Genomic DNA, 57,671 nt, shown 5'->3' on the forward strand with positions numbered 1-57,671 from the left:
TGGATAATTTATGTATTATGGAGATGTTTTTACATCTCCTTTTTATTTTATCTAGTTTTAATTACTTCTTCTGCCTACTAAAATTATACTCTAACTTTTAATTAAGTTATTCGATAAGGCATATTAAAGAAAATAACAAGTCAAAGATGCGACGTATATTTTATGTCAGACAAGGAAATGAAATTAATGCATAGCAAGCTATGGGCTGATTTTATTGACGCAGTATGACGCAAAATAGACTAGTATACTGACTTGTTATTTATTTTAATATGCCTAAAATCTCTAAAACTAATTTTTCAGGATTATTAGATTTCATTAAACTAGACATTATTGCAATTCCACTTGCTCCAGCATCAATAATCTCATTAAAGTTTTTTGAGTTTACTCCTACAATTCCAATAATAGGTATGTTAATATTTTCACTAAGTCTATTGATTTCTTTAATTCCTTTAGGTGCTATGTCTTTTTTACAAATATATTTACCATTTTAAATTTTATAATTTTCACTTAAAATAATACTATCACTATGTTTGTTTACACTTGTATTTAATATAGAATTTAAACGTTTTAAAACTTAGATAAATTTTTAACAATTTTTTATTGAATATTTTTTAAAAAGTGATAAAATTACTATTGTTGGTATTCTATTTATAGAAACTAAACTAAAAATTGGTGTATAAATTTTCTGAATTATATCCACAAAAGGAATAAGAACGGAGGCATTTTTATGGAAAAAATTAATGTTAAAACAAAATTTTCAACTAGACAAATGGCAATGGTAGGTATGCTATCTGCTGTGTCAATCTTTTTAGGATTAACTGGGTTAGGCTTTATTCCAATTCCACCTGTAAAAGCTACTATAATGCATATTCCTGTTATCGTAGGTGCAATTATTGAAGGTCCTATTGTTGGTGCTTTAGTTGGTGCAGTATTTGGATTGTTTTCAATGTATCAATCTTTTACAACACCATTACCTACATCATTTATTTTTTGGAATCCTATAATTGCTTTATTACCTAGAATTTTAATTGGAATTGTATCATATTATGTATATGTATTTTTTAAAAATAAATTTAAAAAACAAAGCATAAGTATTGCTATTTCTGCAATAATAGGTACATTAACTAATACAATAGGAGTTATGGGACTAACTTATATAATTTATCTTGAAAAATACGCTAATGTATTGGGTATAAGTAAAAGTGCAGCTACCATAGGAATTGGTGGAGTTGTTGTTACTAATGGTTCAATTGAAGCAATAGTAAGTGCTGTAATATCAATACCTATAGTGATTACTTTATTAAAAATTAATAGAAATAATTAAACTATTTATATATATTTAAATTAGGCACATTCAAAGAAAATAACAAGTCAAAGATGTGACGTATATGACCAATGATGTAAACTTTTTCCATCATTGGTCATTATATCTATATAGTATTAAAGGAGTTTTAAGTTATGCATGAAATTAAATTCTGTGATATAGCTGGTATTAAACTTGGTCATGCTGAAGATAAAGAAGGAGGCACTGGTTGTTCTGTTGTAATATGTGAAAAAGGTGCAACTGGTGGCGTGGATGTTCGTGGTGGTTCACCTGGAACTAGAGAAACTGATTTATTAAATCCAATGGAAATGGTAGATAAAATCCATGCAGTAGTATTATCTGGCGGAAGTGCTTTTGGTCTAGATGCTTCTAGTGGAGTTATGGAATATTTAGAAAACAAAGATATAGGATTTGATGTAACAGTTGCCAAAGTACCTATTGTGTGTCAAGCCGTATTGTTTGATTTAGCTTTTGGCAATCCAAAAATAAGGCCAAATAAAGAAATGGGACTTCTAGCTTGCAAAAATTCTGAAAGTTATACAGCTGATATTAATGGTAATATTGGTGCTGGATTTGGAGCAACTGTTGGTAAATTTTTAGGCCCTAGTACTGCTATGAAAGGTGGCCTTGGAACATATGCAATTAAAGTTGGTAACCTTGAAGTTGGTGCAATTGTAGCAGTTAATTGTTTAGGAGATGTTGTTGATCCTAAAAATTTAGATATAATTGCAGGAGCCTATGACCGTGAAAATAATAAATTTTTAAATACTGAAGATATAATACTATCAAACTTAGAAAAGCCTAATAATCCATTTAAAGGTAATACAACCATAGGTATTATTGTAACTAATGCAAATTTTACAAAAGCTGAAACAAACAAAGTAGCTTCTATGGCACATAATGCATACGGTAGAACTATGCGTCCAGCTCACACAATGTTTGATGGAGACACAATATTTACAATGTCTACAAACAAGGTTAATTCTGATGTAACAACCGTCGGAATGATTGCTACAAATGTAATGGAAAGGGCCATATTAAGAGGAGTTAAATCCGCTGAATCCTTGTTAGATTTCCCAAGTTTTTATCAAGTAAAAAATATATAAATAAATTAAATTTGCTATACTTTATATTAAATTGTACAAATTTCCTATTGTAATGTTTTTTTACTAATATTCCTTCTATTCCATAGATTATAATTTTCACTATTACATACAATAATACTGCAAAGCAAAAAGAAATGCTTAGCAAATAAAAAATTGAAGGAGGAATATATTATGGCAAATTCATTAGTACCTGAAGCAAAAAATGGGTTATCAAAATTCAAAACTGAAGTAGCAAGTGAAATGGGTGTTCCATTTACTGATTACAATGGTAACCTTTCTTCAAAACAATGTGGAAGCGTTGGTGGAGAAATGGTTAAAAGAATGGTACAACAATACGAATCTGGCATAAAGTAGTATTCTAACTGATTTATTGAAAAAGGAGAGATATATGTACTTTATATACTAGTTAATGATACTTAAACATTTATATTATTTTTGAGAAATAATTATTGCAATCTTTATATTTTTAGATATTGCAAAATTTAAATCCATAAATAATAAAATATTAAAGTATGATTTACAACGTATAAATTTGTACATATGTCTCTTCTTTTGATATAAATATTTAATTTGATCTTCCCTTAGCTTAAAAACATTTAGCTTTTACATATAATTTTTTTTAATATCCCTTAAATGTATAAGTCTTAGTATAAAATTACTTTATATTAACTTCAATATTATTTCTAATTATTAATTGGTGTTAATATTATTTCATCATTTACTCCATCAACTTTTACTTTTGATCCATAAATTAAGTCACCTCTAATTATCATCCTAGCAAGATTGTTTTCTAATGTATTTTGAATATATCTCTTTAATGGTCTTGCACCATAAATTGGATCATATCCTTCTCTTGCCATTATAACTTTAGCTTCATCTGTCACTTCTACTTCAATATTTTTATCTTTTAATCTGTTTGATACTTCATTTAAGAATATATCAATAATTTTCTTAATACCAGTTTCAGATAATGGCTTAAACATGATTATATCATCAACTCTGTTTAAGAATTCAGGTTTAAATCTTAATTTTAATTGATTCATAACTTGATCCTTAATATTAGGTTGAATATATTCTTCAATTTTATTTTCTAATAAATAGTTACTTCCAATATTTGAAGTCATAATTATTATAGTATTTTTAAAATCTACAGTTTTTCCTTTATTATCAGTTAATCTACCATCATCTAATATTTGAAGAAACATATTAAAAACATCTTCATGAGCCTTTTCAATTTCATCAAATAAAATTACACTATACGGATGTCTTCTAACAGCTTCAGTTAATTGACCACCTTCATCATATCCTACATATCCTGGAGGAGCTCCAACTAATCTGGATACAGAATGCTTTTCCATATATTCTGACATATCAATACGGATAATATTTTCTTCTGAATCAAACATATTTCTAGCTAAAGTCTTAGCAAGTTCTGTTTTACCAACTCCAGTAGGTCCTAAGAATATAAATGATCCTATTGGTCTATTAATGTCCTTAAGTCCTGCTCTTGCTCTTAAGATTGCATTAGTTACAGACTCAATAGCTTCATCTTGCCCTATTACTCTTTCTCTCATATCATCTTCTAATCTTAAAAGTTTTTCTCTCTCTCCTTCAATAATATTACTTACAGGAATTCCAGTCCATTTAGATAAAATTTGTGATACTTCTTCCTCTGTAACCTCTTCTTTTAAAAGAGCACTGTCATAATTTTCTTTGACTTCAATTTCAACATTTTTAAGCTTTTCTTCTAAAGCAGGAATTTTACTGTATTGAATTTCAGCAACTTTATTATATTCATAGTTCCTTTGCGCTGCTTCTAACTCTCCTCTTGCTTGATCTAACTCTTTTTTTATATTTTTAATAACTACAATATGCTCTTTTTCTTTTTCATATTTAGCAGTCATTTCATCATTTTTTTCTTTTAATTCCGCAAATTCTTTTTCTAAATCAACTAATCTATTTTTTGATCCATCATCTTTTTCTTTAGATAATGCTTCCTTTTCAATTTCAAGCTTAAATATCTTTCTTCTTATAACATCTAATTCTGTTGGTAACGAATCAATTTCAGACCTTATCATAGCTCCAGCTTCATCAATTAAGTCAATTGCTTTATCTGGTAAAAATCTTCCTTGAATATATCTATCAGAAAGTTTTGCTGCAGCTACTATAGCTGAATCGTGGATTCTAATACCATGATGTATTTCAAATCTTTCTTTTAATCCTCTTAATATTGAAATAGTATCCTCAACACTTGGTTCATTTATAATTACAGTTTGGAATCTTCTTTCTAAAGCTTTATCTTTTTCAATATATTGTCTGTATTCATCAAAAGTTGTAGCTCCTATACAATGAAGTTCTCCCCTAGCAAGTAATGGTTTTATTAAATTTCCCGCATCCATAGCCCCTTCAGTCTTACCTGCACCTACTATAGTATGAATTTCATCTATAAATAAAAGTATTCTTCCTTCACTACTTTGAACTTCTTTTAATACAGCTTTTAATCTCTCTTCAAATTCCCCTCTATATTTAGCACCTGCAATTAATGCTCCCATATCAAGCGAAAATATAATTTTATCTTTTAGACCTTCAGGAACATCTCCTCTAACTATTCTCTCTGCTAATCCTTCTACAATAGCCGTTTTACCAACTCCTGGTTCACCTATTAATACTGGATTATTCTTTGTTCTTCTTGAAAGTATTCTTATAGTTCTTCTTATTTCCTCATCTCTTCCAATAACAGGATCAAGTTTATGCTTCTTAGCAAGTTCAACCAAATTTGTTCCATACTTAGCTAATGCATCATATGTGCCTTCTGGATCTTGTGAGTCAACTCTTTGGCTTCCTCTTACTTCAGAAAGAACCTTTAAGAATCCATCCTTTGTAATATTGTACTTATTTAATATTTTTGAAACTTCACCATTCTTATCAACATCTATTATAGCAAGCATTAAATGTTCTACACTAACATATGAATCTTCAAATTTCTTTGAAAGTTCTTCTGCTCTGATTAAAACTTCATCTACTTTTCTTGTAATATACACACCTGAGTTTGAAGCACCTTCACCTAATACTTTTGGCATAGAATCAAGAGATTTATTTAAAGTATCTTTTAAATCCTTAACTGACACTCCCATTTTAGTGAAAATATTTGGTACTAATCCATCATCTTGTTCTACAAGGGCAGAAAAAAGATGGATTATATCTATTTGCTGATGATTATATTTAACAGCTGTAACATTTGCATCATTTAACGCTTGTTGCACCCTTAAAGTCATTTTATCAGTATTCATTGTTCTACCTCCTAGTTTAGGCATCTCTACATACATAACTAGCCAGTCTTCTTGTCTTTTTTTGTACTATACTGTGTCAGCAAAGGCAGCTAATAACAGTAGTACTAACTACCTTTACTTTCTTATCTAGTTAAAAAAATCCTAAGAATATTTGACCAGTTATTTGTTTTACAATGCCTTATATAATTATATTTTATTCCTTAAAAATATAATAATATAAAGGTCAAAGAAAGTCAAAGTTATTTTAATATTTTTTATTATTTTTTTAACAAAAAAATATTGACCATGTTTTAAGATATCAACATTCACTTAAAACATAGCCAAAATATTAAATAAGTTTTATATTTTTTGAATGTGACTTAGGTATCATCAACCTCAAGATATATAAAAGGTTTATTTTTATTATTACAATATGAAAATATACTTATAAAGTTTGCTTTATCTTCTATTCCTGTTAGCGTTATTCCACAATTATCCTTATAGTCATATATCCATTCATTAACTAAGTCCATAATATTTAAAGTTATAAAATATTTAGTTTTAGTTCCCTGCATACTTGCTTTTTCTTTATTATATATAAACTTAGGTGCATTATCCCACGTTACTCCTAGTGGATTATACTCTTCCGTATTATAATTAAGATAGACTTCATTACTATCTAATATACACGGAGTATATATGTTTTTTTCCACACATAAATTTAATCTTGCAGTTTTTATTTTACACGCATCTGGAAGTCTATCTTTTATATCGAAAATCATTAGTACTCTAAAAACATTATTATCTTTTCCTTTTGTATTGCCTACTGGTAAATACTTGTTTTCATAAAAATTTTCCTCATTAAATTTTTTACTAATTACAGATATAGATGAAGGATAAATAGAAATTATTTTCATCTAATCGCTCCTTTAATTTTATCTCTCATAATCTATATTATGAGTATATTTTATATTTAATTCTTGTTATAAAAATTATAGTTCTTATTGTTTAACTCAAGCATATTTTAATGTTCTTACTCTACATAAGGCACATTCAATTTATTTCTTTTCTTTAAATAAATTGATATAATTATCTAAGCATTATTAAAAAATAAAAAATGAATATTCTATGAATCTTTGGCTTATTATTTCCTATTAAAATGAATATTCTATATATTATTGAAAGGTGGTTAAAAAATGAGAAGAGAATATATTTCTTATGAGGAAAACCTTCCTATTCGTATTTCTTATGCCTCAATAAAAGAATATCCTCTTCATTGGCACAACACTATTGAAATCATTTATGTACTAAAGGGAACATTAAATGTTACTATAGATACTGATAAATCTGAATTAATTGAGAAAGAATTAGAAATAATTAATGTTGAAGAAACTCATAGTATGCATAGTGATGATGAGAATAACAAAGTTTTAATATTTCATATAGATCCTATGTTTTTTGAAAAATATTATAAAGATATTAAAAACATGTTTTTTTATACTAACTCATCTGATAAGGGTGCTCAAGATGCAGAAGAATATGATGAGTTTAGAACATTTTTAGCTAGAATTTTGTGTGAAGTTGTTCAAAAGCAAGAAGATTTTGATGAGGAAATTGAATCTACTTTAATTAAATTACTTTATCATCTTTTAAACTATTTTCATTATTTAATCTATGAAAAAGAAGAACTTAAAGAAAATAGTGAACAATTAGAAAGATATCATAGAATATCTAAATATATCTTTAATAATTATAATAATAATATAACACTTCAGGAAATAGCAAAAAAGGAATTCTTAAGTCCTCATTACTTATCCCATGAAATTAAGTCAGCTACTGGATACACCTTTACTGATTTGATTAATTTAACTAGAATCGAAGAGTCAGTAAAATTGCTTTTAGATACTGATATGAGCATATATGAAATATCTGAAGCAATTGGTTTTTCTCATACACGTTATTTAAACAAAAATTTTAAAATTTATTACAATTGTACTCCTCTTCAATATAGAAAAAAATATAAAGTTAATGATGAGACTTTTGAAAAGCTTAAAAATATTACCTATTATACCCTAAATGAAAGTCTTGATTTAGTTATACATTATTTAGAAGACTATGAAAGATTTAATTATGAAAATAAACTTTGGAAAATTCATATTAATATGGATAATTCCCTTGGCAAGTTTCATGAAACATTTCGTAATATCATTAGTTTAGGAGAATCTTTTGACTTATTAATTGAAGATAATAAAGATATTCTTGAAGAAATCCAAAAAGAAATCCATTTTAATTATGGAAGACTAGAAAATTTCTTTCATCCTGATATGACAGTTTTCCCTGGAAATAATTTTTTTAATTGGAATAAAGCAAATGCTGTTTTAGAATTTTTAAATCATATTGAGCTAAAACCTCTAATTGTTATAGATAATGGTGAAATATTTTCATGTTCAGATTTCAAAAATATTTTAAAAAATTTTCATGATTATTTTTCTTTATCTGATGTAATTAACTTAAGTGACATTCAATTTCAATTTTCTTCTTCAATAGATGAAAAAATTAAAATTCATTTGAGAGAATTTTTAACAGAAACTTATAATTTTGAAATTTTAGATACAAATCTTAATTCTAAAAAAACATTAAATAAAATTTATGATACAGCTTATATGCTTCCTTATATAATTCATAACTATATATTTAATGGAGAAGACTTGAATTTTTTAACAGCTTTTGACGTCCTTGAAAAAGAAGTTTTATTAACTAATGAAGTATTTATTGGTTCTTCTGGACTTGTTAATGATATGGGAATTAAAAAACCTTCTTATTATGCTTATTATCTATTAAGCAAGTTAAAAGGCGAAGTCGTATTAAAAGAAGAAGGTTATATAGTTACTAAGAATAATAACACCTATAGTATACTTTTATATTCATATAATGACTACATAGTTGATTTAATAGATATTGATGACATTTCTAAAAAACGTGGACTTAAAAAACCTACTGAAAAAAAATTATCATTAAATATATCTAATATCAAAAAAGCTACTAGAACCGTAACTTACGAGGTAAATGAACGAGTTGGTTCTTCATATAATTATTGGGTAGCCATGGGAAAACCTAACAGATTAAATAAAGAAGAAAAAGAGATTCTGCACAAAGCCTCATTTCCTAAAATTGAATTTAAGTACAATAAAAAAAGTTCTGTATTAAATATAATTGCAAAACTTAAGGGATATGGTGCTATGTTAATATTAATTAATGAAGTTAATTGATTAAGGCGCATTCAAAAAGTATATTTTTTTAAAATGTGCCTAAATTAATCTCAAATGGTACATAAACATGAATATTTTTGTGTTTATGTACTTTTTTATTAGTATCCTTATATATAAAAAAGCATATTAGTACTTTTAACTTGGCATCTTAATGGATTATCTTTAAATTTATTTTATATTATACTGTTATTAGGCACATTCAAAAAAATAGCAGACCAGTATGCTAGTCTATTTTGGTCTGTTATTTTATTTCATGTGCCTTATAGAATAAATTTAAGTAATTAAGGCATTGTTTTGCTAAAAATTCCTTAAATATACATGAGGAGTAATTTTGTGGAAATAAATAACAAACTTTTTGAAAATGAAAAGATAAGTAAAGCTATTATTAAATTAGCAATACCTTTAACTATATCCTTATTCGTGTCTGAACTTTATAATATGGTTGACACAGTCTTTGTTGGAAGATTTATCGGACCTTCTGCTATTGGTGCACTAACTATTGCTTTTCCAATACAACGATTATTAATATCTATTGGTTCACTTATTGCAGTTGGCGCATCTACTTATGTTGCACGAATGCTTGGTGAAAAAAAATATAGAAATATTAAAAATGCTATTTTTACTTCTGTATTCTCTACTCTGATACTTCTTTTCAGTATATCCTTATTGATATTTGTATTTATAGAACCCGTTTTAAAAGCATTAGGGGCTTCTGATACACTCTATCCATTAGCAAAAACTTATACTGTAATAATACTCTTAGGTGGAGTTTTTCAATCTCTAGCAGTTGTAATATCCTATATTATAACTTCTCTTGGAAATCCCAAAATCACGTTATACTCTAATGGTTTGGGTGCTATTATTAATGTAATCATAGATTTTGTTTTTGTTGGAATTTTAAATTGGGGTGTTGCAGGGGCCGCAATAGCTACAGTAATATCACAAATAATTGCATTTATATTTGTTATATATTCTTACAATAAAGTTAAGAAAAACATTACTGATTTAGCTAATGAAATGCCTATTAAAAACTCAAATATTAAGATCGGATTTGAATTCGGTATATTATTTGTAATATTGTCTGTTGGGTTTTCTTCATTTATAGTAGAAATTTCTGATGCTATTGTAGCCATGTTTTTAAACAATATATTATTTCTACAAGGTGGTGATTCCGCTATTATAATTATAGGTACTATTACCAAGGTATCTATGTTTATGTTTATTACTATAATTGGAATAAGTTCAGCTATGCAACCAATTATAGCTTATAATTATGGAGGCAATAATACTAAACGAGTAAACGAAACTATAAAGGTTGGTAGTAAATATTTACTTGGAGCATCTTTTATTTTGTGGATAATTCTAATGAGTGCTACAAAACCAATATTAGGGTTTTTCTTAAAAGATGAAGTATTACTTCCTCAAGCAATACTTGCATTTAGAATTTGTATATCTCTTCTACCAACTGCCAGTATTTATTATGTATGTATTTATTACTATCAAGCTATTGGACGAGCTTCTACTTCATTTTTCTTATCTCTATATAGGCAGATTTTATTATTTATACCTTTAGCTATTATATTAGTAAATTATTTAGGAGTAATTGGTGCATGGATTGCTTTTCCCGTATCAGATATTATTTCTGCCATAACTTCATTATTCTTAATAAAGAAGGTAAATTTATCAAAAGATACTAGTTTTACAATTTCAAATAAAAAACTAATTAAAACCCTATCCTAAAGTTAGACACATAAAAAAAGTGGCTGTCTCATCATATAATTCATTTAATTATATGATGGATATTCAGAAAAGAAATAGAAATAACATTTGTGGAAGAAGCATTGAAAAATAAGCTTAGAGTTTCTTCATTTGAAGTTGTTCCATAAATGATTGTCCTAATGCATATTAGGAGCATTCTTTTATGGGTACAACTTTAAATGTTAGAAACTCTTAGGCATATTCAACAAAATAACAAGTCAGTATGCTAGTCTATTTTGAGTCATACTACGTCAGTAACATTAGCTAATAGTCTACTATTGGCTAATGTTACTTCCTTGTCTGACTCAAAATATACGTCACATCTTTGACTTGTTATTTTGTTCATATGCCTTAGCAAAATTTTTCTAGTCTTCTTTAATAAATGTTATTTCTATTTCTTTGTTATTACTTCACTTGGGGTCCATTTTATTCTAAAACAGCCCCTTTTTTATATAAAATTTGCTTAATTTAGTTATTTATTTGAAGATGCCTTATATTCTCTTATCTACGACAAATGCTAAATTAAAATATTTTAATGCATCTGATACAGTCCCAAGTTTATAATACATATTTCCCATATCTATATATATTTTTTTACGCTCTTCTCTTGTTCCAGATTTAAATAATGCGTCTAAAGATATATTCATATATTTTTCTGCTTGTACATAATCTCCTAATCTTTGAAGTATAGTTCCTTTTAAATAATATGCTTTTTTAATTAATATTACATTATCTGTTGAAATTGCAATATTTAGAGACTCATCTACAATTTTAGATGCAATTTCAAATTCAGAATTTTTTATTAGAATTTTAGTACATGAATTAAGAAACTCAACATATTTTTCTTTATTATAATACGGGAATGTTTTTATTCCCTCTTCTATCTCTTTTATGGCCTTTTCTTTATCATTTACTTCAAAATAATATTTACCATAATCGCCTTTAGATAATGCAGATATTATTGGATTATGCTTTTGATATTGAAAAGCTTTGCTTTTATACTCATCTACAAATTCTTTTTTTAATTTAATACATAAAGTTGCATAAGCATGATATATATTACCTTTATTTGCATCATTATCAATATTATCTATATCTTTTATTACCTTTGATAAAATATTATATGCTTCCTCAAATTTATTTAATCTTTGATGACAAATTGCTTCATTATAGGCTATTAAACAATATTCTTCTTTGTCTAATGCTTTTTTATCTTGCGTTAATATTTCTCTTAATTTACTATAATATGCTATAGACTCCATATATTCTTTATTTTCATAAAGGTATCTAGCCATATCTTTAAAATATATAAGAGTATTTTCTGTAGTATTGTTTCTTTGATATAAGTCATAATACTGTGATACTATTAACTGAATATTTTCAACCTTGCTTTGTTCAACATAATAAGAGAACAATATATGTATTAAATCAAATGCTAAATCATAATATTCATGTTTAATAGAATATGCTAAATTATATTTTAATTTATCTTCACACTCTGGATCAGAATATATACTCTCCTTTATTAACTTTAAATTATTAGAAATTTGTTCGTATACATCTTTTGTTAGATAATTTAAGTCAATACCAATATTGTTTGCTATATAATTTAATAATTCTTCATCAGCTTTAACTTTGCCATTCTCTATACAACTCATTTTTGAAATTGAAATTTTACTTTTACATAAATCTTTTAAAGTAATACCTTTAAATATTCTCGCTCTTTTTATTTTTTCACCTGTAGATAATATCTCCATTCACATCACCCATTTACATTTATTAAATTTGTCTTATTTCTATTATCTAAAAATCACTTAACAAGCCCTATCTCCTCAAATAATTTAATTCCTTCTTCTAAATAATAGGCTGCTTGTCCTTCTTCTTTCTTGTTCATAAAATGTTTACCTATTCTCATAGCTAATTCTCCTGCTTTAAGTAAATCACCTGTTTCCTTAGCTATATTATATGCTTCAATTAATATCTCTTCAGCTTCAGCATGTCTTTCTAACACATTAAAAATAGTATACTGCATCAGTTTGCATTCAATTTGTCTCTTAATATCATCCGCATCTATTATATTACTAATTTTATGTACTATAGTCTCACATTGTTCTATATTTTTAAGTTTTAAATGCGCTTTACAAACATCTATTAATATATCTACTACACTACCCACTTCATTTTGTGAAATTATTTTTTCTGATATTTCATAGTGTTTAAAAGATTCATCTATATCGTCTAATTCATAAAATAGTTTACCTAGATTATGTTCTATATTAGATACGTTCTTATTATATTCTATTTTTCTATAAACTTCTAATGCCTTTTTGGAATATTTAGTAGCTTTTAATAAGTTTCCTTTTTTATTAAACTCTTCCGCCAATGTAAGTAACGTTTTAGCATAACTATTATCACTATATGTTTCTTCAAGTTTGCGTTTAGCCATATAAGAATATTCTAAAGCATTATCTAAATTTTCAATATTAAAATATGTTCTTGCCATATTATAGTATATTTCTCCTAGTAAAAAATCATCAGCTATATTGTTATCTAAATATACTTTTTCTGCTTGTTTTAAATAGCTACTAGCAGAATGATATGATCTTAAATGTATTGTCATTTTTGCTAAATTCAAAAAAGTTTTTATTATTTCCTCATAATTATTATTTTTAATAAATATAACATTCGAAGATAAAAAGAACTTTTGAGCCATTGGAAAATCTTCCTTATATATATATATTTGAGCACTTATGAATAAAAGTCTAGCTTTTCTATATTCTAAATTATATTTTTCTGAGTAATATAATGAATTATTTATATATTGTTGTGCAATATCATAATTACCACATAATATATATGATTCAGCAACTTGTTCATAATAAATACTTATTTTTTCAGCTTGACTCTCCTCTGATTCCATAAGGTGCCCAATACTTATATCTAATGTTAATGCCAAATATTCAAGTAAATCCATTGATGGATTTGATCTTCCAGATTCAATTAAACTTATTTGACCAGGAGTTATTCTATTTTTAGCTAAATCTTTTAATGTCATATTCAGCTCTTTTCTTCTTGATTTTATCTTTTCTCCCAAGGACAGAATTTCCACATTTTTCAACTCTTTTCTATATTTTAAATGGTTTTATTAATAATTATAGCATAAAATCTTAATAAACTACATCGAATTATTAAATATTTAGGAATTTTCATATTATTTTACCATATTTATCTAGTTTGATTATTGAAAATACCATAATAATTATATTTATAAATTTAAATTGTTGTATACGTTCTCTTTCGAAGCAATTTTCTTATCTTTAAATAAAAAAAAGTCTTATCTAAATAATAATAAATATTCCAATATTAGAACATTATTAATTATATAGATAAGACTTTTTTAATCAAAAATATTTTTATTTAGACCAATGCATCATACCATCATAAGTATCTTCAGCCATATTTCTCATTTTCATTCCTGCTTTTCTCATTGACCTTTTAGTTCTTCTATCTAATTGAGGCATAACCATCATCCCAACTGTTGCTCCTATTATTGCTCCTGCCGCAACTCCTCTTGTGAATTTTCCCATAATAAACATCTCCTTGTATATTAAATTTGATATAGTTAAGTTATGTATTTTGAGAAAATTTACTCTATGAAATTTTTGGTTTATTATTTAAAATTTCTAAAAACATTTTTCTAATAAATATAAAATAAATTGTTCTTTTTCTTTATTTAATAACTTTGAAATACATTTTTTAGATTCTATATTATTATTTTTATATTTTTTAATTATATTTTCAAAATTATTATTTAATTCTTCTTTTATATTATTAGTTAAAATTTGAGTATTGTTATTGTTATTGTTATTGTTATTGTTATTGTTATTAATAATTATAATATTTTCTTCACAATTAGGTGCAATATTTAAGATTTCTGATTTTAAAGATAAGCTTGATACTTGCAAAGTATTTTCCATAATCCATTTTTGCACAACCTTATCTGATTTTATTGATAACCTTTCTTTGCATTTTTCATCAACAAGTTCATTAAAAAAATCTCCTGTATGACTATCTACTTTAACAAAAATAATTTCAATTCCACTATTCATTAACTCTTGCATTTTTTTGTAGTACTCTTTAGATGAGTCCTCTTTTCTCTCCCAAAAGCCTGTTGCATGATAACAAATTCCTGCATAATCATGAAATATCACTACTTTTTTTTCTTTATTATTCAATGCATATTGAACTCCTTTTACAGCACCTTTTAGTTCTCCTGCTATTTGCCTTATGTTTTTTTCAGAATCATTTTTTCCTATTCCACTTTCAATATGCTGTACTATATTATTTTTCACAGCTACAACACCATATGAGTATTCTTCTGTACTCATATTATAGCTTCCGTCAACATAGATATGTAGACAATCTTTAGGATAACTTCCATCTTCCTTTTTTAATAAATCACCACTATTACTTAAAAACTTTTCAGCTTCTTTTATATCTTCAAAACTTTTATATTTTGCTCCCTTAACTCCCTTTACATAACTCAAGCACTCTGTCCAAGTGTTAACTATTATGTTTTCTATCTTTATATTATTTTTAGAATCAAATCCTTCTTTTATTGCATAAACTTTTTTACCCACGCTTTTATTCCTTTCTCTCTTAGCATTATTTTCTCTCAAATACTTCACCTATAATGTAGCTATTTCATTTATAACTTCATACAGTCTTTCTACATTTTTTGCTCCTGTAAAGTTAATTAAATATTCAAGACCATCTTTTAATACTATAATAATATCATTTTTGCCTTCCCAATTTTCCATAATCACATTTAAAGAAACATCATTAATTACATTATTTAATGCAAAAAATGCAACTCCAATTTCATCAATTGCTCCTATAAATGGTATATTATTGGGTATTATATCCGTTGGTAAAGTTATATATGCAATAGCTGATGACATTATTACTTTAGTTTTTACTGGAACTCTTTCATCCTTTAGTAACCTATATATTAATGAAACAATATCAGGCAAAACAAATATATAATTTTTTAATTTTTTTGATTTTTCAGGAAGCTTGTCTTCTAAAATCTTTCTTCCCTTAGAGTAATTATCATTCACCTTATTAATAACTGTTACTTCTTTATCATTTTCTTTTTCCGGCTCTTCAACTACTTCTGCATTAATCTCTTTTACTAATTCACCCTTTAATGATATATTAATATCTTCAGCTTCTACCCAAACTTCTGCCCCTTTAACGAATACTTCTTTAATCTTTAAATCTACAAATGGCACTTTTTCTAATATCTTATTTATATCTACTATTATCTTATCCTTTTCAGTTGTTATCCCTTTATCTTTAAAATCTTCAACTAATTTTTTCAATAAAAAGCTTCTTATCATTCTAAATAATCCTAACTTCATAACTTTAAAGTTAGAGACTCTTCCTATCAGCTTTTCATCTATGCACTCTATTGTTTCTATCTTTAGTGAGAAATCTACACTAAATCCTTTTTTTAAATTTCCTTGAATTAAAATTCCATCAACTATATTAATTTTATTTAAAGTTAATCCATCTACCTTAACGAAATCGTTAATGATGCTTAATATGTCTTCTCCAACTAATTTAACTTTTACATTTGATATTTTCATAACATATTCCCCTTTAAGAGTATTTATTTTGATACATATACTTAAAAGTATACATTACTTCCTGTTAATATTGAAGATGCCTTAATATAATAATTAAGTTTAAAAATTATATGTAAAGGTAAAATAATAGTATTTACTATCTTATTTTATCCGATTGCTAGAATTGCTAATACTCTCATCTTCTATAAAAGTGGGAGATAAGCACTGCTACGCACCTAGATAAGTTCTTCTAAGATTCAGATGGGAAAAGTAATTTTTATAAACAAATTCCACCTGAACCTAAGAATCACTTAATAAGTACACTGAAAAAAGCCAAATGCAATTGAATATTGTTTATCTAATTACACTTAGCTCTTTTAATGAATTGGATCTGTTTTAAAACAGTGTTGATATTGTTACATATTGTTCAGGGTGCTAAAGAATTGAACTTAAGAACATCTAATGCACGCTTCACAAAAATGTAACAATATAAACACTATACTAAAACAGAGCCAATGAATTATATATTTAATTTTTTATATGCCTTATTAAAATACTGGAATTACTGCTCCATTATATTTATCTTCTATAAATTTTTTAACTTCTGGAGAAGTTAAAGCTTTAACTAAAGCCTTAATCTTATCTGATTCTTGATTTCCATCCTTAACTGCAATTATATTTCCATAAGGTTTAGCTGCTTCTGAATCCTTATTTTCAATTACAATAGCATCCTTTGAAGGTTCAAATCCAGCTGGAATTGCATAGTTACCATTTATTACTGCTGCATCAACATCACCTATTGATCTAGGGACACTAGCTGCTTCTAATTCACTGAACTTTAATTTCTTTTTATTTTCTGTTATATCTTTAGGTGTAACTAATTCACCATCTGCTATTTTAATTACTCCATTGGAAGCTAATAATTTTAATGCTCTAGCTTCATTTGACGGGTCGTTTGGAACTGCAATAGTAGCTCCCTCTTTAAGTTCATCTAAGCTTTTAATTTTTTTAGAGTATAAACCCATTGGTTCTAAATGAACTTGTGCCACTGAAACTAATTTTAATCCCTTTGATGCATTTTGTTCATTTAAATAAGGTAAATGTTGAAAATAATTAGCATCTAAAGAACCTTCTGACAATGCTATATTGGGTTGAACATAATCAGTAAATTCAGTTATTTCTACTTTATAGCCTTCCTTTTCAAGTAATGGCACTGCTACATCAACAATTGACTTATGTGGTTCTGGTGACACTCCAATTTTTATTATTTTATCTTCCTTTGAATCTGCACTTTTTGTCTTGTCTGCTGCGCCCCCACAACCTACTAATCCAAATGCAAGAATTCCTGCTAAAATTACCACTAAAATTGATTTCTTTTTCATATTTTTTACCCCCATTTTATATTTATTTGCTCGAACTTACTAAAGTCAACATATGTGAGTCGAGCTTCCTTTTATTTTGAACTTAAAATTTATTTATTTAATTTATTTTCTTCATATAATAAATTAAATATTCTTTTACTTTGATAATTTTTTATAAAAATAATTTCCTAAAACTTGTAGTGCTTGTACTACTATAATTAAAATAATACATGTTACTATCATTGTGGTTGTTTCAAATCTTTGATATCCATATCTAATTGCTACGTCTCCAAGACCTCCGCCTCCAAGATTTCCTGCCATTGCAGAATATCCAACAATACTTATTATTGTAAGTGTTATTCCAGACATTATTGAAGGTATTGCTTCTTTAAGCATTACTTTAAAAATTATTTGAGTATTTGAAGCTCCAAATGCCTTTGCTGCTTCAATTACACCCTTATCAACTTCTCTTAATGCTGATTCTACAACTCTTGAAACAAATGGTGCAGCAGCTATTGTAAGTGGTACTATAGCTGCTGGTGTTCCCATTGTTTTTCCAACAAGTATTTTGGTTAAAGGCATAATTACTACCATCAGAATAAGAAATGGAAAACTCCTTAAAGTATTCACTATAAAATCTAAAATGCTATATATCATTTTATTTGGTTTTAATCCATCACTTGCAGTAATTGTTAATAAAATTGCAGGAATAAATCCTAATATTACTGCAAATATTGTTGAAGCAAAAACCATAATCAATGTTTCATTTAAGCCTTTAATTATTATTTCTGTCATTACTCAAGAACCTCCAATAGTATATCTTTGCTTTCTAAATAGCTTAGTACTTTATCTTTATCTTTTTCTTGTATGTTAATTACAAGTCCCCCTAAAATATTACCTCTAAACTTTTCAAGCTTGCCCCACACAATTGAAAAGTCTACTCCCACTTCTCTTGCCATTTTTGTTATAATAGCATTTTCTGAAGAATTGCTTGGGAATAATAACTTTATGTTAATTCCCTCTTCTGGAAGTGTTTCATTTTCTTCTTCTCCTAAAAATTTCTTTAGTGATAATCCCGGTTGTAGGAATAAATCTTCTGCTCTACCCTCTACCTTAATTTCACCATCTTCTATTAATGCGACCTTCTCACATACTTCCTTAACAACTTCCATTTGATGAGTAACCATTACTATAGTTATACCAAGTTCTTTATTTATCTTAGAAAGTAATACTAAAATATCTTTAGTTATTTTTGGATCTAATGCTGAAGTAGCCTCATCACAAAGAAGTATCTTGGGTTCTAAAGCTAATGCTCTGGCAATTGCAACTCTTTGTTTTTGTCCCCCACTAAGTTCTGATGGTTTGCTAGATATTTTGTCTTCTAGCCCAACTAATTTAAGAAGTTCTAAAACTCTAGTTTTGATTTCTCTTTTATCATATCCCCACACTTCCAAAGGTAGTGCAATATTATCAAAAACATTTTTCCTTTGCATAAGATTAAAGTTTTGAAAAATCATACCTAAGCTCTTTCTAAATTCTCTAAGATCCTTATCTTTTAAAGATGAAACTTCATGTCCCATAACATTAAGAACTCCATTATCATAAGATTCAAGACCATTTATACATCTTAACAAAGTAGATTTGCCCGCTCCACTATGTCCTATTATTCCGTAAATTTCCCCTTTTTTTATGCTTATTGAAATATCTTTTAAAACGTGTGTTTCCCCAAAACTTTTTACTATGTTTTTAATTTCTATCAACTATTTTTCCTCCTTTGGAAAATTTGTTTTTGTAATTTTATCCGGATAAAAAAAACAAAAGCGCTAGAGAATAAATCTCTAGCGCATAATAACACTATACAAATTCACCCTCTCATCTACCAGCTAAAAAAGCTGCAGGAATTAGCACCACTAAATTGGTAAATGAACCAATAAATAGGTTGCTGGGCTTCACAGGGCCAGTCCCTCCGCCACTCTTGATAAGATATCAAAATATTAAATTTTTAACTTCTTTTTAGAATTATAAAACTATATTTTAAATTTGTCAATATATATTTTTTAAAAATAACATGTCAGTATGCTAGTCTATTTTGTATCATAGTACATCGGCATATTCAAAAAATAAATTACACAATTTTTTCAACTAAAGGCAATACTATTTTAAACTCAGTCGAAAACCCTATATTCTTTATATTAAAAGATCCATTATGCTTATCAACAAGATGTTTTATATTTTTTGATACATAATATTTAGATTTACTATGTATATCTAAAGTATTATTTTCTGTATTACTTTCAACTTCAGTAACATTATTTTCTATATTAATTACTAACTCATCTAAAGTATTATATGTTTTTACGATGATAAATCCATTAGTCTTACTTATATTCTCTACTATATTACTTAGAATTGTATGTAATTGAGCTTGTGGCATTTTTACTAAAGCTAAATCACCTTTATCTTCTACAATAACATGTATTCCTTTATTAATAACTGGTTTTAATATATCAGAAATTAATTTATTTTGAATATTATAATTAATTTGCACAGCACTTTTTATATTATTGTTTGTTTGCATAATGTTTTTCAAAGATTCTCCTAATTTTTCATCTCTTTTCATTAGGTATAAACCATACAAATAAGAAATTTGAGCACCATAATCATGCTTAATCTTTCTAAGCTGGTTATTTTTTAAATCTAATATTTGATTTAATTTAAGAATATACTCAGCTTCCCTTTTCATATTACCAAAATATATTGTGATTAAAATAAAAAATGCAAAAAAGTCAATAATAATTAGATTTTTTACTAATGGATAACTAATTATCAAGTTTTTAGAATAAAGAATAATAATATAATCCACCTCCAAAGTCATTAATATAATCATACTTATAAGTAATTTATCGTTTATAAATAAATTATGTATTTTTATTATACGTTTTCTATGCTTAAATATATAATAAATAACTATGTAGTCTATTATGTATGTAGTAAAAAGTCTTATTATATTAATGTATTGAATTGATTCTAGTTTATGAAAACATATTATTATTACATTCATAAATATTATATGTGTTATTCCCATTAGCAAATATATTATTATGTAGGAAATTGTAGCTCTAACTATATCTTTTTTATAAAATATACCCAAAATAATTAAACACATTATATGAATATAAAAAATAACCATCATTGTATCAATGATATACTTCTTTAAAAATTCTGAAGCTAGTAACAGTATAAAAACAATCCCTATTAATTCTATATTTTTCTTTTTATATTCTTGTCTAATACAGCTGTTTGTTATAATTAGAATTACAGTAGATTGCAAAATCATATTAATAACACTTGCTATTCTTACAAGCATTAATCCATCCTCCTACTTATAACTAATTTATTTTTGTTAAAATTTTCATGTTTTTTAATCATATTTTTATTATACTACTTATTTAAAAAATAATATAACTTAAATTCTTTTTTATAAAAAAACAGATACTGATATTAAATATATCAATACCTGTTTTTTTAAAGATTTTTTAATTAAATAGTTAATTAGTATAAAGGGATTTTCACTTCAAATTTTGTAGATTCCTCTGTGCTTTTTACATTCACACTTCCATTGTATTTATCAACTAATTCTTTAACAATATTTAAACCGTATCCATGATTTTTATCTATATTATCTTTAGTAGTAAATCCTGCATCGAAAATTTTGTGTATATTTTTTTCTTCAATTTTAGGACCATTATTTTCTATATTAATTACTAAATTTTTATTTAAATTATACGTTTTAATAATTATAATTCCGATTCCATTCATAGCTTTAACTGCATTGTTTACAATGTTAGATATTATTCTATATAACTCCATTTCTGACATTTCGATTTTATCTAAATTACCTTCATCATCTACAATAACATTAATTTCTTTTTCTGATATTTTTTTTACTATACTATTTATTAAAGTATTTGTGTCACAATTATCATTTATATCAACTTCACTATTAGAATTATTTTCCTTGTTAGGATTACTTTCATTTATTATTTCTTTTAATTTTTCTCCAATTTTATCAATTCTTTTCATTGAATAAAGATCATACATATAAGAAATTTGCTTTCCATACTCATTTTGAATTTTTCTCAATTCACTATTCCTAGTATCCAAAACTCTATTTAAAGCTAAAATTTTGTTTGAATTTCTAGCTATATTAACAAAATACATTGTAGTAATTATGGTAAATATTATGCCACTTATTACAATAATATTTTCAAATAAGATATTGTCCTCTACATTGCTTAATATTAAATAAAAGGCTCCTATAAAATCTAATAAAAAACTTATTATAATTAATATAATAATTGAATACTTTTTATTAATTATAAGTTTATATAATTTAAAAATTTCATCTTTAAACATAATACATAAAAATTCCATTATAAATTGTGGCATATATACAATACCAATCGTTAAAACATCTAAATATTCTGCTGAAACTAAAAATTTAAAATATCCAAAAATTAAGATTCCAAATATCATAACATCCATTACTATAAAAAAATAAATTAATGTATAAGCAGTTAATGCATATATTAAATTTTTTCTATAAAATATACCTATTATAATAGCAACTGTTATATGAGTAATAAATACACATATTGATAAGTTTCCAAACTGTTTTGTTATAAATTCCATAAATAAAAATATTATAAATGTAATAACTGACAATTCTTTTTTACTATGCTTATATTCATTATTTATACAATAATTTGGTATACTTACGCACATGATTGATTGAATAATTGTATTTATCATCTCTACTATAGATATTACCAATTTGCGTCCTCCTTTGTCTGTTGAAAATGTTTTATCTAAACTTTTTCATTGATTCAGGCATTTCTTCAACACCTACTCCAGCTAGTGAAGCTGGACTTGCTGTAATCATAGCATTAGATAACATCATTAAAAATCTTCCAATATATTCTTTCATTTTCATAATTTATTCACTCCTTAATAATTTTCAAACTTATTTTGATTTTTATAAGTATAAAACTCACTTAAATTGTTTAAGTGTTGAATCTTAATATTACTACTTTAAGTTTCCCTCTTATTAAACATTAATATTGCTTGAAACAGGATTGTCCATGTTATAATTTCATAAAAATAACTATACTTATATAAAAGTATTGAAATTACTGCAAAGACTGTAGTAATACTAATTCCTAATATCCTATTTTTTTTTATAATTTGAGGACGCGTAATTGGCATTTTTTTATTTATTACTGGAGCTGTATTCCACATACAAAACAAACTAATAAAAATTAAAATACAGTTGCTTATAAAACTAAGTTTTGAATTTAAACTTAATTCTATGACTCCAGCTGTTATTAGCAATGAAGCTATAAAACATCTTATTTGAGTATATTCATGATATCCACCTATAAAAGGCTTTGTCATTGACATAACGGCAATAACAAGAATACTTTCTTTAAAATATCCAAACATTGAAAATATTAATATAATCGAAACTAATTTTATTATTTCAAAAGATAACATTATAACTGTATATTCAATTTGTTCTTGTTGATCTTTACTATATCCATTAGCATCTGATATATTTTTTACGAATCTTTTCAAAATATCTCTAATCATATCTTTTTTACCATTTCTACTATTTTTTTGTAGTGCACTCTTGTATTATAAACTCTATTTACATATTTTTCAATAAAAAAATGTCTATTTACATTATTAAGTTGAAATTTGTGATATTTTACAATAATTCTTATTTAGGTATTTTTTTTAAAATCCATTATTTATTATAAATTTGGCTCTGTTTTAAAACCACATTGATATTATTAATTTAGGTATCTAAAAAAAGCTGACTCAAATTATATATAAGACATACTCAAAAAAATAACAAGTCAATGTGTCTAATATATTCTGACCATACTACGTCAGGATGTTCACCTAATAGATAAATTATTAAGTGAACATCCTTCCTTGCCTGACACAAAATATACATTACATCTTTGACTCGTTATTTTCTTTATATATGCCTAAATCATTTTACATCAACTTTTTTAATAAAAAAATAAATTAAGCTTCAGTATTAATTAGCTCTTTTTTTTCTAATATAATATCTACAAACTTCTCTCCATAAGGAAGTAATAATTGAATAAATGGTCCTATTGTTAACATACATATTATTGTTCCAATCCATACTTTTCCACCTAACAAATATCCTACAACTAAGTATGTAGCGTCTAATGCCATACGAATCCAACTATATTGGAATTTTGTTTTATTTTGTATTATAAATGGCACAATATCATTAGGCGCAACACCTAGATCTGTTGCTGAAAGTATTGAAAAACCAATTGCTATAATAAAATTCACCAAAACAATTAATAATGCCTTTATAAATATATTACAAGAATCTATTGGTAAGCTTGAAAATATCCACATTGCAAAATCAATCACTGGCCCTACTCCAATAAGACAAATAAATGTTCCAAGCTTTATACGTTTTCTATCTGCTAAAAGTATTATACAAGTTAATACAAATAATATAACCATATTGGCTATTCCTGGAGTACTTCCTAATACTTTAGATAAGCCTTGGGTAAAAACTGTAAATGAATCAGTACCAATATTGGTTACTAAAGATAATGCTACTCCAAACTGAATTATTGCCATCCCAAAGAAAAATAAAATCAGTTTTTTTATCCATATTTTTTTATCCATATTTTTTCCATCCTTTTTTTCATATTTTGCTACAACTATTTATTTAATTATTTCTTAAAATAAGCCATTATTCGTACAAGCCTAAAAAGTATTTTACATTATGTGATTTACTTTGTCAAAAAACGATAAAAAATTTATTTTATTTACACTTCCCATCTATCAAAATTAAACATATTAATTAAAATATATATAATTAGGAAAATTGTTCTTATTATTATTTGGTTTAATTACCACTATGCTATTAATCCAATAAAAAAAGCCAACTAGAAATGATCTCTAGATCATTTCTAGTCAACCCATTAATATAAATCAAATTAACACTTATGCTCTCTATTATTTTACATTTGTTACTTATCTTGAACAATAAGCTTAAAATCGTTAAGACTTATTTTATATTCATTAAGCATTTCTATCACTGTATTTCTTAATGTATTCTCATTAGATTTTTTCTCTAAAATTTTTATATCTGTATTTACAACTTTATCACTATTCTTATTTTTCTTATATTTCTTTGTTAATACTTCTGCTGTTTTTACAAGTAAATCATCCCAATTTTCTACCTCTATTATATTATCATCTAATTTAAATGCCTTAGGTTCTTTTAATGAAAAATCCTTATATATCTCTATTCCACCTTCAATATCTATGTCACTGTTTATATGTTGACTTTGTAATTCAATATTTGTCTCATTGGTCTTTAATTCACTATTCTTTATACTTATCTCATTATTATTAATAGCTTCTTCATACTCTTCTTCCATCCATTTTACATATTTATCTATACTTTGAACAATATCATATATTGCTATAGATGTATTTCTATGTGATTCACTAAGTTCAAAATCTCTTTCAGTTTTAACTGCATAGCTTGACTTATCTTCAATATAATCTATAGTATTTTCTAAAGTATTAGCTAAATTAGTTAAAGAACTTCTGATTTCAACAGACATAGAAGGAAATTGATCAATAACATACTTAATTATATTTTTATCAATTATTGATAGATTCTTTTTTTTAGAATTGTCTCCTCTATATTCTCCTTTTTCATTTGTTTGCTCAAACATTTGTGAAGTCTCTACTTCAGCATCATTTTTCTTAAAAAAACTTGTTTTCTTCATAATCCCACTCCCTTAATTATACCTATTATATTTCTATATATATTTTACCATATTTTTCTAATTATGTTAACTAAATTACAAATAAGATTTATATATAAATATATAGTAGGAAAATTACATAAGGCATATGAAAATAAATGAAAAATACGATGTATAAATAGAATATGCCTAAAGCATATTCTATTTATTACATAGTTCTTCTACTAAAATTTTTGATACAACTATATCCCCTAATTCAATCTTATTAGGATTTATAAGTAAAGAAAAACTTTTAATCCATATATTATCATCTATCATTTTGTTTGAATCTACATCTTCAGTAGGGTTTTCATCATAAACTTCTTCTAATTGCTTGTCTCTTGTTAACATAACTATTCTCCTACAAGGTTCATCTTGTTGATCAAAAATATTAAAAAAGCTATTATATGTATCAAAAGATTTTACAGAAGTAACTACCTTTAAATATAATCCATATTCATTTGCTGCGTCCATTGCATTAATATAATCTTTATTCATCTAAACTCACCTCACTTTTTATTAATTAGGCACGTGAAAGAAAATAATAAACAAGCATACTGATCTATTATTTTTTTGAATGTGCCTTAATTTGTAATTACACTTCTCTAAGTCTATTTTAATAACAAAAATATATCAACTATTTAATTTCAATCTATCTATAAAAATAATTTTTAAGGATATTCAAATTCTTTATAATTCCCAAAAATTTTATTTATAGATAAAACAAATAATCCAGTATTTTTCATATTAAAAATACTGGACTTATTATTTTCTTTAAAGGTTATGTTTTAAGTGAATGTTGATATTATAATATGAGCTTCATATTACAATATCAACATTCACTTAAAACATTAGTCTATTTAAAATATCTTATTAGTCTAAGAACATTTTTATATCATCCTCAACATTTGTAATTCCGCCTATTCCAAAGTTCTCTACTAAAACATTAACTACATTTGGTGAAAGAAATGCTGGTAATGTTGGTCCTAAATGAATATTCTTTACTCCTAAATGTAATAGAGATAAAAGAACTATTACTGCTTTTTGTTCATACCATGCAATATTGAATGCTATTGGCAATTCATTTATATCTTCAAGTTCAAATACTTCTTTAAGCTTTAATGCAATTAATGCTAAAGAATAAGAATCATTACATTGACCTGCATCTAATACTCTAGGTATTCCACCTATATCCCCTAATTTTAACTTGTTATACTTATATTTTGCACAACCTGCTGTTAATATAACAGTATCACTTGGAAGAGCTTTTGCAAAATCTGTATAATACTCTCTCTTTTTAGATCTACCATCACATCCTGCCATAACAAAGAATTTCTTTATAGCTCCAGTTTTTACTGCTTCAACTATCTTATCTGCTAGTGCAAGTACTTGGTTATGAGCAAATCCTCCTATGATTTCTCCCTCTTCTATTTGAATAGGAGCTAAGCACTTTTTAGCTTGTTCAATTATTACTGTAAAATCTTTATTTCCTGTTTTGTCAGCTACAATATGAGTACATCCTTCAAATCCAGCTGCTCCTGTAGTATACATTCTGTTCTTATAGCTATCTTTTGGTGTAACTATACAGTTAGTTGTCATAAGTATTGGTCCATTAAAACTTTCAAATTCCTCAGTTTGTTTCCACCATGCATTACCATAGTTACCTATAAAATGTGAATACTTTTTAAAAGCTGGATAATAGTGAGCTGGTAACATTTCAGAGTGAGTATAAATATCTACTCCTGTACCTTCTGTTTGAATTAGTAATTGTTCAAGATCTTTTAAGTCATGACCTGATACTAAGATTCCAGGCTTATTGCTTACCCCAATATTAACTTTAGTTGCTTCTGGATGTCCATAACTTTCTGTATTTGCTTTATCTAATAAAGCCATTCCATCAACTCCAACTTTACCTATTTCTAAAGTTAAGGCTATATATTCATCTACAGATACATTATTATCAGCAGTTAATGCTAATGCTTTTTGCATAAAAGCACATATTTCCTCATCTTCATAACCTAAAGCATTTGCATGTTTTACATATGCAGACAGTCCTTTTAATCCGTAAGTAATAAGTTCTCTTAAACTTCTAACATCTTCATTCTCCGTAGATAAGACTCCTACCATTGAAGCTTTTTTATTCATCTCATCTTCACTTTTTGTATTCCATAAGGCAGCTGAACTTAAAGTTTCTTTATGGGTTAATTTTTCTAATAATTCTTCTTTTATGTCTAAAGTTTCTCTCACCTTAGCATAAAATACTGAATTATCAAAATTAGCATTAGTTATAGTAGTAAAAAGGTTCATTGTTACAGTTGTATTTACAATTTTAGATACTATTATACCTTCTTCTCTAACCTTTGTTGCCACTTCTGATAATCCTCTAGTTGTATATATTAATAAATCTTGAAGCTTTGCAAGTTCTGGTGTTTTTCCACATACACCTCTTATAGTACAGCCTGTACAACCTGCAGCTTCTTGACATTGAAAACAAAACATTTTATTATCCATATTTAAATCTCCTTCTCAATTTAATTTAGTTACATTAATTAATATCTTTCATATACCTTATGTACTTATTTTATATTCAATCAAAAAAATAGTCTGTAACATAAGTTACAAACTATTTTTTAATTAATCATTTATCCTAATATACTTTTCCAACATTTAAATTTGATTTTAATAGCCTAATGTTTCTTTTCCTTTTATCATATTAATTGCTGAACTAGTACCAATTCTTTCACAGCCTTCTTTTATGAACATTTCAAGATCTGCAACACTTTTAACACCACCGGCAGCCTTAATTTTTACGTTTTTACCAATATATTTTTTAAATAGCTTTACGTCTTCAATAGTTGCACCACCTGTACCAAAACCAGTAGATGTTTTAATGAAATCTGCTCCAGCTTTTGTTACTGCCTTACACATTTCAATCTTTTCATCTTCTGTCAAATAACAGGTTTCAATAATAACCTTTAATATTTTATCTCCAACTGCTTCTTTTAAAGTTGCAATTTCTTCAGTTACTTTTTCATATAATCCATTTTTCACATCTGTAATATTAATTACCATATCAATTTCATTTGCACCATCTTCTAGTGCTTTTTTTGTTTCTGCCAACTTTGCTACTGTTTCACTATAGCCAAGAGGAAAACCTACAACAGTACAAATGTTAATTTTATCTCCATATTTTTCATGAATACGGGAAATATAACAAGATGGAATACATACAGAAGCAGTTTCATATTCAATAGCATCTTCACATATCTTTTGAATATCATCCCATGTTGCAAATGCCTTTAATAAAGTGTGATCAACATGTTTTAAAATTTCTGAATTTGTCATAAATAACTCCATTTCTCCAGCGCTAAAAACAATCTTTTATTAAAGAACCTTTATCTATCTCGCTGGCAAAATAAAAGTTCTTTATGAAAATAAAGTACATCTCTTTTCCTTATTATATACTTTATTTTCATATTGTTAATTTTCATAGTTATATTCTAATTTCAAAATGTTACATTGTCAACTTTTTTTGTTCTAACTATAACATTTATTTTGATTATATTATTATTTAAAGGTTTTTTCTTATAAATATAAATGAGTTTTATTATTTATTTGTATTTTGCACGAAAAATGTTAAAATATAAACAAATAATTAAATTTTATTTACATCGTTTTTTATGATTAAATAATAATTAAAATTGTTAATAATACAAAAAAAACGGGGGCAAAATGAGCAAAAAATTAGAACGAACAAATAAGATTATAGAAATATTAAAAGAAAAAAATGGTGCTTCTATCAAAGAACTAGCCTCTACATTAGGCGTATCTGAAATGACAATTAGAAGAGATTTAAATGTTTTAAAGTCAAATAATATTGTAAACAATGTATATGGAGCTACAATTTATAATCCACTAAATAGTATTCAAAAATTAGATAATTTTTACGATATTACAAATGAAGTTGTAATACAAGAAGGTGAAAAATGTAAAATAGGAAAAGTGGCTGAAACTTTAATACAAACTGATGATATTATTATTATTGATACTGGAACAACTACAGAAAAACTCGCTCAAAATATTAGTAATGATATGAACCTAACTGCATTATTTTACAATACTAATATTTTAATGGCTTTAAAAGGAAAAGATAATATTAAATTAATTTTTGCTGGTGGATATTTTCATCCCAACACACAAATGTTTGAAAGTTCTGAAGGAATTTCTCTAATTGAAAATACCCGAGCAACAAAAGTGTTTGTTTCAGCTGCAGGTATTCATGAGCAATTAGGGGTTACCTGCTCTAATAACTATGAAGTACCAACTAAACGTGCTATTATAGGTTCTTCTGTAGAAAAAATACTATTAGTAGATTCTCAAAAATTTGGAATAGTAAAATCTTCATACTTTGCTGATTTAAATGAATTTGATGTCATTATTACAGATAATGGGATTTCAAAAGAGTGGATTGATCGTATTAAAAATTTAGAGATACGGTTAATTATTGTTTAGTTTGGGCATCTTTGACTTGATATTTTCTTTCATATGCCTTAAATCAATACAAGGCTATTGTTTAATCAATAGCCTTGCTCTAAGCATATATACTTTTCTTTCATATCCCTAATCAAACAATTCTTCTTCTAATTGTTCAATATTTAAAATTTTAATTGTATTCCTATTAAATTCAATGTAATTCATATCCCTAAGACTCATTAATTCTCTTGATAAAGATGGTCTTGGAATTCCAAGAATAGATGAAATTTCTTCTTTACTCTCTTTTAAATTAATTACTTCACTTTCTTGCTCTTTCATCTGTTCTAATATAAAGTTGATAACTTTATGTTTAACACTTTTAAATGATATATTTTTTATCTTTGAATTTAACATTAATACTTTATTACTTAATAAAGCCATAAAATTTTCTAATATTTTTTCTTCTTTTAAGCATAACTTAATAATATCTTCTTTCTTTATATATATAATTTTACAATTATTAAAAGCCATAACAGTTGATGGATAAGTACTTTTGTTTGAAAAAACTAATGCTTCACCAAAAACATCATTATTAGCTAATCTCTTTAGGACAATGCATTTTCCACTTGAATATATTTTTTGAATCTCAACTATACCATCTAATATAATTCCTAAACTATTACACTCTTCTTCTTCTGATGCAATAACTTCACCTTTTTCATAACATTTTAAAGAATACCTAATATTAGAAATAACATTTCTTATATCTTGACTTTCAAGTCCATTAAAAAATTGATTTTCTTTTAATTTATTAATTACATCTTCCATATAAACACCTTATCCTCCTGTAAAAAGCAAAGCATACGCTAAACTTATTAACGTATGCTTATAATTCTATTTTTTATTATATCATTAATAACAAGTTCATATCCGCGTTTTTATATTAAAACCCTTCAGTCACTAGTTTTTTTGTAAAATGCTCTTTGATAAACTTATATGAAATTCCGATACAAGCTCCTAATATTGCTGGCACTATCCAACCAAGTCCTTGCGAATAAAGTGGTAATTTAGAAAATGCATTTACCATAAAGCTTATACTTATTCCAGCTTGATTTAGTGCATCTACTATACTTACTACTGAAGTAAATAATATTGTAAAAGAATATACCACTGAACTTCCGCCAAAAAGATTATTTGTCATTGCAAGTACTATAAGCATTATAGCTATTGGATAAATAGCATTTAACACTGGAACTGATACTGAAAGAATCTTTGTTAATCCCATATTAGCAAGTACCATACTTGAAACAGAAAGAATTCTAACCCATGCTTTATAAGATACTTTTGAATTTAATGTTCTAAAATATTCACTACAAGAAGTTATAAGTCCAACACAAGTAGTTAAACAAGCAACTGTGAAAATTGCTGCAAGTAATATAACACCTGGTTGTCCAAATATATAAGTCATTACATTTGTAAGAGTTTGAGCTCCATTTTCAGTAGCTCCAAATTTTCCTCCAGAAGTTGCTCCTAAATGAGCAAGCATAGAATAAATTATTATTAATAATCCACCCGCAATTAATCCAGCCTTTATTGAATTTGAGACAACGTATTTTTCTTCTTTAACACCTTTAGATTTTATTGCTAATGAAATTACTATTCCAAAATTTAATGCTGCAATAGTGTCCATAGTTAAATATCCATCCAAGAAACCTTTAACTAAAGGTGATATTACATATTCTCCACTAGCTACTCCATATCCACCTAATGGTTTTAGAACACTTGCTAGAAAAACACATGAAATTAAAGTTAATAAAGTTGGTGTTAAAAATTTCCCCATACGGTCTACTAACTTAGATGGTGTTAAACAGATCCAATAAGCTAAAGAAAAAAATATTAAAGTATATATAAGTCTTGCTAAAGTAACTGAAATCATTCCTTCTGGTAAAAATGGTGCTACTGCCATTTCAAAAGGAAGACTTCCTGCTCTTGGAATTCCAAGGCATGGTCCTATTGATAAATATATTAAAACTGTAAATATAGATGCAAAAATCGGATTTACTCTATTGGCTAATGCTTTTAGCCCACCAGATTTAGCAACTGCAATTACTCCTAATACAGGGAACCCCACTGCTGTTATAAAAAATCCTGCCATTGCTACCCAAGTAGCACTTCCTGCTGATTGTGCAAGAAATGGTGGAAATATTAAATTTCCTGCTCCAAAAAATAATGAAAAAAGCATTAAGCTTATAAGTCCTAAATTTTTCTTTGATAAATTATTCATTTTAAAATCCCCCTATTTTCTAGTTAAATATTAAGCTATTCTTTCATGTGCCTAATATGTTCTTATAAATTATTTACTTATCACTAATGTCACCTTCAATATCCATATAAATTCCCCCTTAAAGTAGTTTCAAAAAATAACTAATCAATTTTTGCACCATACTTTTGTCTATGTATTTACTAATAGCATCACTATCAGTGAATTACATCTTATCTTCTAGCACAAAGTATACATCTTATACTTAATTGTTAATTTTTCCCTATAACTAAATATAAAAATACCCCGTCCCTAATGAAAGGGACGAGGTTTAATCGCGATACCACCCTGATTCTATAAAATGATAAAAACATAATTTTAATTCATCTTATAGCACTTAGCTACGTACTAAATAATACGTTTTTCTTTTAACGGTGAAACTCCGTTGAAGCTTACTTTAATATAATTTCTGCTTCACTTCTCCGAGATGATTTTCAGTTAGTACTCTGAACGTTGGCTTTCATCAACTACCAACTTTCTGTAGAACAGTAATTACTACTTACTTTTTCTCTTCATAGAATTTATTTTTCTAATATTTTAATTATAATACACCCACCTTTAAATATTGTCAATATAATAAATTTATACTAATTATAATTAACTTTAGGCATATTAAAGGAAATAAAATTAACGCATAGCAAGCTATGGGCTGATTTTATTGACGCAGTATGACACAAAATAGACTAGCATACTGACTTGTTATTTATTTTAATATGCCTTAAGAACATAAAAAATAGGCTTTGTTTTAAAACCGTGTTGATATTATTATATAAAGCTCACGGACGGTGAAATTTACTTTAAGAACTCTAAAACGAATATTAATCCTATTTAATGGTTAAAATCATATTATTAAAATAATTGGTAATACTAAAATTAGGCATATTCAAAAAAATAATAGACCAGTACGCTTGTCTATTATGTGTCATATTGCATCTGTAAGTTATACTAATAGATAAGCTATAAGCATAACTTACCTCCTTGTCTGATACAAAATATACGATGCATCTTTGGTATATTATTTTTTTCATGTACCTTATTCTGATGTAAAGGAGAAAGTTTATTATGTTTAAAATGAAAAGTATTAAAAATTCAACAAATAATCAATTAGAATCTTCTACCGGATATGCTAAGCCTTCAAAAGAACCTAATGATGGATACTTTATTGAAAAATATCCAAAAGATAGTTTTAGTTCTGAAGGAACTGTTAGGTATGGTGAAGAACAAGATGTAGATGATTTATAAATATTCCTAATCTAAATCACATAGAAAAGGCTGTCTTAAATTGATTTAAAAATCATTTTAAGACAGCCTTTTCTTGATATATTATATTATTCTTTAGATAGACCTTATAACAAATCTCCGTATTTTCTTACATATAGTTTTTTAAGCATTGTAACTAAAACCATATATCCCAAAATAGTAACTAATAAAAACAAGAAATATACTGCTGGCATAGGATACATACCCAAACATCTTCCGAATTTTGTATATGGTATAACTGTACCTATTACAATTGAAATAGTTGTTAATATAACTATTGGTAATGATGCTCTACTTTGAATAAATGGTATTTTAGGAGTTCTAATCATATGAATAACTAGTGTTTGTGACCATAAAGATTCTACAAACCATCCTGCATTAAATACCATCATAAATAATGTATTATCAACCCCTGGAGCACCATAGTTTCCACCGCAAACAATTGGGCCTATAACAAAATACATTAATAGATATGTGGTAATATCAAATATTGAACTAGTTGGTCCAATCCATAACATGAATTTTCCAATTGATGATGAATTCCAGGTACGAGGAGATTTAAGAAATTCTGTATCTACATTATCCCATGGAATTGATATACAAGACATATCATAAATTAAATTTAATACTAACAATTGTACTGGTAGCATTGGTAAAAATGGAAGTAATGCACTTGCTACTAAAACACTAAACATATTTCCAAAATTAGAGCTTGCTGTCATTTTAATATATTTAATAATATTAGCAAATATTTTTCGGCCTTCAATTATTCCTTTTTCAAGTACCATTAAATCTTTCTCTAATAAGATAATATCTGCTGATTCCTTTGCAATATCCACAGCTGTATCAACTGAAATACCAATATCAGCTTTTTTCATTGCTGGAGCATCATTAATTCCATCTCCCATGAAACCTACAACGTGTCCATTTTTTTTCAATAAAGAAACTACTCTTTCTTTTTGTTGTGGTGATAACTTTGCAAAAATATTTGTTTCTTCTACTGCAACTTTTAGTTTTTCATCACTCATGCTTTCTATTTCTGAACCAAGAAGTATATTCTTTATATTTACGCCTACTTTATTGCATACATACTTAGTTACTTTTTCATTATCTCCTGTAAGAACTTTTACATCTACTCCATATTCATTTAATGCTTTTATTGCTTCTTTAGAAGATTCCTTTGGTGGATCTAGAAAACCCATATAACCCATAAGAACCATATCTGCTTCATCCCTAACTGAAAATGCTTTTTCTGGTGAAGGATTTGTTTTTTGTGCTACTGCTATAACTCTCATGCCCTTTTCATTTAAATCATTAACTGTACTTAGAATTTCATTCTTAATGTTATTTGTAAGTTCAACAACACTTCCTTTATATTCTGCAAAAGTACATATATCTAACATCTCTTCAACTGCACCTTTGGTAATAAGTTGTGTTTTTCTCTTATTATCTTTTAACACTACTGACATTCTACGGCGAGTAAAATCAAATGGTATTTCATCTATCTTTTCATATACTTCCTTATAATTTACAAAGCCTTCTTTTTGTCCATGTTCAAGTATTGCAACATCAAGTAAATTTTTAAGACCTGTTTGAAAATAGCTTACTAAATAGCCATGACGGAGTACTCTTAAATCTTCATTACCGTGAATATCAAGATATCTTTCTAAAATAATCTTATCTTCTGTAAGAGTTCCTGTTTTATCTGTACATAAGACATCTATAGCTCCAAAATTTTGTATAGAATTTAAATTCTTAACTATTGTTTTGCTTTTAGACATAGATAGTGCACCTTTTGCAAGATTTGTAGTAACTATCATAGGAAGCATTTCTGGAGTTAATCCTACAGCAATTGAAATTCCAAATAAAAAAGCTTGAATCCAATCACCCTTAGTTATACCATTAATAACAAATACAATAGGTACCATTATTGTCATAAACTTAATTAATAATTTACTTATTGAATTAACACCTTTATCAAAACTTGTTAATTCTCTTTTTTCAGTTAATGTGTTTGAAATACTTCCTAGAAAAGTATCATTTCCTGTATTTATAACCAAAGCTAATGCTGTCCCACTAATAACATTAGTACCCATAAAAGCTAAATTTTCAAGTTCAAAACAATCAATATTTTTTGATTTTCTTGTTTCATTTGATAATTTTGCAAATTTTTCGACTGGTTCTGATTCTCCTGTCATAGATGCTTGGCTTATAAATAAATCTTTTGCATGAATTATTCTAATATCTGCGGGAATCATATCACCAGCTGTTAATTTTATAATATCTCCTGGTACAATATTATCAATATCTCTTTCTTCTTCAATGCCTTCACGAATTACAGCTATTGTTGTCTTTATCATAGCTTTAAGCTTTTTTCCTGCATTGTTTGATTTACCTTCTTGTACAAATTTTAGTATTCCACTTATTGTAACCATTGTACATATGATTATTACTGTAGTTAACTTCCTATCTTCTGGCAATGCAATAACATAATCTGTAACAAATGAAACTATTGCAAGCAAAAAAAGTACAACTGTAAATGGATTGATAAATGCTTTGATAAATCTCTTATACCAAACATCCTCATCACCATAGTTTATCTCATTCTCTCCATACTCTTCAATTCTAATTTTAGCTTCATTGTTTGTTATTCCTTCATAAGTTGTTTTATATTCTTTTAATACATCATCTATTTTAATTGCTGAAGCATCTAGCAATTTATTTATCATTTCTCTTCTTTTGATGTGTCTTTCTAAAATTGATTTTTCACTATTTTTTTTGTTAAATAAAAATTTCATTTCTATTCCCTCCTCATAATTTAAATCATTTAATGAGTGCATGAGAATAGAAACAAAAGAATAACCTATTTACCATAAATCACATATAGTAAACAGGTTACATCCTTAAACACAGTAAAATTTTATATTTTTAGGCATCATAAACAAGTCTTGACGGTAGCACTAAATGTAGAAATTTTTCTATATACATTTCTTCATTTAAGTATATTGTTTGTGACTTTTTATAAAAATATAATCTTATCTGGTCAATGTAATCTGCTCTCATGCACCTACTACTTCCCGCGTCCACTTATATTCACCTCTCTTATTTTTTAAAATTAAAAGTCCTCGTTCAATTTAAGCTGAACGAGGACAATAAAAGCATACATCAATTATACTCTATGTTAATATATACTAATTTTTACATTCTATTAATATACACTAATTCTTACATCTATTAATGCTCGTTCAAGCTTCAGCTTCTTAGGGCAATGAAATTGTATTAAAATACGCCTTGAATCGACGTACTCTGCTAACCTTCTCATAGTGTCTCCACTACTCCGCGGTAACAATCCGTATCCCTAAGGTAACCTCACCTACCGAAAACTATTTAGTTTTATATTCTAATTCTTTTTTATTATATGCACATGATATTAAGTTGTCAACTATAAAAACAAATTAATATTATATATAATTTAACCCATCTATTCAACTTTTTTCATGTATTTCATATTATTTGATAATGTATATGTTCTAAAAAACTTTATTCATATGGATTTAAAATAAATATCACTATATTATCTATCTAACTATTTCATCATCTATTTGTGTCTTTGAATTATATTACAAAACACTCAAGATATTAAATATCTTGAGTGTTTAAATTTTTTATTATTTTTGTACAATGCGTACCATATGTATAGTTAAATAAAGAAGTTTCTCATATGAAATCTCTTTGTCCAATGTTTTTCTTACATATTCTTGAATTAGTTTAGCGTACTTAAGTTCATCTGGATACTGCTTTGTAATTTGTTCGAAAATAAACATATCCTTCTTCTTTTAATTCTTAGAAAAATTTATCTGTAAACCTACATTACACATTCAATAGCTTGTCTATAACGTCAACAAGTTCTTTTATTTCAGGCTTACTTAATTGTGCATCAGCTTTAACTGATTCTCCTTTATGTTTTAATGTATCAGTAATTAATGATGAAAATATTACCACTGGTAACTCTTTTAAAATTTCATCTTCTTTAATTTTTCTCGTAAGTGTTAGTCCATCCATTTGTGGCATTTCTATATCAGTAATAAGAATTTGTGCATCCTGAGTAAAATCTGCTCCTTTTTCTTCTGCTAATCCTTTAAGAAAATCTAATGTCTGTTTACCATCATCAAAAACTCTTAAATCTTTAAAACCAGCTTTTGTAAGGGTGTTTTTTAAAAGTTTTCTAATTAAAGCAGAATCATCAGCTAAAACTAATTTCACATCTGATCTGTCTTTATATTCTACTTTTACTAGTTTATCCTCACTTATTCCAGAACTAGGACAAATATCTGTAACTATCTTTTCGAAATCAAGCATAATTATTACCTTACCATTTAAAAGTATATTCCCAACAGCTAGTGAATTTTCTGATAAATCATCAGGTTTTCTTATCTCATTCCACTTAATACGATGAACTCCTACTACATCATCAATATTAAACGCAACTTTAACTTTATTAAATTCACAAACTATAACTTTAGAACCCATGTTTTGTGTTGTTTGCTTTGTTATAATATATTTCAAATTAATTAAAGTAAGAATTTCTTCTCTACACAGTATAAGCCCAGCTATTTCTGGTTTAGGATCTGGTAACTTGGTCAAACTATTAGTCGGCATTTCTATTATTTCTTTAACCTTTACTACATTAATTGCATAATGAGTATCATTAACAATAAAATCAATTATTTCTAATTCTCCAGTACCTGATTCTAGTAATATATTATTATTCATAATCTCTACCCCTTACTTAAACATAATTTAAAGTTTTTTTATTATGAATATCTAATTATTTACTATTACGTTTAGTACATAATTAGATATTCATAATAATCACTTCTTTTTAATTGTCGATTTTATTTACTGAAACTACATCATTTTTTTAAATTTTCTACAGATTCGGATATTTTAGTTATGAAATATCCAAATCTATATATCTTTTAATATAATTCTTTCATAAACTTAAGCTTCTATTAGTTATTTTCTTTTATATGACTAAATTCTTTTCTAAAGACATATATTACTTTTTCAGATGCCTAAATTAAATTATCTTCTTTTAATAAATTAAATAATGTTGGATTAAAATTAAATTGATTTATTAAATTATTAACTTCACATAAAGATTTTTCTTTTTTATCCTTAGATATATTAGCTTTTGATGCCCTAATTAATATATTTTTAGGAGAATTTTCTATATCTATAAATTCTAGAAGTTGAGTTTTATATCCTACACTTTCTAAAAGATTTGCTCTAACTGAATCTGTCATAAGTGCGGCAACCCTCTCCTGCACTATTCCATACTTTGTTAATATAGATAATGAGTCACTTTTAATTTGGTGATTAAATTCATGTTGGCAACAAGGAACAGAGAAAATCATTTTACTATTCCACTTTATTGCATTATATAAAGCATAATCAGTAGCTGTGTCACATGCATGTAGTGTAATTACCATATCAACTTTATTATTATATTTAAACCCATTTATATCTCCAAGTTCAAAATGTAAATTTTCATAATTATATCGTTTAGCTATATCATTACATTTTTTAATAACATCAGCCTTAAGATCTAATCCTATCATTTTTACATTAATTTTTTTAATTTCTACAAAGTAATAATACAATACAAATGTTAGATAAGACTTTCCACATCCAAAATCTAAAATAGTAAGTTCCTTAAAATCATTCTTCTTAATTTCATCATCAATAATTTCTATAAACCTATTTATCTGCTTATACTTATCATATTTTGAATTAATAACCTTACCTTCTTTTGTAAAAACACCTAAATCTATAAGAGGTTCAATAATCATACCCTCTTTAAGAATATAATTTTTTTCTTTGTTATGGCCTTTATTAACAAGTTTTATGTTATCACTTTTTTTCTTGCTAAAAAGTACTTTACCTTTTTTAGAGATTTTCAACTCAAATGTAGCTGTATTTGACCAAGCCGAAACTTGTTTATAACTAGATGATACGACTTCTAAAAGTTTTTCTTCTAAAATATCTGTATCAATATTTTCATGAAACACCTGCTTATCAGTGTATTTTTCTATTTGATAATATTGTTTTTTATTATTTTCTTTTAATAAAAATGTTATCTTATTGTATTGAACGTCTTTATTCATCTTACTACTAATAACTAATTTTATAATATCTTGTTGCACTATTTCATTAATTGCTTTATTTAAATCTTCCATTTTTCCACACCTTATCATTTATTTTAGGCTATGTTTTAAAACTGTGTTGATATTAAAACAGATCCTTATTTTAAAATTAATTTCTTATACATTAACACTATTATATATATCAAACATTTTTTAGTAAACTACACCTTCTTCTAATTCATAGAATTTTCCTTGTTTATTAAACATTTCTGTAAATATGAGATTTACTTAATGAACTTAATATTAATTGCTATAACAATCATTTAATCCACTCTCTACTCTTAATTATGTATACAAAAAAGCACCTACAGACTAAACACTTTTTCTAAGTGTCCAGTCTATAGGCATCAGTATTAAGAATAGTTTTTTATATAAGATAAAAGCATAATTCTATTTTTCTTGTATAAGCTTCTTTAATTTATTTTGAACTAACCATAACTTTTTTTGTTTTCTATTATATGCAACCAATCTAGTTTTATTATGCTTATTTAAGTCAATTAATTTTATATATTCTTCATCAGCAATTCTTAATGCATCTTCTATTACTAAAAGTTCCTCATTAGTAAACATACTTATCTCCTCCTTTTACTTAAAAAACTCCATATTTTCCTGATAAATTTACAACTAAATAAAAAACACTTATATAAAATCCTTGTTATAAGGCATATTCAAAAAAATAACAAGTGAGTATGTATAAATGTTTATGAACTAAATTATATCAGATGAATTATTAACACACAAATTTTTCAAACAGAGTATATTATCTATCTAAATTTCAGGCACATTAAAAAATAATATACCAGTATGCCTGTATATTGGGTCTATTATTTTCTTTCATGTGCCTTATATAAAAATATTAAGTTTGTATTATATAAAATTTATATTTTTATTGTAGTATTAGAATTATAGTTACAATAATAAAGTTTATAATAAAATATAACTAGTATTATCCTATTCCAAGTATAATATTAACCATTGTAATAATACCTATGCCTATAAGAAGTATGACCGTAATCCATGCTCTTATATTAGCAAAAAGACTATTTTTATAATTACCCATAACTTCTTCGTTTGAAGTTAGAAATGCTAAAAAAATTAATATTGGAGCCATTAAGATACCTCCTAATATTTGAGCTACAATTGAAATGAAATTTAAAGGTAAATTAGGAATTAAGACCCCTATAGCCGCTAGAATTACACTAATAAAATATACTGCATAAAATTTAGGTGCTTCTGTAACCTTATTATTTAAGCTTTTTTTCCATCCAAAGGCTTCAGCTACACTCCATGCAGATGACAAACCAACAGTAATCGATGCAAGCAAACCAGCATTAAATAACCCAAGTGCAAATATTAACGCAGGTGTAAAACCTAAGATTGAATTTAATCCTTTTATAATTTCAGCTGGACCGGCATCAGCAAGATTTGGAATTTTATTAAATAAACAAGCACCAATTATTATAATACACGCAGCTATAAACACTTGAAATATACTGCCAATAAGAGTGTCATAACGCCCTAAACGAATATTGTTAGATGTAACCCCTTTATCTATATAAGCACTATTTTGATAGAATATCATCCAAGGTGCAACTGCATTACCGATAAGTGCAATAACATAAAAAACTATATTATTACTTCCATGAGGAACACTAAAATTTAAAAATGCACTAGATAAAGATGCAAAGCTTGGTCTAGTGATAAAAGCCGTCACTATAAAACCAATATTAAATATACCAATTAGTAAAGATAGACGTTCTTTTGCCCAGTAACCAGCAAAAATTGTTATTGATAATACAAGTAATAAACTAATTAATACACTAACCCATAATGGTAATCCTAATATAACTAAACCACAAGACATACCTATAAATTCAGTTAAAAGAGTAATTAAATTTTCAATTAATAGAGCCACTATATGATATATCATCCACCCCTTTCCATAATGTTTTCTAACTAATTTTGTGTATCCTTCTTGAGCAACAACACCAAGTCTCATTGACATTTCCTGTACTGTATATGTGATTATAATAAGACAAAATGTTAGAGGAATAAAAAAACTTATACCAAATTGTGTTCCCGTTAATGCATAAGAGATTATTCCTCCAGCATCATTATCTGCTAATGCTGCAACTACACCTGGACCAATTAATGCCCATAACAGAATCATACGCTTACGAAAGCCTTTATTAGGTTCTTCCACAAGTTGATTAAATTTAGAATTTTCTTTAGAAATTAAATTTTCTTTGCTTGTGTTTTTCATCATGTACCTCCATAAAATTTAAATGTTGATATATAATATAAAAAAAATCAACATTTTGTTACTGTGATGTTGCTATAAATTCAACAAGATGTTGCTATAAATTCAACAAAATATTTCACGGAATTATAATTAATTCATAGTATATTATAAAAATAATTATTATATGATGGGATTTATGGAGGTGGGTTTAAGTTATGGAAGAGACACAAAACTTTGGTAAATTATTAAAACAGTTGCTTTCAGATAAAAAAATTTCTATGGGTAGACTAAGTATTGAAACAGGTATTAATAAATCAACAATATCTAGAATTGCAAATAACAAACAAAAACCAAATATAAATCATTTAAAAAAGATATCAAAAGCAATAAATATATCACTTGGAGAGCTATTAAAAGCAGCAGATATTGACATAAAAGAAAGTTGTACAGAAGAAACCAATACAGTTGATAAAATTATTGAAAATGATTATTTTAATACAGATGATGTATTAAAATTTTCAGATAAGTTAAAAAACAAAGAATTAGAAAATAATATTCAAAAGGAATTAAATAAGTATGGGCAATATGTACAAACAGAAGAAGGAAAAGATTTAATTCATAGAGATTTTAATAAGAAGATAGAAACTTTATCACAAACAGGGCAATTTATATCAACACTTAAAAATCTTTATGAAAGATTTTGCTCTATTAATATAACAAAAAAAGAATTTATTTTAATAGGAGCGGCTTTGCTTTATTTTATTCTACCAGTTGATCTCATACCTGATTTTATATTTCCCATTGGATTTATTGATGATATGATAGCAGTAAACTTGGTATTAAATATGCTTATACCAGTTAATAGTTCAATAAAAAACAGTCAGGATGATTAAAATTTGACCATATTAAATAAATTAGCTTTACTATAGCCTTTACCATAACTTGATGTCAGTTCTTTACTTAATCCTTTAAAATATTAAAGACCACGTTGAATATTACTTCAACGTGGTCTTTATAAACAATAATAGTGTAGACTTTTTTTAGCATGTTACTATTATAATTATTGATGTAATCTTTTTACATATTTTTAAAAATGAGTCTTAAATTATTTTTTTTCGCTCTGTTTAAATACACAATTACCAAGTTGAGGAGCTTTTTCATTCATTCTATTAGCCTCCAAAATTGCACAAATTTAATTTTCATATTACAAAATATTTTATATAGTGAACAATATATTTTATATATATAATTTGTTACAAATGTTAACATTTTTATCATATTTGAAAACTATTAAATAGAAATTTATGTATATCACTATAGAGTCTTTCTGTACTTTTTAAACTCAATAACTACCTCCGGATTATCCTTAATGAATTGTATAAAATCTTGAAAGCATTGTGTTGTTTGCTTACTTATCGTATGTTCAATTTTTTCAGTTTCTTCTAATACCTCTGCCTCTGAAACATCAAGTATTCTTAGAAAACTTTCTATAACATTATGACGATTAAGCAGTTTCTCTCCAATCACCTTTCCATACTCTTCAAGTACTAAAACCCCATATTTTTCATATTTTAAAAGCTTTAGTTCTGCTAACTTCTGTACCATTTTTGTAGCAGAAGGTGGTTGAACATTAAGTGCATCAGAAAGTTCGTGAATCCTTGTAAATCCTGCATTTAAAGATAATCTATATATCATTTCTAGGTAATCCTCCATAGAAGCAGTAAGCAAATTATCTTCTTTTTTCATATATTCATTAAAAGTATAGAAATTATTTTTAGTCATATTTTCACCTACTTTAAGCTATAGTTTGTTAAGTAAATTATATGCTTGAACAAATAAAAAAATTACTTTAGTGTATCATTTTTTTTAACTACTACATAGTTTATATTAAAAAATAAATTTAGTTTAGACTAACAAAATTAACTCTTAATAACTATTTTAAGTCTATCAAAAAGAATTAAGTAATAAGGATGATGTATTTTATGGAAAACGAAAAAAGTTTAGCAAATATTGATGTATCTGCTAAAAAAATTTTTACTTTGAAACGACTAACAAATAATGGCATGGAAATGTCAAATAAATTAAAACAATTACTAAAATTTTTAGGACCGGCATTTGTTGTTAGTGTAGCATATATTGATCCAGGAAATTTTGCTACTAATATCAGTGGAGGATCAGAATTCAACTATACACTCATTTGGGTTATTTTATGTAGTAACTTAATGGCTATATTCTTACAGACTATGTCTGCAAAATTAGGAATAGCCACAGGTCATAATCTCCCTGAAATGTGCGCTAAGGTATTCTCTAAGAAAGTAAACTGGATATTTTGGATTGTTGCTGAAATAGGTGCTATGGCAACAGATTTGGCAGAATTTCTCGGTGGAACATTGGGATTATATTTATTGTTTCATATACCTATGATATACGCAGGACTTCTTACAGGATTAATAACATTTATAATTTGCTACATGGAAAAGTATGGTCAGAAAACTATTGAAATCATAATATCAATACTTGTCGCCATAATCAGTATTGCATATACAATAGAATTATTTCTTGCTAAACCAGATTGGACTCAAGTAGGTATTCATACCATAATTCCAACGTTGCCTAATGGTCAAGCCGTATTAATTGCTGTAGGGATGCTTGGTGCAACAGTTATGCCTCATGTAATATATTTACATTCTCAGTTAGTTCAGCACAGAAGTACTGATTCGTCAGTTCAAGGCAAATTAATACATTTAAAAATGGAAAAGATAGATATAGCTATCGCTATGAATATTGCTTTTATTGTTAATGCTGCAATGGTTGTAGTATCCGCTGCAGTATTTTATAAAAATGGAATGGTAGTAAATTCAATAGAGCAGGCTCATAAATCACTACAACCTTTATTAGGTTCTTTATCAAGTGACTCCTTTGGAATAGCATTACTTGCATCAGGTCTATCATCCTCTGTTGTTGGAACCCTGGCTGGGCAAACAATTATGAAAGGTTTTGTTAATTTGAGCATACCTGTAAATGTTAGAAGACTTATAACCATGATGCCAGCATTGCTTATAATTGCAGTTGGAATAAATCCAATATATGCTCTTGTTTTAAGTCAGGTAGCACTTAGTTTTATCCTACCCTTCCCAATAATACAAATGTTAACTATAGCTAAACGTAAAGATTTAATGGGGATTTTAGCCAATAAGAGTTTTGTAAGGTTTTTAGGTGTTCTAATAACTACTGCGGTAATATTACTAAATGCATTGCTCTTATACCTAATATTTACAGGTAAAGCTTAATCTTATTTTATTTTAAGGAAATAGATCAATACTATATTATAATTAAATCTAAAAACCCTTCCCATATATAATTTTGGCTTTGTTTTAATATTAGAAGGGTTTTTATATTGTTAAATACACTAATTATCCTGTATTATTATATTTAATAGGAATATAAGCTTATCAAGTAGTTTAGCTTAATATAATAGTAGAGATTTTATTGAATGAAAAAGAATTTAAATGCCTTTGATACCAACATAGAATATATTAAAAAAAATGGGATAAAATAAATATATTATTTTATAATCAAAAATACATTTATTCTTAATTTACTTACTTATTTTAATCGATACTTTCCTACTATATAAACTATTTACATTTTATATATGGAGGTTTTTTTATGAATGATAAAATTAAAGTTGCACGATTATCTATATATTCTAATACAACTTTAATACTATTAAAATTGGTCGTAGGACTTATAAGTGGTTCTGTTAGTATTATTTCTGAAACAATTCATTCAACAATGGATTTACTAGCATCTGTTATAGCATTCTTGTCAGTTAAAATATCATCTAAACCAGCAGACGAAGAGCATCCTTACGGTCACGGTAAATATGAAAATGTCTCTGGTGTAATAGAGGCTTTACTTATTTTTGTAGCCGCTATATTTATAATAGTTGAAGGTATTAATAAACTTTTTCATCCTAAAGATATAGGATCTATAGGCCTTGGGTTTATTGTTATGTTTATATCAGCCTTTATAAATTATATAGTGTCTAAAAAATTATACAAAGTCGCTAAGGAACAAGATTCAATTGCTCTTGAAGCAGATGCTCTTCACCTTAAAACAGATGTTTATACTTCCTTAGGAGTTGGTGGAGGACTTTTACTAATTTGGATTACAGGTCTTAATTTTCTTGATCCTGTAGTTGCTATTCTTATAGCAATATTTATACTTAAAGAAGCCTATCATTTATTAATATCAGCTTTCAATCCTCTTTTAGATGTTAAATTATCTGAAGAAGAAATTAAAATTATTACTCAACAAATTAATAAACATAGTTCCGTTTTTTGCGATTATCATAATCTTAGAACAAGAAAATCTGGAATAATAAAATATATCGATTTACACCTAGTATTTCCTCAAAATATGTCTGTTAAGACTGCTCATGATTTATGTAATACAATTGAAACTGATGTAGAAAAGCTTCTAAAAAATACTGAAATATTGATACATCTTGAACCTTGTGAAAAAATCTGTAATGAATGTACCCTTACAGATAATAATATTAATTGTAAATAATATTTTTTTAATATTGGAATGAGCTGTTATTCACCATATTTTTTACTATATTTCACCTGTACTTTTATATTGGGATGTTTTTTACAAAACTGACTAATTACAAAACAACAGCTTGGACACGGTTCCAATTTACTATACAAAATAAGATTTCCTTGATTCTTCAATACTTTTGCTTCTATTTGTTTATGTATTTCTTCAAATATCTTTTTTTCACTATCGTTAACTCTGTCATATCCTATACCTAATTTACCCAATTTATTAACTTTACTACTTTTAAAAATTGCCTCTTCTAGTGGTGGTGCCGTGCAATAATTTGTTATATTATTACTGCCACTTATTGCTTTAAATTCCTTATTATCATATATTGCTACTGCTATATTTATAGAGTCCTGCAATGCTTTGCTTTGATCTATTTTAAATGTTGTTTTTTCTTTTTCATCAACTTTCATATATTTATTCATATTCTTTATTAAACGTTGCATTCTTGGTATGTTATTGCTTAAATGTTGATGATACTCTACAGTACCATTTTTCACTGGAATATATTCATAATTTATCTGCTTGGGTATTTCTATCGATATTGTTTTAGTTTTAGTTTTGGCATTATATTTTTCTTTTACACCTTCTTTTCTAATAAGAACCATTTTTTTTAATAGTTCAATATCCTTTGCATAAAGATAGTCCTTATCTAATTCTTTTTCTAAATCTTCTAATTTTGCTTTCTCTTCTTCACTTTTTATTCTAGATATATCACTTTTTATTTCTTCTATGGCATTTATGATATCTTCAACATTATCTTGAGAGCTCATCTCTCGTTCATATTCGATTCTATCTATATTTAGTTTTTTTATTTCATTTATTTTTTTACATAGTTTGTTATGTTCATTTTCAAATACTATCATTTTTTCTATATAGTCAATAAAATCCCTTATATCATTTGCTCTATAAGTAATCTTAGTATCCTTAATGCATATATAAAGCCTCTCTGTTATACTATTATCTACTTTAAAAGTCTTTGTAATTTTTTCTTTAAATTTTTCTTCATCAAGTTCATTTATCTTATATCCTTCTCTTTTTAATGCATCCTTAAACCCATTTAGATTATTAATTTTTATTCGTTCTTTTTTTCTCTTCTTTAACGGAATATTTCTTTGTATCATATTTACCTCTTATCTTTAGAGTCCATGTTGAAAAAAATTATAACTTAAACTCTGTAATAATTCTTCTGTTATACCATAAAGTTTAAAACTCATTAATATCACCGTTTTCTTTACGGTCTATTTATACTCCTATTATATCTAAGAACTCAAATAAGTTAAATATTTTTATATACATAAAAAAACTCTAACAAAATGTCCAACCTAAAATAAAAAACGCAACAAACTCAGGAAGGACAAAAATGTTAGAGAGCTAACTACCATTGATTCTGAAATAGCAAAGGAAAAATTAAAAATATTATAATAACGTAAAAAACCACGACAAATATCAATTGATATGCTCCCTTTATAGTAGACAGTTAAAATAATAAAACTGTTTATATAAAGGGGGTATTTTTCAGTTTATTCCAAAACATCACCTTTATTTTTCTTTTCATAGCTACTATACATTAACCATGCAACTACTGAGAATATTATTGGTCCAGCTACACTCCAGATTGTTGTTTGCATATCTCCTTCTATAGCTGGCTGTATTATACAAAATAAATTAGCGAATCCTACTGTTAAAACAACTATACAAGTCCACAAATTTGCAATTCCTTGGGTTTTGAACACTACGAAAGGTTTCTTGATTTCTGTTTTCTTCTTAAAATACGGGAATGCAAGAGTTATAAACACATATGGTAGTGTCATAGCTACGTTAGTCATGGAAACAAGTATATTGAAGAATGTAGCCATTGAGCTTCCTCCAAAAGCTACCAATGCTATCATTACACAAACTATAGTAGCTTGAATCCACATAGCATTGATAGGCAATCCATTTTTAGTTTCTCCAATTTTTCCAGGCCATAATTTAGTTGGTGTGCCTTCAATTATCTGCTTTAATGGTGAATACATAAGTGTAAAGAATGCACCGGACAGTGCTAGGAACATTGAAAGCCCAACGTATCTTGCAACACCCTTACCCAAAACTATAGCTGTGTTCTCGCTTGCTCCAAAAGCTGTACCAAGTGAATATCCTAGATTAGACATAACTATATAACTTGCATTTCCCAGATTAACCTCCTTAATACCCATTACAGTTTCCCAGTTAGTAAATATACCAATAAACAGTATTCCTAATGAATATCCTACTGAGATTATAGCCGCTGAAATAAGAATTCCTTTGGGGAAAATTTTTTCTGGATTTTCAGTTTGGTCAACTAATCCACCCACAGCCTCTATTCCTCCATAAGCGAATAGAGCATATACTACAAATGCTAACGAAGCAATTATGTCTCCAGTATATTTAGGATTTGGTGTTTGTGTAAATGACTTTAACCCTTCAATTGACTGAGCTAAATTTCCATGATTTCCTAAAAATACTGCTATAGCACCAATCCAAAGGAATATATTCAATAATAAAACTGCAGTTCCACCTAATGAAGTTACTTTCTTTATTTTATCTATCCCTTTGGTTGATGTATAAGTTACTACTATTATCCATATAATTCCAAAAACGCCCAAAACCTGTGGGCCTTGAAGGCCAAATAAAGACCAGCTTTGTGTTGTATCTTTTCCGAATATAGCATTTGATACTGGAATCCACATACCAGATGCAACGTTAACCATCCAAGTTACATAAGAAAAATACCACATGAATGTTCCTATGAATGCGAATCTTGGTCCAATGGATTTCTCCATCCATGAATAGATTCCACCTTTCTCCTCTTTGAAAGCAGAACCAAATTCAGCTACCATTAATGCAAACGGAACGAAGAAGGTTATTCCTGAAAAAATGTACCAAGGAATAGCAGCATAACCCATCTTGTAAAATGATCTTGGAATGTTGTTAAATCCATAAACAGATGTGAAAATCATTAATATCAACGGTACCAAGGTTAATTTTTTTGTTAACTTCGCGCTTGACTTCATTTTTTCCCTCCTTATTTTAAATTTGTTAAATCTTTTCTTTCATATTTTTATACTGTTGTTTTATTTCAATTACAACAACAGTACTTTTTCCATATTACATTATTTTTATGTATCAACTTTAACAGATGGATTGTATTCATATAATACATCTGGCTAAAAAAACAGTTGTTAGTTTCATTTGATCAGATATTTTTATATATAAAAATATCGTCAAGGCGACTGTGGAGCCGTCGATTTTTTTTACGCATCTGCCTCTTCGAACGTATGTGAGAAAAATCTGGCAGGCAAATATATTTTCTTTTTATTCTTTAGTTTTTATTTCTTAGGCATATTAAAGAAAATAACAAGTCAAAGATACGACGTATATTTTGTCTTAAGATAAGTTCAACTAAATTCAGGTTGAGTATAAAACTCCACCTGAAAAGTTTCACTTTATGTCATACAAGGAGATAAACTCATCTCATAGCAGGGCTATGGGATGAGTTTGCCGACGTGAGTAGAGAACCAAAATCTATGATTTTGTGTGAATCACTTACTCAGCGAATGTATACGAGTCGAGCTTCCTTATGACGCAAAATAGACTAGCATACTGACTTGTTATTTATTTTAATGTGCCTTAACCTTTAAACAAAAATATAATCTGCATTATCACAACTTCTTTAATAATATAATTTCCTAGAGAATAAAAAAACGCCCTTTTTAAGGGCGCCCTTGATATATCGTTTATTTATCACTATATTACAATAAAGCTATGATGTTATCTCACATAACTTCATAATTAAAAATTAATTATCATATAAAGCTATTGTAGAAAATTTTTATAATATTTATTTTTTACATTATCTAGTTGAAAACTTGTATAAAGTTTTATGTCTATATTTTTCACCACATTTTAATATTGATGATGGGAAATGTTTATATTTTAGTAAATTGGGTAAATATTGAGTTTCCAAGCATAATCCACTATACTTATTATATGTTGATCCATCTTTACAATTATGGCTTTCATATATATTATTTCCAGTATAGAATTGTACTCCTGGCTTTGTAGTATATACTTCCATTACCCTACCATTAGATGCTTCAAATACTTCCGCCGCTTTCTCTGGTTTTTGTCCACTTACATTTAGTATCCAATTATTATCATAACCCTTACCAAATTTTATCTGATCATATTCATCAAATATTCCTTGGTCTATTGGTGTAAGTTTTGTAAAATCCATAGAAGTTTCTTTTACACTTTTTATTTCACCAGTAGGAATACTATTTTTATTATTTACTGTAAATTTATCAGAATTAATCATAACCTGGTGCTTTAGTATGTCTCCAGCTCCATGACCTAATAAATTAAAATATGAATGATTCGTTAAATTTACTACTGTATCCTTATCTGATACTGCAAAATAATCAATTTCAAGCGTGTTATCCTCTGTTAATGTATATGTTACCTTTACATCTAGATTTCCAGGATACCCCTCATCACCATCTAAACTAAAATAACAAAGCTCTACAGCTTCACTTTCTCCATTTTGGGTTATCTCTGCATTCCAGATAACCTTATCGAAACCAACCATTCCTCCATGCAGCTGGTTATTACCTTCGTTTTTTGATAGTATATATTCAGTTCCATTAATTTTAAACTTTCCGTTTTCTATTCTATTTGCATGTCTTCCTATAATTGCTCCAAAAAATAATTTATTTTTAATATAATCTTCGATTTTATCATATCCTAATACAACATCCTCAAACTTGCCGTATCGATCTGGTACTACAATTGAGGATATTATACCTCCGTAATTTAGTATTTTTACAATCATGCCTTTACTGTTAGAAAGTGTAAAACTATAAACTTCTTGCCCATCCGGAGTCTTTCCATAAAGCTTCTTTTTTACTCCCATAATTTATCTCTCCTTATCGCTGATAGTGTAAAGTTGTTTACACTATATTTTTATATTTTTCTTTATATATCAAGGGTTCGAGCGTTTTTTTATATAAAAAAACAATGACCCCATAATTTCATGTTATTATTGAATCTATAACCAAACAAAATAAACACGAAAGGTTGTCATTGTTATGGATTCAATTATAACCTATTAAATTTAAAACGCTTTATTTTAAAATATTTCTACATAATATCGTTTTCATCAGCCCGTTAATAAATTACTTTTCCCCAAATAAATATACTTATATTTTTACAATCTACTGTGGAAATTTTATTAAAATATCTATTGACTTTTTACGCCTCCAATTCTTAATTCATGTGATTTTATATCTATGAGTTTAGTATAATTTTAATCCAAAACTTTTTCAAGTAGTTTTATAAAGTCATTTTAATAAAAAAAATTTTAAAAATTTCTTTCTTTATATGCACTTCAATATTTACATGAAAAATCTTTTATTAAAGTAAAAAATTATAAAAAACCCTTGAAAACGGTAACAAGATTTGCTATCATACTAAATATAAGGTTCATAATTTTTATAAAGTTAGTTTGTACGCTAAATTAACTTTATAAGGTGGTTTAGGATTATTAAGTAAACCATTACTGCATGGTTTTTAATCAAATTATTTATTTTGAAAGGAGATTATTTTTAATGAAAGTGAAAATCAGTAATTCTATAATTTATCTTTTTGGTGCTTTAGGTGGTCTTTTATTTGGTTATGATACTGGAATTATCTCTGGTGCTATTTTATTTATAAAGCAGGACTTAAAATTAAATTCTTTAACAGAAGGCATTGTTGTAAGTTCAATTTTAGTTGGTGCAATGATTGGTTCTGCTATTAGTGGTGCATTATCAGATAGTTATGGTCGCCGTAAAATAATCATGATATCAGCAATTATATTCTGTATTGGCGCTATTGGAACAGCTACAGCTTTCAGTATAGGTACACTAATTGTTTTTAGAATTGTTTTAGGAATCGCTGTAGGAGGAGCTTCCACTTTAGTTCCTATGTATCTATCTGAAATAGCCCCATCAGAAAGCAGAGGAGCTCTATCAGCACTTAATCAACTAATGATTACTATCGGCATTTTATTGGCATATATTGTGAATTATGCATATGCCAATACTGTTGGTGGCTGGCGTTGGATGCTTGGTTTTGCTTTTCTTCCAGCTTTTATTTTATTAATTGGAATGATCTTTTTACCAGAAAGTCCTATATGGTTATATAAGAAGGGAAAGGAATCAGAGGCTCGTATTATCCTTAGCCAGCTGCGTAAAAATAAAGATATTGAATGGGAAATAGATGAAATGAAGAAAGCAAATACTCAAGAACAAGGTACACTAAAAGATTTAGTTTCTACTTGGACAAGACCAGCATTAATAATAGGTATAGGATTAGCTTTCTTACAACAATTTATTGGCTGTAACACAGTTTTATATTATGCTCCAACGATAATTTCTGAAGCAGGCTTAGGAAAATCTGCTGCTATTTTAGGAACTATTGGTATTGGTACAGTATTTGTATTAGTTACAGTTATTTCTATTTGGTTAATAGATAAGCTTGGTAGAAAAAAATTATTGTTAATTGGTAACGTTGGAATGTCTCTTAGTCTATTAATGCTCTGGGCTATGAATAGTTTCTTAAAGAGTAGTTCATCTTATTCTGCTTATGCTACAATCTTATTCTTAGCAAGTTATATACTATTTTTTGGTGCCACTTGGGGACCTGTTGTATGGGTAATGTTAGGTGAAATATTCCCATTTAGTGTAAGAGGTATTGGTATTGGTATCAGTGCTGTTATTAACTGGTTATCTAACCTATTAGTATCATTAACCTTCCCTATGTTGCTTGAAAAATTCGGTTCTTCCCTATTCCTTTTTTATGCACTAATGGGCGTAATTGCATATATATTTGTCCACCAAAAAGTTATAGAAACAAAAGAAAAATCTCTTGAAGAAATAGAATTTGATTTAAGAGAAAGATTTGAAAAATCTATAAAAAGTGTAGAACTAAACTAATTTTTTCTTATATTAGTTTACCGTAAAAACAAAGACTTTTTTCTAACTTTTTTACTACATTCAGTTTATAACTTCAAATTCTTATATTATGCTTATCATTTCATTTACATATAATAGTATTATTTATATAATTTTAATAAATAAATTAAAATATATATTTATTATGCTATGTTTTAAGTGAATGTTGATATTGTCGTATAAGGGCGAAATGGCATTGGAATTTGCTTTTTAGAACTCTTAATGAAGATTTGTACAATTAATTGCTTGTCAGCAATCTTTGATTGGGAGCATGCATTACTAAGCTTTATTTTTAGAGTTCTTAAAGTAAATTCCTCTGTCCATGAGCTTTATACCACAATATCAACACTATTTTAAAACATAGCCATTTATTAAAATTATAGTGTATAATATTATATTATATTGACTAAGGAGTAATTTGGATTTATGAAACCGATTAATAAATATTTAATTAGAAAAAAAAATGAAAATTCTGTATTATCAATGATAATAAAAAAGGGGTTAGTTTCTAGGGCTGATATAGCTAAAGAATTAGATTTAAACAAAGCTACAATATCAGCCATCGTACAAACTTTATTAGAACGAAGACTTGTATGTGAGGAGGGTATAGGCGATAGTAATGGTGGTAGAAAACCAATTATGTTAAAATTTTGTGAAACTGCAGGATTTTCTATTGGTATAGACATAAGAGTAGATTATATTTCATCAGTATTAACTTGCTTAGATGGAACAATAATATCTAAATATAACATAGATGTAGATCATATAACTAAAAAGAATATTTTATACTACATAAATAAAACTATTCAATATTTTCATTCTTCTATGCCTACCACTCATTATGGTATTGTAGGTTTAGGCCTAGGAATTCATGGTACTGTAGAAGATAATAATATTAAATTTACTCCTTATTACGATCTCGAGAAATTTCCATTAGCTAATAAGCTAATAAAAGAAATTAATATACCAGTTTATATTGAAAATGAGGCTAACCTATCTGCTATTGCTGAAAAAAATGCAGGTATTGATGAAAATAATATTATTTGTATTAATGTTCATTCTGGGGTAGGTGCCGGACTTATTTTGAATGATAATTTATTTCATGGTTTCAATGGTTCTAGTGGTGAAATAGGCCATACTATAGTGCTAAATGGCGGAAAACCTTGCCCTTGTGGTAACCAAGGCTGCTTAGAACAATATGTTTCTGAATTAGCCATTTTAAACTTATATAAACAAAAAAAAGATCTTCAAAATTTGGATTTTAATCAATTTAAAAATGATATTTTAATCGGAGAAAAAGTTGCTATAGAAATACTTGATGAGTTTATCATTTATATTTCTATAGCAATAAATAATTTAAATAATACATTCAATCCAGAAAAAATTATTATTAACAGCAGATTTACTAATGAGATAGATGGCACTATAGAAAAAATAAAAAATCATCTTCATTCTACAATAAATAATAAGGTTATAATTACAAGTTCTAATTTAAAAGGTAATTCTACCGCAATTGGTGCAAGCTTATTATCAAGCGAGCAATTTTTATTTAATGGCTTAATCTCATAAATCGAACACTCATCTCTTTAATAATATATAAATGTGGATAATGTACGGAAATAAGAAAATCAAAAAAAGAAATTATGCTGAAATTTATGAACAGGAACGTTTTAGCAGAAATAATAAAACCGTTTTTATCCAATGGATTTAAGTAATAAAAATAAATAAGGTTTCTTAAATACCCTAAAACTAGACGCATTTAAGAAACCACCAAATTCAAAAAAATACAATATAATCTTTTATATCTTCAGTACCTATTTCTTTATTTTTATTCATACAATATTTTAAAAATACAGCATACCTTACTAATAAATCCTCTTCTCCATGACTTTTTAATATCTGACATAATCCTTGCTTATCCAAGAACAGACATGTTTCACGAGTTTCCTTATTTATAAAATACTCTGTTTTATTTCCGCATTTTTTTATTTTTATATTATTTACAATATGATCAAACTTATCATTTTCTTTTTTCAGTTGATACATATTCTTGGATTGATCTTAAGTTTTCACTTAAAGAATACATTCCTTTTCTTGATATTAAAATATATTGATACGTTAGTTGCCGGTATTTCCAGTTGTTCCAGCTGTTGATGGTTTTGAAGGTACATTTTTAGTTGCTTCATCTGTTGATGGCTTTGCATCTGCATTTTTAGCTGTTCCATTTGACGATTTTATATCTGTACTTTCATTTGTTTTATTTGTTGATGATTTTTCAGCCGGTTTATCTGCTGCTGGCTTTGTATTTGCATTTTCAGTTTCTTTATCTGTTTGTGTTTTTTCATCTAAGTTTTGGTTTGTCCCATCTGTTGATTGGTTTGAAGGTACATTTTTAGTTGCTTCATCTGTTGATTGGTTTGAAGTTGAATTTTTAGTTTTCCCATATGTTGGTGCTTTTTTATCCTTATTTTTATCTTGTGCCCCTGCTGATTTTGTCACATCACTAGACTGATCTTGAACATCAGTCTTTGTATCAGAAGTTGGGGTATGAGCAGATACTTTTTGAAAATAAAATCTTCCTAAAATTCCACTGCTTATAATTAAAGCAATAGCTATAGCTCCTATCGCTAACTTTTTATTCTTATTTCTATTAAACATTTTTCTATCAGATTTATTTATCATTTTTGTATCATCTGATGAAGTATTAATAATAGTTGTGAGATCTTCTTTTCTATTAGCTCTTATTTTTTTATTATCTTTCATATCCTTTGAAAATAACTTAGTTATATTTTTAGGCACATTAAATACTGAAGCTAGAACTCCTGTTGCTTGTTCAGAGTCTACCTCTTTAAAATTTTCAGGTGATCTAATTGTAACAATAGGTTTATTATACTCTCCATCTTCATAGTCTATATATAATGTAACTTTAAATTCATCATCCTTACTTAAAAAAGGTATGTAAACATCTAAAATATTATCTTTAATAGAAGAATCAAATTTTAAACCTTTTGTTATTTCAGCATCTCCAAAATTTAAATTCTTTTTATAATCTTGTATATTTAGTGTTATATCATGGATTGTTTTATTAGACAGGTTTCTAACAGTAAGAATATATGCATAAACATTTCTATTCTTTATTACTAGAGATATGCTATCTCCTATATTACACAATATCTTAGTTGCTAAATTTTTATAATGTTCTAACAATAACCCAGATATAAATGATATTATTATAGTTATAATTGCAGTTTTAATAATACTTATCATGTCAATTTTCGCTTCCTTGTTTTTTCAATTATGTAATTAAATTATAAGGTAGATAAATATTTGTGTCAATCTTATATAATTTTCAAAGGGAGAGAAATTCTATAAATAATCAAGCTATTTTTTCATATCAGCTCAACAGATTCTAAAATATAAAAAGGAATACTCAAAGCTTCATATTGCTTTAAGTATTCCTTTCATTTATTAACTTTGCACTTAATAACTACTTTTATTTGCTATTCAAAAGGATTTTCTGTTTTATAAAGTATTCCCTTTGGTTGATTAAATCCTAATTCTTTAACGCCTAAATATCTAAATAAGTTGTAAATTGCTTTTCCATAATGTCCAAATGCAACTGCTCCATGGTGAGGATATCTCTTTTCTATTAATACATGACGATAAAATCTTCCCATTTCAGGTATTGCAAATACTCCAATAGCTCCAAATGAACGAGTAGCAACAGGTAATACTTCCCCTTCTGCCACATATGCTGTTAATTCTGCATCTGCATTGCTTTGTAATCTAAAGAATGTAATATCTCCTGGAACAATATCTCCTTCAAGAGTACCTCTAGTAATGTTTGGTTCTTGATTTGGTTCTAATGCTCTTGCCATAATCATTTGATTTTTCATAGTACAAGATGATAATTTACAAGCTGCTGTATTACCACAATGGAATCCCATAAATG

47 protein-coding genes, 2 riboswitches and 1 other annotated feature (1 of these 50 running past the window's edge) are annotated in these 57,671 nt (G+C 26.8%); of the genes, 12 read left to right on the forward strand and 35 right to left on the reverse strand.

The window, feature by feature from the left end:
* Window positions 1-259: 259 nt before the first annotated feature.
* Window positions 260-475: a DUF561 domain-containing protein gene (locus BM027_RS01570; protein WP_090088583.1), complete on the reverse strand. Its 216-nt coding sequence runs from the start codon at window positions 473-475 to the stop codon at window positions 260-262.
* 252 nt (window positions 476-727) lie between these two features.
* Between BM027_RS01570 and BM027_RS01575 the strand changes: the two genes are divergently transcribed.
* The 3 genes from BM027_RS01575 (at window position 728) to BM027_RS01585 (ending at window position 2,784) form a co-directional block, all read left to right on the forward strand.
* Window positions 728-1,324 (forward strand): ECF transporter S component, encoded by a 597-nt coding sequence (locus BM027_RS01575; protein WP_090088172.1) that lies wholly within the window; start codon window positions 728-730, stop codon window positions 1,322-1,324.
* Window positions 1,325-1,458: 134 nt separating this feature from the next.
* Entirely contained in the window at window positions 1,459-2,430 is a 972-nt protein-coding gene (locus BM027_RS01580; protein ID WP_090088175.1) for a P1 family peptidase, read from the forward strand.
* A gap of 171 nt (window positions 2,431-2,601) precedes the next feature.
* Window positions 2,602-2,784, forward strand: a complete 183-nt coding sequence (locus BM027_RS01585; RefSeq protein WP_090088177.1) for an alpha/beta-type small acid-soluble spore protein — start codon at window positions 2,602-2,604, stop codon at window positions 2,782-2,784.
* 329 nt (window positions 2,785-3,113) lie between these two features.
* Here the strand turns inward: BM027_RS01585 and clpB are convergent, their stop codons facing one another.
* Window positions 3,114-5,720: an ATP-dependent chaperone ClpB gene (gene clpB / locus BM027_RS01590; protein WP_090088179.1), complete on the reverse strand. Its 2,607-nt coding sequence runs from the start codon at window positions 5,718-5,720 to the stop codon at window positions 3,114-3,116.
* 359 nt (window positions 5,721-6,079) lie between these two features.
* Window positions 6,080-6,616: a DNRLRE domain-containing protein gene (locus BM027_RS01595; protein WP_090088182.1), complete on the reverse strand. Its 537-nt coding sequence runs from the start codon at window positions 6,614-6,616 to the stop codon at window positions 6,080-6,082.
* 279 nt (window positions 6,617-6,895) lie between these two features.
* Between BM027_RS01595 and BM027_RS01600 the strand changes: the two genes are divergently transcribed.
* Both BM027_RS01600 and BM027_RS01605 read left to right on the forward strand, forming a co-directional pair.
* Window positions 6,896-8,968, forward strand: a complete 2,073-nt coding sequence (locus BM027_RS01600) for a helix-turn-helix domain-containing protein (RefSeq protein ID WP_090088184.1) — start codon at window positions 6,896-6,898, stop codon at window positions 8,966-8,968.
* 333 nt (window positions 8,969-9,301) lie between these two features.
* The gene (locus BM027_RS01605) at window positions 9,302-10,708 is read left to right on the forward strand and encodes an MATE family efflux transporter (RefSeq protein WP_090088186.1); all 1,407 of its coding nucleotides are present in this window, start codon (window positions 9,302-9,304) and stop codon (window positions 10,706-10,708) included.
* 509 nt (window positions 10,709-11,217) lie between these two features.
* On the opposite strand, the gene BM027_RS01610 is transcribed toward BM027_RS01605, so the two are convergent.
* The 17 genes from BM027_RS01610 to deoC form a co-directional block, all read right to left on the reverse strand.
* Complete coding sequence (locus tag BM027_RS01610) at window positions 11,218-12,483, reverse strand: helix-turn-helix transcriptional regulator (RefSeq protein WP_090088188.1); 1,266 nt, start codon at window positions 12,481-12,483, stop codon at window positions 11,218-11,220.
* A 53-nt stretch (window positions 12,484-12,536) separates the two neighbouring features.
* Complete coding sequence (locus BM027_RS01615) at window positions 12,537-13,835, reverse strand: helix-turn-helix domain-containing protein (protein WP_090088190.1); 1,299 nt, start codon at window positions 13,833-13,835, stop codon at window positions 12,537-12,539.
* A gap of 304 nt (window positions 13,836-14,139) precedes the next feature.
* Window positions 14,140-14,313: a YtxH domain-containing protein gene (locus BM027_RS17935; protein WP_139209527.1), complete on the reverse strand. Its 174-nt coding sequence runs from the start codon at window positions 14,311-14,313 to the stop codon at window positions 14,140-14,142.
* Window positions 14,314-14,409: 96 nt separating this feature from the next.
* Window positions 14,410-15,366, reverse strand: a complete 957-nt coding sequence (locus tag BM027_RS01620; RefSeq protein WP_090088585.1) for a ribonuclease H1 domain-containing protein — start codon at window positions 15,364-15,366, stop codon at window positions 14,410-14,412.
* Window positions 15,367-15,414: 48 nt separating this feature from the next.
* Window positions 15,415-16,377 carry a YkvA family protein gene (locus BM027_RS01625; RefSeq protein ID WP_090088192.1) on the reverse strand — a complete coding sequence of 321 codons (963 nt, stop codon included), beginning with the start codon at window positions 16,375-16,377 and terminating at the stop codon, window positions 15,415-15,417.
* 527 nt (window positions 16,378-16,904) lie between these two features.
* Window positions 16,905-17,738, reverse strand: coding sequence for a MetQ/NlpA family ABC transporter substrate-binding protein (locus BM027_RS01630; RefSeq protein WP_090088195.1), 834 nt, complete (start codon window positions 17,736-17,738; stop codon window positions 16,905-16,907).
* A gap of 135 nt (window positions 17,739-17,873) precedes the next feature.
* Complete coding sequence (locus tag BM027_RS01635) at window positions 17,874-18,512, reverse strand: methionine ABC transporter permease (RefSeq protein ID WP_090088197.1); 639 nt, start codon at window positions 18,510-18,512, stop codon at window positions 17,874-17,876.
* On the reverse strand, window positions 18,512-19,477 hold the full coding sequence (locus BM027_RS01640) for a methionine ABC transporter ATP-binding protein (protein WP_090088199.1): 966 nt from the start codon (window positions 19,475-19,477) through the stop codon (window positions 18,512-18,514). The genes BM027_RS01635 and BM027_RS01640 overlap by 1 nt, the downstream gene beginning before the upstream one ends.
* A 109-nt stretch (window positions 19,478-19,586) precedes the next feature.
* A riboswitch (SAM riboswitch) is annotated at window positions 19,587-19,702 on the reverse strand.
* A 140-nt stretch (window positions 19,703-19,842) separates the two neighbouring features.
* Window positions 19,843-21,084 (reverse strand): hypothetical protein, encoded by a 1,242-nt coding sequence (locus BM027_RS01645; protein ID WP_090088202.1) that lies wholly within the window; start codon window positions 21,082-21,084, stop codon window positions 19,843-19,845.
* Window positions 21,085-21,269: 185 nt separating this feature from the next.
* A complete protein-coding gene (locus BM027_RS01650; protein WP_090088204.1) occupies window positions 21,270-22,550 on the reverse strand; it encodes a sensor histidine kinase in 1,281 nt (426 codons plus the stop codon).
* Window positions 22,551-22,581: 31 nt separating this feature from the next.
* Window positions 22,582-22,710, reverse strand: coding sequence for a hypothetical protein (locus BM027_RS18645; protein ID WP_278320182.1), 129 nt, complete (start codon window positions 22,708-22,710; stop codon window positions 22,582-22,584).
* A gap of 98 nt (window positions 22,711-22,808) precedes the next feature.
* Window positions 22,809-23,366 carry an accessory gene regulator ArgB-like protein gene (locus tag BM027_RS01655; RefSeq protein WP_090088206.1) on the reverse strand — a complete coding sequence of 186 codons (558 nt, stop codon included), beginning with the start codon at window positions 23,364-23,366 and terminating at the stop codon, window positions 22,809-22,811.
* A gap of 444 nt (window positions 23,367-23,810) precedes the next feature.
* Window positions 23,811-24,458: a YczE/YyaS/YitT family protein gene (locus BM027_RS01660; RefSeq protein WP_090088208.1), complete on the reverse strand. Its 648-nt coding sequence runs from the start codon at window positions 24,456-24,458 to the stop codon at window positions 23,811-23,813.
* 347 nt (window positions 24,459-24,805) lie between these two features.
* Complete coding sequence (locus BM027_RS01665; protein WP_090088210.1) at window positions 24,806-25,576, reverse strand: hypothetical protein; 771 nt, start codon at window positions 25,574-25,576, stop codon at window positions 24,806-24,808.
* A 180-nt stretch (window positions 25,577-25,756) separates the two neighbouring features.
* Window positions 25,757-26,092: a hypothetical protein gene (locus BM027_RS01670; protein WP_090088212.1), complete on the reverse strand. Its 336-nt coding sequence runs from the start codon at window positions 26,090-26,092 to the stop codon at window positions 25,757-25,759.
* 375 nt (window positions 26,093-26,467) lie between these two features.
* The gene (gene hcp, locus BM027_RS01675) at window positions 26,468-28,105 is read right to left on the reverse strand and encodes a hydroxylamine reductase (protein WP_090088214.1); all 1,638 of its coding nucleotides are present in this window, start codon (window positions 28,103-28,105) and stop codon (window positions 26,468-26,470) included.
* A 168-nt stretch (window positions 28,106-28,273) separates the two neighbouring features.
* Entirely contained in the window at window positions 28,274-28,939 is a 666-nt protein-coding gene (gene deoC / locus BM027_RS01680; RefSeq protein ID WP_090088216.1) for a deoxyribose-phosphate aldolase, read from the reverse strand.
* Between the two features lie 387 nt (window positions 28,940-29,326).
* Between deoC and BM027_RS01685 the strand changes: the two genes are divergently transcribed.
* Window positions 29,327-30,106: a DeoR/GlpR family DNA-binding transcription regulator gene (locus BM027_RS01685; RefSeq protein WP_090088218.1), complete on the forward strand. Its 780-nt coding sequence runs from the start codon at window positions 29,327-29,329 to the stop codon at window positions 30,104-30,106.
* A gap of 108 nt (window positions 30,107-30,214) precedes the next feature.
* Here the strand turns inward: BM027_RS01685 and BM027_RS01690 are convergent, their stop codons facing one another.
* Together BM027_RS01690 and brnQ are read right to left on the reverse strand one after the other, a co-directional pair.
* The gene (locus BM027_RS01690; protein WP_090088220.1) at window positions 30,215-30,895 is read right to left on the reverse strand and encodes a Crp/Fnr family transcriptional regulator; all 681 of its coding nucleotides are present in this window, start codon (window positions 30,893-30,895) and stop codon (window positions 30,215-30,217) included.
* 115 nt (window positions 30,896-31,010) lie between these two features.
* Entirely contained in the window at window positions 31,011-32,351 is a 1,341-nt protein-coding gene (gene brnQ / locus BM027_RS01695; RefSeq protein WP_090088222.1) for a branched-chain amino acid transport system II carrier protein, read from the reverse strand.
* A 293-nt stretch (window positions 32,352-32,644) separates the two neighbouring features.
* Window positions 32,645-32,912, reverse strand: a binding site (T-box leader).
* Between the two features lie 537 nt (window positions 32,913-33,449).
* Here brnQ and BM027_RS01700 point away from each other — a divergent pair.
* Entirely contained in the window at window positions 33,450-33,629 is a 180-nt protein-coding gene (locus BM027_RS01700) for a hypothetical protein (RefSeq protein ID WP_090088224.1), read from the forward strand.
* A gap of 104 nt (window positions 33,630-33,733) precedes the next feature.
* Here BM027_RS01700 and mgtA read toward each other — a convergent pair whose 3' ends face one another.
* From mgtA to BM027_RS01730, 6 genes are all read right to left on the reverse strand, one after another.
* Complete coding sequence (gene mgtA / locus BM027_RS01705) at window positions 33,734-36,445, reverse strand: magnesium-translocating P-type ATPase (RefSeq protein WP_090088226.1); 2,712 nt, start codon at window positions 36,443-36,445, stop codon at window positions 33,734-33,736.
* Window positions 36,446-36,876: 431 nt separating this feature from the next.
* Window positions 36,877-37,035, reverse strand: a riboswitch (M-box (ykoK) riboswitch).
* 280 nt (window positions 37,036-37,315) lie between these two features.
* A complete protein-coding gene (locus BM027_RS01710; RefSeq protein ID WP_090088228.1) occupies window positions 37,316-37,471 on the reverse strand; it encodes a PRD domain-containing protein in 156 nt (51 codons plus the stop codon).
* Between the two features lie 46 nt (window positions 37,472-37,517).
* Window positions 37,518-38,420: a chemotaxis protein gene (locus tag BM027_RS01715; RefSeq protein ID WP_090088230.1), complete on the reverse strand. Its 903-nt coding sequence runs from the start codon at window positions 38,418-38,420 to the stop codon at window positions 37,518-37,520.
* Window positions 38,421-38,722: 302 nt separating this feature from the next.
* Window positions 38,723-39,886, reverse strand: coding sequence for a class I SAM-dependent methyltransferase (locus tag BM027_RS01720; protein WP_090088232.1), 1,164 nt, complete (start codon window positions 39,884-39,886; stop codon window positions 38,723-38,725).
* 357 nt (window positions 39,887-40,243) lie between these two features.
* Window positions 40,244-40,423, reverse strand: a complete 180-nt coding sequence (locus BM027_RS01725) for a hypothetical protein (RefSeq protein ID WP_090088233.1) — start codon at window positions 40,421-40,423, stop codon at window positions 40,244-40,246.
* A gap of 376 nt (window positions 40,424-40,799) precedes the next feature.
* Window positions 40,800-42,116, reverse strand: coding sequence for an NRAMP family divalent metal transporter (locus BM027_RS01730; protein ID WP_090088235.1), 1,317 nt, complete (start codon window positions 42,114-42,116; stop codon window positions 40,800-40,802).
* 194 nt (window positions 42,117-42,310) lie between these two features.
* Between BM027_RS01730 and BM027_RS01735 the strand changes: the two genes are divergently transcribed.
* Window positions 42,311-42,988 carry a helix-turn-helix domain-containing protein gene (locus BM027_RS01735; RefSeq protein WP_090088237.1) on the forward strand — a complete coding sequence of 226 codons (678 nt, stop codon included), beginning with the start codon at window positions 42,311-42,313 and terminating at the stop codon, window positions 42,986-42,988.
* A 421-nt stretch (window positions 42,989-43,409) separates the two neighbouring features.
* Here the strand turns inward: BM027_RS01735 and mntR are convergent, their stop codons facing one another.
* The gene (mntR, locus tag BM027_RS01740; protein WP_090088239.1) at window positions 43,410-43,877 is read right to left on the reverse strand and encodes a transcriptional regulator MntR; all 468 of its coding nucleotides are present in this window, start codon (window positions 43,875-43,877) and stop codon (window positions 43,410-43,412) included.
* A gap of 200 nt (window positions 43,878-44,077) precedes the next feature.
* On the opposite strand from mntR, the gene BM027_RS01745 reads away from it, so the two are divergent.
* The gene (locus tag BM027_RS01745) at window positions 44,078-45,385 is read left to right on the forward strand and encodes an Nramp family divalent metal transporter (RefSeq protein WP_090088241.1); all 1,308 of its coding nucleotides are present in this window, start codon (window positions 44,078-44,080) and stop codon (window positions 45,383-45,385) included.
* A 379-nt stretch (window positions 45,386-45,764) separates the two neighbouring features.
* Window positions 45,765-46,670, forward strand: coding sequence for a cation diffusion facilitator family transporter (locus BM027_RS01750; RefSeq protein ID WP_090088242.1), 906 nt, complete (start codon window positions 45,765-45,767; stop codon window positions 46,668-46,670).
* A 26-nt stretch (window positions 46,671-46,696) separates the two neighbouring features.
* Here the strand turns inward: BM027_RS01750 and BM027_RS01755 are convergent, their stop codons facing one another.
* The 3 genes from BM027_RS01755 to BM027_RS01765 all read right to left on the reverse strand — a co-directional run bounded on the left by BM027_RS01755 (window position 46,697) and on the right by BM027_RS01765 (window position 51,639).
* Window positions 46,697-47,830, reverse strand: coding sequence for a deaminase domain-containing protein (locus BM027_RS01755; protein ID WP_090088244.1), 1,134 nt, complete (start codon window positions 47,828-47,830; stop codon window positions 46,697-46,699).
* A 399-nt stretch (window positions 47,831-48,229) separates the two neighbouring features.
* Complete coding sequence (gene yjeM / locus BM027_RS01760; RefSeq protein WP_090088247.1) at window positions 48,230-49,741, reverse strand: glutamate/gamma-aminobutyrate family transporter YjeM; 1,512 nt, start codon at window positions 49,739-49,741, stop codon at window positions 48,230-48,232.
* Between the two features lie 839 nt (window positions 49,742-50,580).
* Window positions 50,581-51,639, reverse strand: a complete 1,059-nt coding sequence (locus BM027_RS01765) for an aldose epimerase family protein (protein ID WP_090088249.1) — start codon at window positions 51,637-51,639, stop codon at window positions 50,581-50,583.
* A gap of 694 nt (window positions 51,640-52,333) precedes the next feature.
* Between BM027_RS01765 and BM027_RS01770 the strand changes: the two genes are divergently transcribed.
* Together BM027_RS01770 and BM027_RS01775 are read left to right on the forward strand one after the other, a co-directional pair.
* Window positions 52,334-53,701 (forward strand): sugar porter family MFS transporter, encoded by a 1,368-nt coding sequence (locus BM027_RS01770; protein WP_090088251.1) that lies wholly within the window; start codon window positions 52,334-52,336, stop codon window positions 53,699-53,701.
* A gap of 444 nt (window positions 53,702-54,145) precedes the next feature.
* On the forward strand, window positions 54,146-55,288 hold the full coding sequence (locus BM027_RS01775; RefSeq protein ID WP_090088253.1) for an ROK family transcriptional regulator: 1,143 nt from the start codon (window positions 54,146-54,148) through the stop codon (window positions 55,286-55,288).
* 207 nt (window positions 55,289-55,495) lie between these two features.
* Here the strand turns inward: BM027_RS01775 and BM027_RS01780 are convergent, their stop codons facing one another.
* The 3 genes from BM027_RS01780 to BM027_RS01790 all read right to left on the reverse strand — a co-directional run.
* Window positions 55,496-55,765, reverse strand: coding sequence for a hypothetical protein (locus BM027_RS01780; RefSeq protein WP_090088255.1), 270 nt, complete (start codon window positions 55,763-55,765; stop codon window positions 55,496-55,498).
* A gap of 72 nt (window positions 55,766-55,837) precedes the next feature.
* On the reverse strand, window positions 55,838-56,986 hold the full coding sequence (locus tag BM027_RS01785) for a hypothetical protein (protein ID WP_090088256.1): 1,149 nt from the start codon (window positions 56,984-56,986) through the stop codon (window positions 55,838-55,840).
* Between the two features lie 233 nt (window positions 56,987-57,219).
* Window positions 57,220-57,671, reverse strand: partial view of an L-fucose/L-arabinose isomerase family protein gene (locus BM027_RS01790; RefSeq protein ID WP_090088257.1) — the end only. The gene runs 1,030 nt beyond the window's last position; 452 of the gene's 1,482 nt are visible here — the last part of the coding sequence; the start codon falls outside the window, past its right edge; the stop codon is at window positions 57,220-57,222.

Source organism: Clostridium uliginosum (assembly GCF_900112485.1).
Lineage (GTDB): Bacteria > Bacillota > Clostridia > Clostridiales > Clostridiaceae > Clostridium > Clostridium uliginosum.

What these genes read in the sequence shown, in the direction of transcription:
- BM027_RS01755 (WP_090088244.1), bottom strand. Translation starts at nt 47,830, where the DNA reads ATGATACAAAGAAATATTCCGTTAAAGAAGAGAAAAAAAGAACGAATA.
- clpB (WP_090088179.1), bottom strand. Translation starts at nt 5,720, where the DNA reads ATGAATACTGATAAAATGACTTTAAGGGTGCAACAAGCGTTAAATGAT.
- mntR (WP_090088239.1), bottom strand. Translation starts at nt 43,877, where the DNA reads ATGACTAAAAATAATTTCTATACTTTTAATGAATATATGAAAAAAGAA.
- BM027_RS01670 (WP_090088212.1), bottom strand. Translation starts at nt 26,092, where the DNA reads ATGAATAAAGATTATATTAATGCAATGGACGCAGCAAATGAATATGGA.
- BM027_RS01610 (WP_090088188.1), bottom strand. Translation starts at nt 12,483, where the DNA reads ATGGAGATATTATCTACAGGTGAAAAAATAAAAAGAGCGAGAATATTT.
- BM027_RS01575 (WP_090088172.1), top strand. Translation starts at nt 728, where the DNA reads ATGGAAAAAATTAATGTTAAAACAAAATTTTCAACTAGACAAATGGCA.
- BM027_RS01635 (WP_090088197.1), bottom strand. Translation starts at nt 18,512, where the DNA reads ATGACAGAAATAATAATTAAAGGCTTAAATGAAACATTGATTATGGTT.
- BM027_RS01585 (WP_090088177.1), top strand. Translation starts at nt 2,602, where the DNA reads ATGGCAAATTCATTAGTACCTGAAGCAAAAAATGGGTTATCAAAATTC.
- BM027_RS01725 (WP_090088233.1), bottom strand. Translation starts at nt 40,423, where the DNA reads ATGTTTACTAATGAGGAACTTTTAGTAATAGAAGATGCATTAAGAATT.
- BM027_RS01645 (WP_090088202.1), bottom strand. Translation starts at nt 21,084, where the DNA reads ATGCTTGTAAGAATAGCAAGTGTTATTAATATGATTTTGCAATCTACT.
- BM027_RS01655 (WP_090088206.1), bottom strand. Translation starts at nt 23,366, where the DNA reads ATGATTAGAGATATTTTGAAAAGATTCGTAAAAAATATATCAGATGCT.
- BM027_RS01785 (WP_090088256.1), bottom strand. Translation starts at nt 56,986, where the DNA reads ATGATAAGTATTATTAAAACTGCAATTATAACTATAATAATATCATTT.
- BM027_RS01700 (WP_090088224.1), top strand. Translation starts at nt 33,450, where the DNA reads ATGTTTAAAATGAAAAGTATTAAAAATTCAACAAATAATCAATTAGAA.
- BM027_RS01630 (WP_090088195.1), bottom strand. Translation starts at nt 17,738, where the DNA reads ATGAAAAAGAAATCAATTTTAGTGGTAATTTTAGCAGGAATTCTTGCA.
- BM027_RS01780 (WP_090088255.1), bottom strand. Translation starts at nt 55,765, where the DNA reads ATGTATCAACTGAAAAAAGAAAATGATAAGTTTGATCATATTGTAAAT.
- BM027_RS01625 (WP_090088192.1), bottom strand. Translation starts at nt 16,377, where the DNA reads ATGAAAATATCAAATGTAAAAGTTAAATTAGTTGGAGAAGACATATTA.
- BM027_RS01600 (WP_090088184.1), top strand. Translation starts at nt 6,896, where the DNA reads ATGAGAAGAGAATATATTTCTTATGAGGAAAACCTTCCTATTCGTATT.
- BM027_RS01730 (WP_090088235.1), bottom strand. Translation starts at nt 42,116, where the DNA reads ATGAAAAACACAAGCAAAGAAAATTTAATTTCTAAAGAAAATTCTAAA.
- BM027_RS18645 (WP_278320182.1), bottom strand. Translation starts at nt 22,710, where the DNA reads ATGAAAATGAAAGAATATATTGGAAGATTTTTAATGATGTTATCTAAT.
- BM027_RS01770 (WP_090088251.1), top strand. Translation starts at nt 52,334, where the DNA reads ATGAAAGTGAAAATCAGTAATTCTATAATTTATCTTTTTGGTGCTTTA.
- BM027_RS01735 (WP_090088237.1), top strand. Translation starts at nt 42,311, where the DNA reads ATGGAAGAGACACAAAACTTTGGTAAATTATTAAAACAGTTGCTTTCA.
- yjeM (WP_090088247.1), bottom strand. Translation starts at nt 49,741, where the DNA reads ATGAAGTCAAGCGCGAAGTTAACAAAAAAATTAACCTTGGTACCGTTG.
- BM027_RS01685 (WP_090088218.1), top strand. Translation starts at nt 29,327, where the DNA reads ATGAGCAAAAAATTAGAACGAACAAATAAGATTATAGAAATATTAAAA.
- BM027_RS01720 (WP_090088232.1), bottom strand. Translation starts at nt 39,886, where the DNA reads ATGGAAGATTTAAATAAAGCAATTAATGAAATAGTGCAACAAGATATT.
- deoC (WP_090088216.1), bottom strand. Translation starts at nt 28,939, where the DNA reads ATGACAAATTCAGAAATTTTAAAACATGTTGATCACACTTTATTAAAG.
- brnQ (WP_090088222.1), bottom strand. Translation starts at nt 32,351, where the DNA reads ATGAATAATTTATCAAAGAAAAATTTAGGACTTATAAGCTTAATGCTT.
- BM027_RS01690 (WP_090088220.1), bottom strand. Translation starts at nt 30,895, where the DNA reads ATGGAAGATGTAATTAATAAATTAAAAGAAAATCAATTTTTTAATGGA.
- BM027_RS01745 (WP_090088241.1), top strand. Translation starts at nt 44,078, where the DNA reads ATGGAAAACGAAAAAAGTTTAGCAAATATTGATGTATCTGCTAAAAAA.
- BM027_RS01715 (WP_090088230.1), bottom strand. Translation starts at nt 38,420, where the DNA reads ATGAATAATAATATATTACTAGAATCAGGTACTGGAGAATTAGAAATA.
- BM027_RS01710 (WP_090088228.1), bottom strand. Translation starts at nt 37,471, where the DNA reads ATGTTTATTTTCGAACAAATTACAAAGCAGTATCCAGATGAACTTAAG.
- hcp (WP_090088214.1), bottom strand. Translation starts at nt 28,105, where the DNA reads ATGGATAATAAAATGTTTTGTTTTCAATGTCAAGAAGCTGCAGGTTGT.
- BM027_RS01595 (WP_090088182.1), bottom strand. Translation starts at nt 6,616, where the DNA reads ATGAAAATAATTTCTATTTATCCTTCATCTATATCTGTAATTAGTAAA.
- BM027_RS01660 (WP_090088208.1), bottom strand. Translation starts at nt 24,458, where the DNA reads ATGGATAAAAAAATATGGATAAAAAAACTGATTTTATTTTTCTTTGGG.
- BM027_RS01665 (WP_090088210.1), bottom strand. Translation starts at nt 25,576, where the DNA reads ATGAAGAAAACAAGTTTTTTTAAGAAAAATGATGCTGAAGTAGAGACT.
- BM027_RS01750 (WP_090088242.1), top strand. Translation starts at nt 45,765, where the DNA reads ATGAATGATAAAATTAAAGTTGCACGATTATCTATATATTCTAATACA.
- BM027_RS01775 (WP_090088253.1), top strand. Translation starts at nt 54,146, where the DNA reads ATGAAACCGATTAATAAATATTTAATTAGAAAAAAAAATGAAAATTCT.
- BM027_RS17935 (WP_139209527.1), bottom strand. Translation starts at nt 14,313, where the DNA reads ATGGGAAAATTCACAAGAGGAGTTGCGGCAGGAGCAATAATAGGAGCA.
- mgtA (WP_090088226.1), bottom strand. Translation starts at nt 36,445, where the DNA reads ATGAAATTTTTATTTAACAAAAAAAATAGTGAAAAATCAATTTTAGAA.
- BM027_RS01765 (WP_090088249.1), bottom strand. Translation starts at nt 51,639, where the DNA reads ATGGGAGTAAAAAAGAAGCTTTATGGAAAGACTCCGGATGGGCAAGAA.
- BM027_RS01580 (WP_090088175.1), top strand. Translation starts at nt 1,459, where the DNA reads ATGCATGAAATTAAATTCTGTGATATAGCTGGTATTAAACTTGGTCAT.